The organism is Vibrio toranzoniae (assembly GCF_024347655.1).
GTDB lineage: Bacteria > Pseudomonadota > Gammaproteobacteria > Enterobacterales > Vibrionaceae > Vibrio > Vibrio toranzoniae.
Genome location: NZ_AP025515.1, coordinates 1326446 through 1384116, shown reverse-complemented (window position 1 = coordinate 1384116; position 57671 = coordinate 1326446). Strand labels below are relative to the sequence as shown.

50 protein-coding genes, 2 pseudogenes and 1 riboswitch (2 of these 53 running past the window's edge) are annotated in these 57671 nt (G+C 43.8%); of the genes and pseudogenes, 20 read left to right on the top strand and 32 right to left on the bottom strand.

Features of this window, described 5'->3' with window-relative positions:
* The 6 genes from OCU50_RS20500 to OCU50_RS20475 form a co-directional block, all read right to left on the bottom strand.
* On the bottom strand, positions 1–692 hold the 5' portion of the coding sequence (locus OCU50_RS20500) for a crotonase/enoyl-CoA hydratase family protein (RefSeq protein WP_060469591.1). 121 nt of this gene lie to the left of the window's left edge; only the first 692 of its 813 coding nucleotides appear in the window; it begins with the start codon at positions 690–692; its stop codon lies off the left edge, out of view.
* A 205-nt stretch (positions 693–897) separates the two neighbouring features.
* Complete coding sequence (fhuB, locus tag OCU50_RS20495; protein ID WP_060469590.1) at positions 898–2892, bottom strand: Fe(3+)-hydroxamate ABC transporter permease FhuB; 1995 nt, start codon at positions 2890–2892, stop codon at positions 898–900.
* On the bottom strand, positions 2892–3845 hold the full coding sequence (locus OCU50_RS20490; RefSeq protein ID WP_060469589.1) for an iron-siderophore ABC transporter substrate-binding protein: 954 nt from the start codon (positions 3843–3845) through the stop codon (positions 2892–2894). Before OCU50_RS20490 ends, fhuB begins: the two co-directional genes overlap by 1 nt.
* A gap of 91 nt (positions 3846–3936) precedes the next feature.
* On the bottom strand, positions 3937–6060 hold the full coding sequence (locus OCU50_RS20485; protein ID WP_060469588.1) for a TonB-dependent siderophore receptor: 2124 nt from the start codon (positions 6058–6060) through the stop codon (positions 3937–3939).
* A gap of 207 nt (positions 6061–6267) precedes the next feature.
* Positions 6268–7176 carry an AraC family transcriptional regulator gene (locus tag OCU50_RS20480; RefSeq protein ID WP_060469587.1) on the bottom strand — a complete coding sequence of 303 codons (909 nt, stop codon included), beginning with the start codon at positions 7174–7176 and terminating at the stop codon, positions 6268–6270.
* Between the two features lie 180 nt (positions 7177–7356).
* Positions 7357–8550 carry a multidrug effflux MFS transporter gene (locus OCU50_RS20475; protein ID WP_060469596.1) on the bottom strand — a complete coding sequence of 398 codons (1194 nt, stop codon included), beginning with the start codon at positions 8548–8550 and terminating at the stop codon, positions 7357–7359.
* Between the two features lie 267 nt (positions 8551–8817).
* On the opposite strand from OCU50_RS20475, the gene OCU50_RS20470 reads away from it, so the two are divergent.
* The 4 genes from OCU50_RS20470 (at position 8818) to OCU50_RS20455 (ending at position 11792) form a co-directional block, all read left to right on the top strand.
* Positions 8818–9909, top strand: a complete 1092-nt coding sequence (locus tag OCU50_RS20470) for a PQQ-dependent sugar dehydrogenase (RefSeq protein WP_060469586.1) — start codon at positions 8818–8820, stop codon at positions 9907–9909.
* Positions 9910–10357: 448 nt separating this feature from the next.
* Positions 10358–10567, top strand: coding sequence for a cold-shock protein (locus tag OCU50_RS20465; protein ID WP_017058122.1), 210 nt, complete (start codon positions 10358–10360; stop codon positions 10565–10567).
* A gap of 117 nt (positions 10568–10684) precedes the next feature.
* Positions 10685–11224, top strand: coding sequence for a YaeQ family protein (locus OCU50_RS20460; RefSeq protein WP_046224907.1), 540 nt, complete (start codon positions 10685–10687; stop codon positions 11222–11224).
* Positions 11217–11792 (top strand): hypothetical protein, encoded by a 576-nt coding sequence (locus OCU50_RS20455; RefSeq protein ID WP_060469585.1) that lies wholly within the window; start codon positions 11217–11219, stop codon positions 11790–11792. The genes OCU50_RS20460 and OCU50_RS20455 overlap by 8 nt, the downstream gene beginning before the upstream one ends.
* A 168-nt stretch (positions 11793–11960) precedes the next feature.
* Here the strand turns inward: OCU50_RS20455 and folE are convergent, their stop codons facing one another.
* Positions 11961–12614 (bottom strand): GTP cyclohydrolase I FolE, encoded by a 654-nt coding sequence (gene folE / locus OCU50_RS20450; protein WP_017058118.1) that lies wholly within the window; start codon positions 12612–12614, stop codon positions 11961–11963.
* A gap of 203 nt (positions 12615–12817) precedes the next feature.
* Between folE and moeA the strand changes: the two genes are divergently transcribed.
* The 5 genes from moeA to OCU50_RS20425 all read left to right on the top strand — a co-directional run bounded on the left by moeA (position 12818) and on the right by OCU50_RS20425 (position 19052).
* Positions 12818–14053 (top strand): molybdopterin molybdotransferase MoeA, encoded by a 1236-nt coding sequence (gene moeA / locus OCU50_RS20445; RefSeq protein WP_060469584.1) that lies wholly within the window; start codon positions 12818–12820, stop codon positions 14051–14053.
* Positions 14054–14065: 12 nt separating this feature from the next.
* Positions 14066–14842, top strand: coding sequence for a molybdopterin-synthase adenylyltransferase MoeB (gene moeB / locus OCU50_RS20440; protein WP_060469583.1), 777 nt, complete (start codon positions 14066–14068; stop codon positions 14840–14842).
* Positions 14843–15137: 295 nt separating this feature from the next.
* On the top strand, positions 15138–15452 hold the full coding sequence (locus tag OCU50_RS20435) for a hypothetical protein (RefSeq protein ID WP_082082796.1): 315 nt from the start codon (positions 15138–15140) through the stop codon (positions 15450–15452).
* A gap of 86 nt (positions 15453–15538) precedes the next feature.
* Positions 15539–16387 carry a sulfurtransferase gene (locus OCU50_RS20430; protein ID WP_060469582.1) on the top strand — a complete coding sequence of 283 codons (849 nt, stop codon included), beginning with the start codon at positions 15539–15541 and terminating at the stop codon, positions 16385–16387.
* A 385-nt stretch (positions 16388–16772) separates the two neighbouring features.
* Entirely contained in the window at positions 16773–19052 is a 2280-nt protein-coding gene (locus OCU50_RS20425; protein WP_060469581.1) for a putative bifunctional diguanylate cyclase/phosphodiesterase, read from the top strand.
* A gap of 132 nt (positions 19053–19184) precedes the next feature.
* Here OCU50_RS20425 and OCU50_RS20420 read toward each other — a convergent pair whose 3' ends face one another.
* Entirely contained in the window at positions 19185–20186 is a 1002-nt protein-coding gene (locus OCU50_RS20420) for a sugar-binding transcriptional regulator (protein WP_017058113.1), read from the bottom strand.
* Between the two features lie 459 nt (positions 20187–20645).
* Between OCU50_RS20420 and tal the strand changes: the two genes are divergently transcribed.
* Positions 20646–21596: a transaldolase gene (tal, locus tag OCU50_RS20415; protein ID WP_060469580.1), complete on the top strand. Its 951-nt coding sequence runs from the start codon at positions 20646–20648 to the stop codon at positions 21594–21596.
* 90 nt (positions 21597–21686) lie between these two features.
* Positions 21687–23684, top strand: a complete 1998-nt coding sequence (gene tkt, locus OCU50_RS20410) for a transketolase (protein WP_261809203.1) — start codon at positions 21687–21689, stop codon at positions 23682–23684.
* 180 nt (positions 23685–23864) lie between these two features.
* Here the strand turns inward: tkt and OCU50_RS20405 are convergent, their stop codons facing one another.
* Together OCU50_RS20405 and OCU50_RS20400 are read right to left on the bottom strand one after the other, a co-directional pair.
* Entirely contained in the window at positions 23865–25427 is a 1563-nt protein-coding gene (locus OCU50_RS20405; RefSeq protein ID WP_060469711.1) for a methyl-accepting chemotaxis protein, read from the bottom strand.
* 177 nt (positions 25428–25604) lie between these two features.
* Positions 25605–25694: pseudogene (locus tag OCU50_RS20400) on the bottom strand (ArsR family transcriptional regulator); the annotation flags it as partial.
* 449 nt (positions 25695–26143) lie between these two features.
* On the opposite strand from OCU50_RS20400, the gene OCU50_RS20395 reads away from it, so the two are divergent.
* Both OCU50_RS20395 and OCU50_RS20390 read left to right on the top strand, forming a co-directional pair.
* Entirely contained in the window at positions 26144–26488 is a 345-nt protein-coding gene (locus OCU50_RS20395) for a hypothetical protein (protein ID WP_060469712.1), read from the top strand.
* Positions 26489–26536: 48 nt separating this feature from the next.
* Complete coding sequence (locus OCU50_RS20390) at positions 26537–29293, top strand: immune inhibitor A domain-containing protein (RefSeq protein ID WP_060469713.1); 2757 nt, start codon at positions 26537–26539, stop codon at positions 29291–29293.
* 166 nt (positions 29294–29459) lie between these two features.
* Here OCU50_RS20390 and OCU50_RS20385 read toward each other — a convergent pair whose 3' ends face one another.
* Positions 29460–30635 carry an MFS transporter gene (locus tag OCU50_RS20385; protein WP_060469714.1) on the bottom strand — a complete coding sequence of 392 codons (1176 nt, stop codon included), beginning with the start codon at positions 30633–30635 and terminating at the stop codon, positions 29460–29462.
* A gap of 221 nt (positions 30636–30856) precedes the next feature.
* On the opposite strand from OCU50_RS20385, the gene OCU50_RS20380 reads away from it, so the two are divergent.
* Positions 30857–31759 carry a LysR family transcriptional regulator gene (locus OCU50_RS20380; protein WP_060469715.1) on the top strand — a complete coding sequence of 301 codons (903 nt, stop codon included), beginning with the start codon at positions 30857–30859 and terminating at the stop codon, positions 31757–31759.
* 103 nt (positions 31760–31862) lie between these two features.
* On the opposite strand, the gene OCU50_RS20375 is transcribed toward OCU50_RS20380, so the two are convergent.
* The 4 genes from OCU50_RS20375 to OCU50_RS20360 all read right to left on the bottom strand — a co-directional run bounded on the left by OCU50_RS20375 (position 31863) and on the right by OCU50_RS20360 (position 35562).
* Complete coding sequence (locus OCU50_RS20375) at positions 31863–32627, bottom strand: iron ABC transporter ATP-binding protein (RefSeq protein ID WP_017058103.1); 765 nt, start codon at positions 32625–32627, stop codon at positions 31863–31865.
* Between the two features lie 12 nt (positions 32628–32639).
* Positions 32640–33590 (bottom strand): iron chelate uptake ABC transporter family permease subunit, encoded by a 951-nt coding sequence (locus OCU50_RS20370; protein ID WP_060469716.1) that lies wholly within the window; start codon positions 33588–33590, stop codon positions 32640–32642.
* Complete coding sequence (locus OCU50_RS20365) at positions 33583–34536, bottom strand: ABC transporter permease (protein WP_060469717.1); 954 nt, start codon at positions 34534–34536, stop codon at positions 33583–33585. Before OCU50_RS20365 ends, OCU50_RS20370 begins: the two co-directional genes overlap by 8 nt.
* Before the next feature lie 99 nt (positions 34537–34635).
* A complete protein-coding gene (locus OCU50_RS20360; protein ID WP_060469718.1) occupies positions 34636–35562 on the bottom strand; it encodes a siderophore ABC transporter substrate-binding protein in 927 nt (308 codons plus the stop codon).
* A 771-nt stretch (positions 35563–36333) separates the two neighbouring features.
* On the opposite strand from OCU50_RS20360, the gene OCU50_RS20355 reads away from it, so the two are divergent.
* Positions 36334–36543: a hypothetical protein gene (locus OCU50_RS20355; protein WP_060469719.1), complete on the top strand. Its 210-nt coding sequence runs from the start codon at positions 36334–36336 to the stop codon at positions 36541–36543.
* A 178-nt stretch (positions 36544–36721) separates the two neighbouring features.
* Here OCU50_RS20355 and OCU50_RS20350 read toward each other — a convergent pair whose 3' ends face one another.
* Together OCU50_RS20350 and OCU50_RS20345 are read right to left on the bottom strand one after the other, a co-directional pair.
* A complete protein-coding gene (locus OCU50_RS20350; protein WP_060469720.1) occupies positions 36722–37315 on the bottom strand; it encodes a hypothetical protein in 594 nt (197 codons plus the stop codon).
* A 124-nt stretch (positions 37316–37439) separates the two neighbouring features.
* Positions 37440–37868: a PACE efflux transporter gene (locus OCU50_RS20345; protein ID WP_017058097.1), complete on the bottom strand. Its 429-nt coding sequence runs from the start codon at positions 37866–37868 to the stop codon at positions 37440–37442.
* A gap of 136 nt (positions 37869–38004) precedes the next feature.
* On the opposite strand from OCU50_RS20345, the gene OCU50_RS20340 reads away from it, so the two are divergent.
* Positions 38005–38907 (top strand): LysR family transcriptional regulator, encoded by a 903-nt coding sequence (locus tag OCU50_RS20340; protein WP_060469721.1) that lies wholly within the window; start codon positions 38005–38007, stop codon positions 38905–38907.
* Between the two features lie 46 nt (positions 38908–38953).
* Here OCU50_RS20340 and thiE read toward each other — a convergent pair whose 3' ends face one another.
* On the bottom strand, positions 38954–39568 hold the full coding sequence (thiE, locus tag OCU50_RS20335) for a thiamine phosphate synthase (RefSeq protein WP_060469722.1): 615 nt from the start codon (positions 39566–39568) through the stop codon (positions 38954–38956).
* Positions 39569–39830: 262 nt separating this feature from the next.
* On the opposite strand from thiE, the gene OCU50_RS20330 reads away from it, so the two are divergent.
* On the top strand, positions 39831–41774 hold the full coding sequence (locus OCU50_RS20330; protein WP_060469723.1) for a methyl-accepting chemotaxis protein: 1944 nt from the start codon (positions 39831–39833) through the stop codon (positions 41772–41774).
* A 145-nt stretch (positions 41775–41919) separates the two neighbouring features.
* Here the strand turns inward: OCU50_RS20330 and thiM are convergent, their stop codons facing one another.
* The 10 genes and pseudogenes from thiM to OCU50_RS20280 form a co-directional block, all read right to left on the bottom strand.
* On the bottom strand, positions 41920–42705 hold the full coding sequence (gene thiM, locus OCU50_RS20325) for a hydroxyethylthiazole kinase (RefSeq protein ID WP_060469724.1): 786 nt from the start codon (positions 42703–42705) through the stop codon (positions 41920–41922).
* A 27-nt stretch (positions 42706–42732) separates the two neighbouring features.
* Complete coding sequence (gene tenA / locus OCU50_RS20320) at positions 42733–43413, bottom strand: thiaminase II (protein ID WP_060469725.1); 681 nt, start codon at positions 43411–43413, stop codon at positions 42733–42735.
* Positions 43414–43421: 8 nt separating this feature from the next.
* Positions 43422–44378 carry an ABC transporter substrate-binding protein gene (locus OCU50_RS20315; RefSeq protein WP_060469726.1) on the bottom strand — a complete coding sequence of 319 codons (957 nt, stop codon included), beginning with the start codon at positions 44376–44378 and terminating at the stop codon, positions 43422–43424.
* A gap of 120 nt (positions 44379–44498) precedes the next feature.
* Positions 44499–45233: pseudogene (locus OCU50_RS20310) on the bottom strand (ABC transporter permease); the annotation flags it as partial.
* 118 nt (positions 45234–45351) lie between these two features.
* Positions 45352–46131: an ABC transporter ATP-binding protein gene (locus OCU50_RS20305; protein WP_060469727.1), complete on the bottom strand. Its 780-nt coding sequence runs from the start codon at positions 46129–46131 to the stop codon at positions 45352–45354.
* Positions 46121–47014: a bifunctional hydroxymethylpyrimidine kinase/phosphomethylpyrimidine kinase gene (thiD, locus tag OCU50_RS20300; RefSeq protein ID WP_060469728.1), complete on the bottom strand. Its 894-nt coding sequence runs from the start codon at positions 47012–47014 to the stop codon at positions 46121–46123. Before thiD ends, OCU50_RS20305 begins: the two co-directional genes overlap by 11 nt.
* A 96-nt stretch (positions 47015–47110) precedes the next feature.
* Positions 47111–47222, bottom strand: a riboswitch (TPP riboswitch).
* A 76-nt stretch (positions 47223–47298) separates the two neighbouring features.
* Entirely contained in the window at positions 47299–48237 is a 939-nt protein-coding gene (locus OCU50_RS20295) for a DMT family transporter (RefSeq protein ID WP_060469729.1), read from the bottom strand.
* A gap of 77 nt (positions 48238–48314) precedes the next feature.
* On the bottom strand, positions 48315–49055 hold the full coding sequence (locus OCU50_RS20290; RefSeq protein ID WP_060469730.1) for a helix-turn-helix domain-containing protein: 741 nt from the start codon (positions 49053–49055) through the stop codon (positions 48315–48317).
* 247 nt (positions 49056–49302) lie between these two features.
* Positions 49303–49554: a DUF2999 family protein gene (locus tag OCU50_RS20285; protein ID WP_004731647.1), complete on the bottom strand. Its 252-nt coding sequence runs from the start codon at positions 49552–49554 to the stop codon at positions 49303–49305.
* Between the two features lie 107 nt (positions 49555–49661).
* Complete coding sequence (locus OCU50_RS20280) at positions 49662–50759, bottom strand: YdcF family protein (protein ID WP_060469731.1); 1098 nt, start codon at positions 50757–50759, stop codon at positions 49662–49664.
* Positions 50760–51084: 325 nt separating this feature from the next.
* Here OCU50_RS20280 and OCU50_RS20275 point away from each other — a divergent pair, with 325 nt between their 5' ends.
* Complete coding sequence (locus OCU50_RS20275) at positions 51085–51759, top strand: glutathione S-transferase family protein (protein WP_060469732.1); 675 nt, start codon at positions 51085–51087, stop codon at positions 51757–51759.
* 328 nt (positions 51760–52087) lie between these two features.
* Here OCU50_RS20275 and OCU50_RS20270 read toward each other — a convergent pair whose 3' ends face one another.
* Positions 52088–52342 carry a hypothetical protein gene (locus tag OCU50_RS20270; protein WP_060469733.1) on the bottom strand — a complete coding sequence of 85 codons (255 nt, stop codon included), beginning with the start codon at positions 52340–52342 and terminating at the stop codon, positions 52088–52090.
* Positions 52343–52580: 238 nt separating this feature from the next.
* Positions 52581–53291 carry a hypothetical protein gene (locus OCU50_RS20265; protein WP_060469734.1) on the bottom strand — a complete coding sequence of 237 codons (711 nt, stop codon included), beginning with the start codon at positions 53289–53291 and terminating at the stop codon, positions 52581–52583.
* 126 nt (positions 53292–53417) lie between these two features.
* On the opposite strand from OCU50_RS20265, the gene OCU50_RS20260 reads away from it, so the two are divergent.
* A complete protein-coding gene (locus OCU50_RS20260; protein ID WP_060469735.1) occupies positions 53418–53915 on the top strand; it encodes a hypothetical protein in 498 nt (165 codons plus the stop codon).
* Between the two features lie 292 nt (positions 53916–54207).
* A complete protein-coding gene (locus tag OCU50_RS20255) occupies positions 54208–55728 on the top strand; it encodes an ISNCY family transposase (RefSeq protein WP_082040340.1) in 1521 nt (506 codons plus the stop codon).
* Between the two features lie 253 nt (positions 55729–55981).
* Here OCU50_RS20255 and OCU50_RS20250 read toward each other — a convergent pair whose 3' ends face one another.
* Entirely contained in the window at positions 55982–57025 is a 1044-nt protein-coding gene (locus tag OCU50_RS20250; protein WP_060469736.1) for a GMP reductase, read from the bottom strand.
* A gap of 612 nt (positions 57026–57637) precedes the next feature.
* Positions 57638–57671, bottom strand: partial view of a PAS domain-containing protein gene (locus OCU50_RS20245; protein ID WP_060469737.1) — the end only. 404 nt of this gene lie beyond the right edge of the window; only the last 34 of its 438 coding nucleotides appear in the window; the start codon falls outside the window, past its right edge; it ends in the stop codon at positions 57638–57640.

Genomic DNA, 57671 nt, shown 5'->3' with positions numbered 1-57671 from the left:
GCCATGCCAGGGCTTGACCACCAAGTCTTGTTGTAGAGTTTCTTGTTCGCTGCGACAACATCTGGCGATCGGTTCGCGCATTCCAGTGCCAAGGCATAAGCTTCAGCATAAGGATCTTCGGCTATTTTTGTGACAAGCCCATACTCCTTTGCGGTTTTACTGTCGATCACCTTGGCGGTCATCGCCATTTCTAGGGTGTGATCTTTTCGCATCAGTTCTCGGAAGGCAATCGCGCCTCCCATATCAGGAATCAAACCCCACTTAGCTTCCAATATCGAGAAGTTCGCATCAGGGCTAGCAATTCTAAAGTCGCCACCACTGGCTAATTGAAGTCCACCTCCCCAGCAACGACCATGAATCGCAAAAATAACGGGACACGGAATATCTCGCCAACCCAGAGAAAAGCGCTGCGCTGCATTGGGTAATGTGGGAAACCATTTGAACAAAAGCTTCATTGCGCCAGATTTACTGGTCAACAGAGATTTAATATCAAGCCCTGAACAAAAATCGGCCCCATTGCCTTTCACTATGACGGCGCGAATCTCGGTGTTCTTTTTCAGCTGATTCACCATGTTATTCACACCTTGGAACATTGCCATATCAATAGCATTGAGCTTATCGGGTCGATTCAGCACAACCGTGGCAATTTGATTTTCATCGATGGAGCAAGTAATACGATCGAGGTTTGGCATAATGGCTACCTTCCGAGTGGTCAGACCTTTAGGTTATACATTTTATTAACATATGCCAAACTTGCACATTAAGAAGCGAGACCTGTGTTGCTTAACATCTCTCCCTTGCACGGCAGCCTCAATAAAAAAGCAGGGATGGATTACCCCACTCACGGCTTTTCATTTGTCCCTTTGATTGCCAAAGGCTTTCAATTAATCGATGAAGCTATCTTCTCCGAGATTTGAGTAACAAGAAGATGAAGTAACTGCCACCAATAATGGAAACTAACGTACCCGCCGCGAGTTGGGCCGGAAATACCACCACTTGACCTGCCCAATCGGCAAATAACATAAGAGCAGAGCCAATTAAAAACGACAAAATAATTTGTTCTCGAACCAAACGAGCACCCACCATGGCCGCGATATGCGGAGCCAGCAACCCGACAAATGCAACAGGCCCCATGGTGGTGGTTACTACCGAACATAAGATGGCGACGAGACACAACAGAGAAGCATACGCTATTGAGATATTTAGCCCTCGAGCGCTCGCAAACTGACGGCCTGTGGCTATTAACGTCACCCAACGACTCAACAGTACAGCAGCACCAATACAAACGGTAACCACGATAGCCATAATCGTTGCCGACTCGGGTTCAACACGATATGTGGATCCTGCCAACCAAGCCAATAAGGTATACTTCCCTTCCCCCACTCGCGTTAAAGAGAATTGTACCAAAGCCTCTAACACTGCGGTCAGCGAAATACCCGTCAGTATTAGGATAGACGGCGCAAACTGATGTTTCTTACCAAGAAATAGTAATAGACACAGCGCCATCGCACTGCCTAAAAACGCAATCCAAGGGCTCAACGAGTGAATCGAATAACCCATGAATAAACTGCTGAAAATCAAAGCTAAAACAGCGCCCGCGGATACCCCAAGGATGTCTGGACTCGCCAGTGGGTTGTAGACTAACCTTTGCAAGATCACTCCTGCTACAGCCAAACCGCCACCAGCGAATATCGCGGTTAACATTCTAGGCCAGCGAATAGACCACTCAAACGCGTCTGGAATAACAAAGTAGCCCATATCAGAAGAAGGCTGTGAGAGCGAGCTTAATGCCAGTAACCCAAAGATCATCGTGCCCAATAGAGAGTAAGCCAAAGGTGAAATAGACTTTGGCCCTTCAGGCATCGAGAAAAATAACTGATCTTGAGCAGACATTTGCTTGCGAGCAATAATGATCAAAGCTGGAGCACCAATCACCGCGGTTGCGGTACCAGTTGGAATCATATCCACAGACCATTGAGCCAAAAAGATAGCTAAACTGTCTGTAGTACAAAGTAGTAAAGCACCTAATAGACAACTTGCGATCAGTTCGGATTTCGCCTTTAAGAAGCTCAAGTGCCTCGCGATATTAGGGGCGATCAAACCGATAAAACTGATCACGCCTACCGAGGTAATCGATACCGACACCAACCAAACGCCGACGGCCATTAATACAAAAAATGTTGCACCAATATTGAGGCCGCGCGCAGCAGCCCCTTCCGTACCGATTGAAAGCAGGGTCAAAACTCGTGGTGCCAACAAGAATATGGCCAAAATCGGCACTAACTTAGGCATTAACCACAACACTGGTTCCCAGCCATTTTGTCCTAAATCACCCGCCCCCCACACAAACAGGTTCTGTGCGTACTGGTCGTTAAGCAGAATAATCGCCGTTGCAAATGCCCCTAGCAACAAGTTAACCGCCATACCCGCCAATACAATTGGCAATCCGCTCATGTTTTTGATGCCAACAATCGAAACAATAAGCCCCATTGCTAACAGTGCCCCAATCAACGCAAACCAGACTGAGTATTGCGCCACCAGCATAGGAGCGACGACATTCAATATGACCAGGCCAAGCCAGGCCCCTGACGATGTACCTAACGTTAACGGAGACATCATGCGATTCTGAGTCAACTGTTGAAAAAGGCTTCCTATTGTACCGAGTGTGCCGCCTACCAAGATAGCCATAACTAATCGAGGCAAGTTGACATAGAACAAGGCCATCAGCTCAAATGAGTCATCAACCATTGCGTTTAGCGTAGCTCGATCACTCACCAGTGAGAGTAACTGAATAAGATCACCAATCGGACCAAATTCCGACTGTCCTAACCATAAATGAGCAAGGGCAGCGAAAAACAAGGCTGCCCCAACCATTAAACCACGGGTTTTCATTACTGCTCCGCTAACTTCAATAGCGATTTCGCCATGGCTTCTGCGTTATATAGGATCGACATCGCGCCACCATAGCTCCAACTGGCTTCTACCGCGCTCACTTGATGATTTCGCACAAAAGACATGCTCTTCCATATTGGCGAACGGTTTAACTTGTCTTGATATGGAAAGGGTTCAAAGTAAAGTGCAACACCACTTTTCACGTTCTTAAGATCGGTCATCCGCTTTTGGTTGATACCCCACTGACTGGCAGGAAGCTCCATCGCGTTTTCAAAACCGAGCTGCTCCAATGCGTATTGTGGAATCGAGTTATCGCCATAAATGAACACCGAAGTGGTGCTCGCAAAACGGAAAGAAGTGACTTTAGGTTTGTCGCCCGGATACGCTTTATCTAATTCAGCCTTCAGAATAGCAATACGTTCTTCCATCGCTGCGAGTTTACTATTCGCTTGTTCTTGTTTGCCAAGCAAGTGACCAATCTTCTTGAAGTTTTCAATGGCAGCCACGGCATTGCTGTGGTGTTCACTGTATGTTTGGTAATAAAGTACTGGCGCGATTTCAGAAAGACGCGCCTGAAGATCTTTTTGAGGAGAAGCGATAAGAATCACATCTGGATTGAGCTTCTTGAGCGCAGAAAAGTTGGGTTCAGTTCGAGTCCCTACATCGGTCACACCTTCAGGAATCGCAGGTTGAACAACCCAATCGCTGTAGCCTGCAATATCAGGCACCGCGACTGGCGTAACTCCCAGCTCGATAACTTGCTCTGCGATATCCCAGTTAAGCGCAGCCACTCTAACAGGTTGAGCTTCAAGGGTTTTGACCCCTTCACTGTCTTCGACTTGGAAATCCGCCATCGCGTTAAACGATAAAGCACTCGCTAACATCGTTAGAACGAGTTTTGTATTCAAATTTTTTACTTTAGAAAAATGAGAAGCTATTGGTTTTAAGCTCATATATTTGCCTACTTAATCTAAATTCGATATTTCTACAAACGACAAAAGCAGCCTAGTGAAGGCTGCTTTAAAATTAGGAACGCTAACTTAGTTAGAATTCATAGTTCACGCTTAGCTCTACAGACTGCTCAGCACCAAACCAACAATTGGACTGGTCGTAACACGCATAATATTCTTCATTGAAAATATTGTTCACTGCTAGGTTGGCAGTCGCTCCCAATAAAGTCTCACTTGCTGCACCCAAGTCATAACCAATAGACAAGTCAACCACAGTATACGACGGTACTTTACCTTGAGTATTTGTTGCATCCATTTGCATTTCCGCAACGTAGCGTGCACCAGCACTCAACCGAGAACCGGCTAATATTCCACTGAATACGTTGTAGTTAGCCCACACGTTTGCAGTATGTTCAGGTACGTAGATTGGTGTCGTTCCTTCTAAGCCATTGCTAGAATCTTCTGTAATTTCCATGTCAGCGTAGGTATAAGCTGCCGCAATATCGAAATTTTCAGTTGCGAACCAACGTCCTGATAATTCAGCACCTTGCGACACAACTTCACCCACTTGAATTTTTGGCCCATAAACATTGGTTGGATCTGTCATCAACATGTCTTGCTTCACTATATGGAATAAAGAAACGGTGGCTTCTTTCGACATATCGTCAGACAGGTATTTGACGCCAATTTCAGCTTGCTGAGCATTTTCAGGGTCAAACTCATTACCAGATTTATCAACACCCGGAGCTGGTTCAAAGCTAGTCGCGTAGCTTGCAAATGGCGCGAGTCCATTATCAAACTGATACAAACCACCCAAACGATAAGTAAACTGTTTATGGTCAGACTCATGAGCGTAGTAGTCACTTTCCGATTTGTAGTGGTCAAATCGTGCACCAGCAATAAGTACTAACGCGTCTAAACGAACTTGATCTTGAACGTAGAAACCAAGTTGGCTCGACGTTGTGTCATCCAGGTACTCGTTCCCCTTGGTAACGTCATTACGATCTAGTAGGTCGTTGTTCGGATTCAATGGGTCAAAACTATTAAAACCGCTTCCACTAGCGCTGTAAGAGGAGTAGTTAACATTACCATCCATATCTTGGTAATCTAAACCAAGTAATAAGTTGTGTTCTACCGAACCAACATCAACGATACCGCTCAACTGGTTATCAATGACAAAACCTTTAAAGCTTTCATCTGTTGAATAAAGAGCTCGAGCTAATTGATTTGGTGTGCTTGGATCGTAACTAAGGTGATATGTGTTCTCTTGATATAGAGATGCATCGGTATAGCGAGCGTTCTGTAAGAATGTCCAATTGTTATTGAAGTCATGGTTAATTTTATAGCCAACCATCAACACTTCACGTTCAAACGTACTCCAATTCTTATCCCCCACAGAAACTGATGGATCACTCGCCTTAAGCACCTCTATAGGCATTGAAGAGTTGATACCCATTGAAGGATCGTCTTGATAATAAAGATTAAAGTTGATTAGTGTTTTGTCATTTACTTGCCAATCAACAGACGGTGCAATTAAGTAGCGCTCCTCTTCAGCGTTATCGACTTGGCTATCTTGCTTACGAGCCAAAGCAATCAGACGATATGAAAAATCACTGTCACCAAACTGACCCGTGGTATCAATAGAAGCTTCTTGCAGATTTCGAGAGCCTGTCGCAACACCAACCTTGGTTGATTGTTCAGTTTGTGGCGCTTTGGCTATCATGTTCACCATCCCACCCGGCGGCATCGCTCCATAGAGCACAGAAGTAGGCCCTTTGAATATTTCGACTTGTTGCATTGCAATCGGATCAATTTGTGGCTGCAAGTTCCAACCATTCAAATGTTGAAGTGAGAGGCCATCGTAATAGTTGACATTATTAGTCTTAAAACCGCGGATTGAGTACGAGTCAAACATAGCGACTGAACCACCACGACTTTCAGTCACAACACCAGGCGCATAACGAAGGGCTTGGTTCAAAGATTGAACACCTCGTTGCTCTAACTGTTCCTCATCAATAACCGTAATGCCCTGCGGCGTTTCTTCTGGCTCAAGTGCCGATTTCGTAGCTGTATTTCGGTAGGCTTTGCCCAGAACAGTGACAGTTTCTATATTAGACTTTGCCGTCGTAACGGTTTCTTCCGCCAACGCTTGTGCAGAGAGCGCCGTCAGCAACGCAACAGCAAGTGATGAATACTTAAAACGGGTGTGAGTGGTCATAATTCCCTCGGATACCAATGCTTAATACAAATAATAATAAATCTCATTTGCATTGTATGTATCTATGAATGGGATAATTAACAATTTGGTGCAAATTTAAAAAGAACTTGATTTAATTTGATTAAAAATCAGCCAATTGACAGCAAAAACCACAATTGGCCTCATTGGAAGGAAGGCTTTACAGGAAGATAATGAGTAAATATATGATTATGGTTTAATAATAGGAACCCAGTATTCCATTTCAGCATCAGCGGCATTTGCTTGGTAGCCAAGTGGGTACACTTCGAGTTCATAGCCGTCCACACCACGATATCCTGAACTTGGAAGCCAATTCAGTACAAGCCAGCTTAAAGTATGCCGCAAATTCTCAATAGGCCCACAATGTTTAACAACTGCGTAGGTTTGCTTCGGGATAGTCAATATCTCTAATTTATCAGAGATAATACTCGGTAATTGAGGGATTGAAATTCCATCAAGTAACTCAACCCCAGCCCAATAATGAATATTCGTGCCATCAAAACAAGATTGAGTAAGATCTACGACCCCAACAAATTGAAGTGCGCTATCGTGAGGAAGGGTAACTTCATATTCCAAGCGCGACCAAAGCCGAGGGACTTTTTGGGCAAAATCTTGCGTCAATGAAAACAAACCGCTGATTTCAGAGGTTATCCCTTTAACGAGGAAAGGCTCTCTTTCATCAATTCGCACTTCCACAAAGCTTAACGCCCTTTTTTCTGAAGTACTTTCTATTTTAGACACTTGTATCGGTTTTCTTAGTCCTACTCTTTTGCCCGCTTTTCTATACTGGCTTGGGCTAGACCCAAACATTTGCTTAAACGAGCGGCTAAAGCTTATTTCTGAATTGAATCCGAGCCCCAGTGCAATATCGATAACGCGCTCTTTTCCATCAAGCAGGAGTTCTGCAGCTTGGCTTAGCTTTAGCTCTCTCACATAGTTAGCCACTGTCAGCCCAGTTTCAGCTTGAAACACTCTTTGCAGTTGCCAGCGAGACCAGCAGCTTTGTTTCGCAATATCTTCAAGCGATAACGCTGAGCTAAGGTTTGAATGGATATAAGCCAAAACGCGACTAATACGATCAAATGCTGGAGTGTTCATATTCAAGGTTTCATATTCTCTATAGTTGGCAACGACATATTACCATCTATTTTTAGAGACCAGTACATGGTACCTGCTTTTATTAAACGGCTTTATTGGTCTAGAGACAGGGCTGACATGTTTCAGCTTTCAAGCATTGAAATCGTAATAATTTAATGGCTTTTTTTGATCCTTCAATCACTAGCTTATCTGAGCCTCTTTTGCTTCTTGGCAACTGAAACCACGCAAAATATTCAACAGAGAAATCAGTGTGAACACTATGATCACAAGCGATAGGTGCCACGCTTCACCCAACCCTAACTGAACCAACCCCATACTCACCATTGAAGATACCACCATCTGCCCACCACCTGACATCGCAGCAGCCGCGCCGGCATTCTTGTGGTACGGCGACATCACCAATGCCTGAGCACAAGGTAACGCGATACCATTACCTAAGATCATCAGAAACTGACCTAGCATTAAATATAAAGGCTCTAATGGACAAAAGAATAGCCACAACGCAGCACAAACATGCAGCACAGGTGTACAAAGTAACGTTTTCTTATTGCCGAGTATTGGACGAATACGATTACAAAGGGTCGTTCCCCCGAGCATTCCCAACGCAGGAATCACCGCCCACATGGCGTATTGATCTGACGTCATACCAATCTGGTTTTGCATAATAAATGGCATCACCGACACTGTGGTAATCATCAAACTAAAGTTAAGCCAACCGATACTCGCAAAACTCATGAAATAACGAGAAGTTAATAACGTCTTGTATTGATAAAGCATTTTCTTTGGAGAAGGAATAGCCGAAACCTGAGTGATGGTTTCCTTAAACTTAAATGCCAATACCACCCAAGCCAATGAAACATACCCAAGTAACGAGATAAACACCATACTCCAGCCGAAGTGAAAGTTAATAAACCCGCCGATAACAGGGGCAATCAAAGGTGTAATGGAGGCTACCATCGCGATATAAGACATCGCCAATGGCAAATCAGCTCCGCTGAATCGGTCTCGAGTCGATGCCCGAGCAAGCACCGCACAACAGCCAGTACCTAGACCTTGTAGAAAGCGCCCCATCACCATACCGGAAAATGAATGACTGAAGAACATGATCATCAGTAAGCCGAGCAAGGCAATCAGCAAACCGCTCAACAGCACTTTTTTACGTCCCAAAGCGTCTGAAATAGGACCATAAATAAACTGAGAAGGGCCAAAGCCTAACAAGTACACACTCACCAGAAGCTGCGCTTGTTCTAAAGAGACATCGAAGTCCTTGGCAATCCATGGTAACGAAGGAAAAACCAACCCCATGCTAAGTTGGCCGATACTGATGACCAAGCACGCGAGTAAGATAGATTTAGAATCGAATCGACGACTCATGATGTAAAGAGCTTGAACGAAGGGATTGCTTGGATATTGACCTGACAACATAAAACCCGAGAAAATAGCGCAGATGTTGCGGGGGTAGTATTCATTGTGCTCCGAGGTGATCGAATAGAGAATGGCAGACTAAACATACGCCAGCTTGTTTACTCATACAATACTCATTGAACTAAATTCCTGAATAGTCACTTTTCACCTAACCGAGCTTTCCTCCGGTCAACCACAAGCTAAACTATTATCATGTTAAACAATCAAGAGGCTCCCATGAATAATCCTCACCGTATCCTTTCTTTTGCTTTGGCACTCACCATATCGGGTCCAATGGCATCAACTTCAGCGTTTGCATGGCAGGCAGAGAAGATCACAGACGGGCTCGATATTCCATGGGGTCTGACTTATGTGAACGATGGCTCGATGCTGGTCACAGAAAAAACAGGTGTCATTAAGCACGTTGATTTGAAAACAGGCGAGCAAAACACACTTTTCAGACTTCCAAATGTGTGGAGTAAAGGCCAAGGTGGCGCGTTGGATATCGCTTTCTCCCCCTTTGAAAAAAATAAGATCTATGTCACTTACAGTAAAGACATCGAGGGCCAAGGCACGACAACGCTCGCCTCCGCTCATTACAAAAACGGCGAGATTTCCAATTGGACCGACGTGTTTGTGTCCAAATCCAGAACCGACACAGGGCGCCACTTTGGCAGTCGCATAACCTTTGATGATAGCCACCTGTACTTTTCGATAGGCGATCGCGGTGACCGAGATAACGGCCAAAACACCTTAACTCATGCGGGAGCAATATTACGGTTGAATGCTGATGGAAGCACACCAAGTGATAACCCTTTCAAGGATAACAACAAGGTTTTAAATGAGATTTGGAGTTATGGTCATCGTAACCCTCAAGGCCTGTTTTACGACTTCCCGACTCAAAGACTCTGGTCGATCGAACACGGCCCTCGCGGTGGTGATGAGATAAACCTAATAAAAGCAGGTGCTAATTACGGGTGGCCTGTCACATCACACGGCAAAGAATATTGGGGGCCTATCAGTGTGGGGGATTCAAAAACCAAAGATGGTATTGAGTCTCCAACAAAAGTTTACATTCCTTCAATAGCTCCAAGTAGTTTGGTCGTATACCAAGGTGAAAAGTATCCTGAATTAAAAGACAAACTATTGGCGGGAGCACTTAAACTCACCCACATCAATATTGTGACGGTTAACGAACAAGGTGAAGCAATAAAAGAACAACGTATTCTAGAAGACTTAGGTGAGAGGATAAGAGATATCGAAACCTCACCAAACGGCGATATATTCTTCAGTACTGACAATGGCAACCTTTATCGCCTAACAAAGTAGCCTGATTCTCTTTAAAATTGAGATGCAACACTTACAACGAAATTTATAAATAAAAGCCGTTAAAACTGAGCTCAAAGTCCAATTAGCGGCTGACTAACTGAAAAATAAAATGTGCCAAAACAGTGCAATCACTCCAAATTGGTCATCAATTTCGACCGTATTTTTCACAAAAACTACAACAAATCACCATATAACTGTAACTCTATGATATCCAAGGAATGCAAAGTTTGACTACCTCCAAGTTTCTGCAACCTTTCACTATGGATTCGATTGACTATCCCCGGATTTGATTTAGACTCCACTTCAGCTAGAAAGAAAGTTCTTTGTATATAAACATTTCGTTGGATTACTAGTAACCCCGTTGTGTTGTACACAATAGCAATAAACTTTTCCATGCTATCAGTGCCGCAATTGGCTCACTATAAAAATTTAATTTTAGGATATCATCATGTCTAACACAGTTACTGGTACAGTAAAATGGTTCAACGAAACTAAAGGCTTCGGTTTCATTCAACAAGAAAACGGTCCAGACGTATTCGCACATTTTTCTGCAATTACTGGCGACGGTTTCAAAACTCTTGCTGAAGGCCAAAAAGTTGAGTTCACAGTATCTCAAGGTCAAAAAGGCCCACAAGCTGACAGCATCAAAGTACTTTAATTTAGTATTTTAAAGCTTTCTAAGAATAGCCAGCCTCTGCTGGCTATTTTTTTGCCCACTATTCGGAAATTTAAGGTAATATTCTCCTCCATTACTTCTACCTAAGACACCTTCTCAATGGCTCTTAAACCGACAATCTATAAGTTTCGACTCTCTCTAACTGATATGAATCGCGACTATTATGACTCTTTTAATTTAACGATTGCACAGCACCCTTCAGAAACAGAACAGCGAATGATGGCTCGTATCATCGCTTTCTGTATCAATGCTTCACCGGAGCTTCAGTTCACCAAAGGTTTGTCGACTATTGAAGAACCGGATTTATGGCAGAAATCGTTAGATGACCAGATCCTAGAATGGATTGATGTGGGTGAACCTGACCCAGAACGCGTTAAGAAAGCGACTCGCTTATCTAAGTCAGTACGTGTATTTAGCTTCAACACTAAGTCGAATGTTTGGTGGGAGCAGAACAAAGGCAAATTCGGTTACCTGAAAGCTCAAATTGTTCGTCTAGACAACGATGGTATAGAGCAATTAACAGCTATGACACAGCGTACAATGGATCTTTCCGTAATGCTGTCGGGTAATTCGGCGTTCGTAAATAGCGACACGCAATCTGCAGAAGTGACGTGGGAAGAGCTACAAAGTCATGACTGATCTTCGAACTAATACGGAGCCGCAAACCAAACTTCACCTATGTTTAAAAGAAGCAGGTTTAGACTCAATAAAAGCGATCACGACAGGCTATGAGAAAGAGCTGCAGTCATTCATCGAAGAAAACCACTCTCTTTTCAAACACGCATGTAAGAACAAGTCCGATAACTCTGCACGTCAGACTTTGCTCGGCTTACTAACGAAAGTACATATCGATGTAAGCTATCGCTTTGAAAGTCATAAAGAAGCCAGTGAAGCGATGCAAAAGGTATTCGATAATACCGTAGGCAGTGAACATAGCGGCAAATTTCAAAACGCTAACGCTCAACAGTTAAAATTAGTTACTCATTTGTGGTTGTTCATTCAAGGACGACTAGGAATGGACTACAGCCTAGCCAATGATCATGCGGCGGCTACGTCAACATTGCTATCTCGCGTATCCAGAAACACGGACGATGAGGTTCGAGTAGAGTTTATGAGTAGTTTCTATGATGGCCTCAATATTTACCAAACCGAGAATAAACCATCAGGTTTTATTCATCGCTTAAAGCGTTTGTTTAACCTCTCTTAAACGCTTACCTATTTTCTCTATACGCTCTATATTTCCTTTAGAGCGTATCTACACCAAAGATCACCATTCATTAGACTTACCTTAGTTAAAACTAACCAATACACCTTTGTACAAATACAAAAAAGCCCCACCAATAGGTGAGGCCTTAAAATCTTTTTAAACGACGTATTAACGCAGGCCGTGTAAGAATTCGTGGCGCGTTGCTGGGTTTGATCTAAAAATACCACCCAGTGCAGTTGTTGTCGTTTCGCTGGTTGCATCCATCACACCACGAGACTTCACACAGTAGTGAACTGCATCCATAGTGACAGCAACATCATCAGTTTCTAATAGCGTTTGCAGTGCAACAAGGACTTGCTGCGTCATGCGCTCTTGAACTTGGGGGCGTTGTGCAAAAAACCGGACGATTCGATTGATTTTTGAAAGGCCAATTATTTTACCTTGAGGGATATAAGCCACCGCCGTCTTGCCATCAATAGTAACCAAGTGGTGCTCACAAGTACTGGTCACAGTAATGTCCTTCACCCGTACCATTTCACGAACACCCATCTTATTTTCAATGACGGTAATCTTAGGAAAATTGGCGTAATCCAAACCAGAGAAAATTTCATCCACATACATCTTAGCAATACGCTGTGGCGTTTCTTCTAGACTATCGTCCGTAAGATCAAGTTCAAGGAGAGTTAGAATCTCACGCATATGGTGTTCGATTCGTTCCTTTTTCTCTTCTCGGCTAATCTGGTTAGGACTCATTGGTGTCTCTAACCCACGGCTTGCTAGCGCATCTTTAACTAACTTCGCTGATTCGCTAAGACCTGACATTGAACTTCCTCTTTCTATTACCCCGTCTGGATGGCAAACAAGGATACTCGTAATTTTGAATAAATACACCCATATTTTAAGGGAGGTCATTATTTACGGGGCTTAAACTATGCTAAGGTGGCTGCAATTTCGTTGGCGAGTTTTCATAAACTCAATAGACCCAACCACCAAGTCAAAATAATAACGATTAAAGGATTTCAATTATGGGCTGTTGCGACGCTCCGGGCTTAATGCCAATTGAAGAAGCACTAGATAAGCTGCTTTCACCAATCAAACCAATCCAAATGACTCTGTCTCTTCCTCTTGCTGAAGCACTAGGTTATGTCCTTGCTGAAGATATACTATCCCCTATTTTCGTACCTCCTTTTGATAATTCAGCAATGGATGGTTACGCGCTGCGTATTGCCGATTTAGAACACAACAAAACTCTACCTTTAGCGGGAAAATCGTTTGCCGGCCAACCGTTTGAAGGCGAATGGCCAAGCAACACCTGTATTCGCATTATGACAGGCGCAAAAATCCCTGAAGGTTGTGATGCCGTCATCATGCAAGAAAATACCGTCGAGACAGACGCTGGAGTCGAGATCCTTCAAGACGACATCAAACTAAATAACAATATTCGCCCGACGGGTGACGACATCAAACGAGACGACATCGTTCTTAGCCGCGGTGAACGCTTAACGCCTCGTGACATTCCAATGATTGCTTCATTGGGTGTAAGCCACGTGACTGTGTTACATAAACCTAAAGTCGCTTTCTTCTCTACTGGCGATGAGCTAAAGCCATTAGGGCAACCGCTTGAAGATGGTCAGATCTACGACAGCAACCGCTACGGTATTAAACCGCTCATCGAAGCGTTTGGCTGTGAAGCCATCGATCTCGGCATCATCCCTGATTGCCCTAAGACACTGAAAGAAACGTTTGAGAAAGCTCAAGAGTTGGCAGACGTTGTCGTGACTTCTGGTGGCGTAAGTGTGGGGGAAGCGGATTACACCAAAGATATCCTAGAAGAGCTTGGTCAAATCGGCTTTTGGAAATTGGCAATCAAGCCGGGGAAACCATTCGCATTCGGTGAACTCGATAACGCATGGTTCTGCGGCCTACCGGGTAATCCTGTCTCGGCAATGATGACTATGTACGTGTTAGTACAACCTATGCTCGCGAAACTTGCAGGTCATACTGCGTGGGCAGGTCCGCAATCTATTCCTGCTATCACGAAATCGGCATTTAAAAAAGGCCCTGGCCGCACGGATTACCAGCGTGGTATTTACTCAATCGAAAACGGTCAATTTGTCGTAGAAACAACAGGCAACCAAAGCTCTGGCGCTTTCCGCTCTATGAGCTTAGCAAACTGCTTTGTGGTACTTGAACGAGAACGTGGCCGTGTAGAAGTAGGCGAAACGGTTCAGATTCAACTGTTTAACTCGACGCTTTACTAACGAGGCTTATTGATGGAAATACTGTCTGATGCAGAGATGCTTCGCTACAACCGCCAAATCATTCTCAAACAGTTTGATTTTGAAGGCCAAGAAGCGCTGAAACAGAGCTCAATCCTAGTATTAGGCGCAGGAGGCTTAGGTTGTGCGTCCTCTCAATACCTTGCGACTGCAGGCATTGGTAAGCTAACGCTTATCGACGATGATGTTGTTGAACTTTCTAACTTACAACGACAAGTACTTCATACCGATGCCGACATTGGTAGGAAAAAGGTCGATTCAGCCGCAGAATCACTGCAGGTATTGAACCCTCACCTAACAGTTGAGACCGTTGATCATCGACTGAATGACGAAGCGCTTGCGAAGTTAATTGAAGCGCACTCCTTAGTTCTTGATGCCTGTGACAACGTTGAAACACGCAACCAACTTAACCGCTTGTGCTACGCCTCAAAGACGCCATTAGTATCCGGCGCTGCGATTCGCATGGAAGGTCAGATTAGCGTGTTCACTTATCAAGATGAAAACGCACCGTGCTACCAGTGTTTAAGCGCCCTATTTGGCAATGCAGCGCTAAGCTGTGTCGAAGCCGGTGTAATGGCTCCCATTCTCGGAATGGTTGGTGCTGCACAAGCTTTAGAGGCCATCAAAGTTATTGCCCAATTTGGACAACCTAAACAAGGCAAGCTATTGATTCTCGATGCTATGTCACACAGTTGGAGAGAAATGAATTTAATGAAGATGCCTAATTGCTCAGTGTGTGGAAAAGCCGACAAACCTTCATCCATCATCTAAATGCGTAGGTTTTAATCGCTAGGTTTGCATTGCTAAGGATTGTTCACAAGGCCTTGACCCATAGTCAGGGCTTTTTTACACGCCAAAAGCTTCTTTCTATACAGCACGAGACGACGGGACACTAAAACCGGACTACTAATTCATAACGGGTTCTGTATAAATTTAGAGTAAGCCGAAATATTCACTTTGTGTTTTATTCAAATAAGAGGCCGGATGTTTTTTTCTGCTTAGCTTCATTCACTTTACCAGCAATCTCACTTACTCTTTTAAAGATAACCTTCAAAGACTTACTCTCATGAAACAGTTAAAAACAGGGATATTTATCTTAATGTGTGGTGTGGGCTTATTATTGACTCTCGCCTATTTCCCTCTGACCTCAGAGACAGGACAGCGCATTCACGCAAAAGTGATTTCGAACACCCTTACTCAATCGCTAGATGGGCACAGACGTTACCTCACCGTTCAGACAGAAGATAATCAAGTATTCCGTGTTTCCATTGCACCGACTACAGACTGCCCTATTGATTCTGTGGTCGCACTTGATACATTAAACAATCAAATAACCGGACAAAGCAGTTATCAATTCATCCACTGTCGAACTGCACATTAATCGATATAGCGACACTTATCGATATCACTACAGTAATCGATATAACTTCACAAATAGCTATAACAACAAAAATGGACACAAGAAGAATGAATCAGCCACTCATTTCACCGGAACAACTGCAACAACGCTTGCTAGCAGAAGACAACATCGTCACCCTAGATGCCAGTATCGAATTTCAGATCCCAAGCGAGTCAGAAAAGATCAAAGGACAAATGATTCCTGGCGCGATTCGTTTTGATTACGACAAAGACTTTTGTAATAAGCACACCCTACTTCCTCACATGTTCCCGTCCGAAAAACACTTCAACGCACGCGCACAAGAAATTGGCATCAACCAAGACAGTACGATTGTGGTTTACGATAACTCAGGAACCTTTGCTTCCCCTCGCGCATGGTGGATGTTTATGGCTATGGGACACAAAAGCGTTTACATCTTAGATGGTGGTTTACCTGCATGGATAGAAGCCGGCTACCCAACGGACACCGACTACAAAACAGAAGTACAACCGGGCAACTTTGAAGGCAACATTCAAGACAACTACTTTGTAAATGCTCAACAAATCCAACGTTTTTCCGATGACAAGAGCGCCAACATTCTCGATGCCCGTTCACAAGCTCGTTTCGATTCAGAAGTACCGGAACCACGTAAAGGCTTACGCAGCGGCCATATTCCCAACTCGATTTGCCTGCCATTTGCACAAGTATTAAGTGCAGGTAAATTGAAACCTCAAGAAGATCTAGTCGACCTCTTTTCAACGTTAAATTTAACTCCCTCTCAGCCTATGTTCTTTAGCTGCGGGTCGGGGGTAACGGCTTGTATCATTCTATTAGCCGCTAAACTCGCTGGGTATTCAGGTGAAATGAGCGTTTATGATGGATCGTGGACGGAATGGGGCGCCAACGAACAACTCCCTATTGCAATTACAAATCAGTAATTCAACTTCGTTTACTGCTACCATTAGAATACAGTACGCGACTGCAAAGAGTTTACTCAAAATGACGATTTGAAGTCCCATGGAGTAAGTTCTTTGCGACGTAATTAGCGATTACCGTAATGTAAAACCAAAATATTATGAACCCTGTTGCATTGGGCGCGACATTGTTGACTAACATAAACTGTGATCGATCATAGGTTAATAGTGATCACTATTCTGAACGCTAATATTTTTCTCAAGAATATCAGATCGTAGTCGTTATACTATTCAGTTATCGATACTTTAATTGTTGGTGTTTGTATCCTTGACTACATGCATCACCCTAACAAACCAATATATTGTCCCTTTCACTCTGTTAAAAACAGTAACTAACAAAAGGCATGCCATGGCTCTATTTAAGAAAAATATCTGGTCGCTGTACGCTCTGATCGTACTGTGTACTCTGATACTTTTCTCCGGGCTGGGCGTAACGAAGTGGCAATCAAACAAAGATGACTTCATCGAGCAGCAGCACATTCAAGTTGAACTTTTTTCTGGTTCAGTTAGCTCTCTCTTAACAAGCCAAGAAGCTTTATTGGAAGTGGTTGGACATCAGCTCGCCCAGCAGTCAGACTTTACTCGAACAGCTGCAATTCAAATCCGTCCACTTTTGGATAAGTTACTTGATACCCACCCTGCTATCGCTGCATTTGGGCTGCTCAACGCTCAGGGTGACTACATTTCTATCAGTTCTAACCTTCAGCTATCAGATCAAAAAAACTTACTCCAAGACCCGCACACGAGGCATTCATTTTTAGAGACGATGGCAAGTGACAAGATGGTTTTGGGACGGACTTATTTTCAAGAATCTTTAAACAGCCTAGTTATCCCGTTGAGAAAATCAATTTCAATCGATGGCAAGAATGTTGATGCAGTCATGAGTGCTGGTTTACGCTTAGACAGCACGATAGTGTTCGAAGACAATGCACACGCAGGCAGTTACAACACGCTAACTTTGCTGAGGTCCGACAACTATCGTCAGTTTTTTTCTAGCGATATAGAATCTCTCGACGCTTATTCGAAGCCCGTTGATGATGATGTTATGAAACGCATCATTGAAAGTTTTTTAGAACAAATCCCTTTCAGTATCGAAGAAGCCAAAGCCAATAAACAGACATACTCTTTCAGCATAAACGATGACACATACCACTCATTAATCAGCGCTAAATACATCCCTGATTACAAACTCTGGGTAGTCGGTCGCACAGACCTTTCTCATATCAATAACATCTTTGTAGAAGAGTTTGGTATTATCTTCGGCGCCTTTATTTTTCTTCAGATCGGTTTCTACGTTTTAGTTAAATCAATCGCAAAGAACGAGCAACGCACCCGGAGCCAACTGATTTACCAAGCCAATCACGACCCATTAACTTCCCTACCCAACCGCCTATACATGCGAAGAAATATTGGCAAATGGATTGAGCAAGAGTCAGAGCAATTCTCATTATTGTTTATCGATATAGATAACTTTAAATGTGTCAATGATACACACGGACATGACTATGGCGATAAAGTACTCAAACAGATCGCTTTGCGTTTAATGAGGTTCCGCTCTCAGCTAAGCCTATTGGTACGAGAATCCAGCGATGAGTTTTTATTCCTAACACCACTAACAAACGATACCGAAATTAAACGACTAGCAGAACGCATCATAGAAGTACTGTCCCAACCTTACGATGTTGATGATTCTCAATTTTTATTGGGGTGCAGTATTGGTATCGCGATATTCCCTGAACACGGAAAAGACTTAGATAGTTTGCTTCGCTCAGCTGATATATCAATGTATAAGGCGAAGCAACATCAAAACTCATACAGTATTTTCACGCAGGAGATGCAAGAAGCGCACCTTTACAAAATGAAGGTAGAGCAAAGACTACGCATTGCTATCGAGAAACAAACTCTATTCATGGTTTTTCAACCTCTGGTCCGTGCCGATGATAGCATTCATGGTGTAGAAGCACTCGTACGCTGGGTTGATGACGAACTGGGTTTTGTTCCACCCGATGTATTTATTCCGATCGCTGAAAGCACTGGTTTAATGCAAAAACTAGGCACTTTCATTATCGAGTCTAGCGTTATGCAAATCGCTCATTTACGTCAGACAACTGATCAAAAAATAGGGTTATCGATCAACATATCTGTCCGTCAATTTTCACATAAATCTTTCTCTGATCATTTGCTTACCGTACTCGAAAAATATCAGTTGCCAGCAAGCTGCCTAACACTAGAGATCACCGAAAGCCTATTCATTGAAGATGTAACCTTGGTGAAGCCAATTTTCGAGGCCCTCAAAGAAAATGATATTAAGATCTCTTTGGATGACTTCGGTACTGGCTATTCTTCATTGAGTATGTTGAAGGTACTCCCTATCGATGAACTAAAGATAGATAAGAGCTTCATTGAAAACATTACTGTAGACCTGCAGTCGCTCACAATGGTGCAAAACATCATTGCAATAGGTAAGAACTTTGGGATGGTGGTATTGGCAGAGGGGGTAGAAACGAATGAACATTTCGCTACCCTCAAGTCATGTGGCTGTGACTTGATGCAGGGCTATTACTTCTCTCGTCCTGTTCCATATGATGAGTTATGCAAGTATCTATCTTCGACTCAAACATTGAAATAGAAAGCAATAAAATCAAGACGTCAGACATCAATCTCATAACTCATTGCACAAAAGGGAGCCTAAACTGGCTGTCTCTGAGATTTAGAAACTAAGAAGATAACGTGGATCTATTGCTCTACAATTGTAAAACAATCATGAGTCTTGGAGTTCAGCATGCTTCATCTGCTCATCCAAGTTAAGTACCGTTAACGCATTACTTACACTCGTCGCAATCACGTCTACCACACCAGTTCTTAGTGCACCTAGCAGAGCTAATGGCTTACTGTTCTCGGCAGCGATGGCGATCACCTCTGCGATAGGGCGAAACTCTTCTAAGCCTAAGCCGATGACTCGGTCACTCATTACCGTGTTTGCCGCTTTACCATATACATCAAAAAAATCATAGCCAGCAAAGTCCCCTACCACACCTTGTAGTAAACGAGATTGAACCACCTCTCCCGCCGTAAACCAACCTAGGTCGACCATGTAGCTGTTTTCACTCATATCACCGATACCCACTAATGCGACATCGGCCTTGCGGGCAAGATCGAGTGTCTGCTTAACAGTACTGTTTTCCATGAATGCGGTTTTTTGCGCTTTATTCTCTGCATAAGCAGGCGCGTATAGTGTTTCTGATGAACCGCCGTACTTCTTGGCTAGTTGTCTACATATATGGTCGGCATTAAACATACCGCCTCTTGGGTGAATACCTCCAATACCACATACAAACTTACAGTCACGTGGCGTGATTACGCCAGTATGGTGAGCGACTGAAGACACATTACGACCTTGTCCAACCGTTACCACCATGCCGTTTTTCAAGGTACTGGTCAGATAGTTGGATACTAAGCCTGCTACTTGCAGTCTTTGTTTATCTTCATTCGGTTGGTCTAAGGCTACAAGCGCACGCTTTACACCAAAACGCTCTATCAAACGTTGTTCGATTTTCGCGCTAAATACGGGATGGTATTTCACGGTGATTTCAACAATACCTTCATCTCGGGCTTGCCTGAGCATTCGACCAACCTTTGCACGAGAGATAGAAAATTTTTTAGAGATCTCTTCTTGGGTCGCCCCATCTTGGTAATAGGCAACCGCTACTTCAGTTAGGAGATCAGTGTTTTCTTCGGAAACATCTTGGATATTGTTACTCATATACCACTCAACCAATATTTAACAATTATTTTACCTGCTGTACTTCCTAATATAGGAGGTTTCAGTAAGCGATAAACAAGCTTACACCCCGAACATATGTAACAGCAAGAAACATTTGCTCAGCATAGTAACCTTGATTTTGCGATTGATTAGTTAGGCTCAATTTGACCGTTAAACGTTTGCTTACATACCCCATAATTACTAGAGCGAAATATATTTGACTGAAGTCACCATACAGTACTATTTACCGTTGACTTTGACGCTAGATCGGATAAATATGGCTACATCATTTACTCATCGAGCGATCATATGTTCCGTGCAAATGTTCGTTCGGAGAAAAATTTAAATTAATGTAAGTTTAATTCACTGGTACAACCTTGAGAAACTTCATTAGTTAGCTTGCAAATGCCCGCACCTCTCCCATTAAAGAGGTCTTCTGCGATACATAGGATGATCAAAATGAGCAATAAATTAGAGCAACTTCGTAAACTAACCACTGTTGTAGCTGACACTGGCGATATTGAAGCTATCAGCAAGTACACTCCTGAAGATGCAACAACTAACCCATCTCTAATTCTTAAAGCCGCTCAAATTGCTGAGTACGCACCTCTAATCGATGCTTCTATCGAATACGCTAAAGCACAAAGCGAAGACAAAGCACAACAAGTTCAAGACACTTGCGACATGCTTAACGTGAACATTGGTAAAGAAATCCTGAAAGTTGTACCTGGCCGCATCTCTACTGAAGTAGATGCTCGTCTTTCTTACGACATGGAAGGCAGCGTTGCTAAAGCGCGTCAGCTTATCAAAATGTACAACGACGCTGGCATCACTAACGACCGTATCCTTATCAAACTGGCTTCTACTTGGGAAGGCATCCGTGCAGCTGAAATCCTAGAGAAAGAAGGCATCAACTGTAACCTGACGCTTCTATTCTCTTTCGCTCAAGCACGTGCTTGTGCTGAAGCTGGCGTATTCCTTATCTCTCCTTTCGTTGGTCGCATCATGGACTGGTACAAAGCGAAAGAAGGTCGTGATTTCGAAGCTCAAGAAGATCCAGGCGTTATCTCTGTTTCAGACATCTACAACTACTACAAAGAGCACGGTTACAAGACAGTTGTTATGGGCGCAAGCTTCCGTAACATCGGCGAGATCCTTGAACTTGCTGGCTGTGACCGTCTAACTATCGCTCCTCAACTTCTAGCAGACCTAGAAGCAGCGGAAGGCGAAGTCGTAGAGAAGCTAATCGACTCTAACGGTACTAAAGAGCGTCCTGCAGCCATGACTCACGCTGAGTTCCTATGGGATCACAACCAAGACCCAATGGCTGTAGAGAAACTGGCTGAAGGCATCCGCAATTTCGCCGTTGACCAAGGCAAACTAGAAGACATGATCGCAGCTAAGCTGTAATCACTAAGAATTAAAAAAGGGGGAACGTTTGCGTTCCCCTCTTCATATCAAATTTACTATTTCAAACTTTAACTCTATTTGGAAGCAATTATGACTCAATCTAGAAAGCATCTTGCTAACGCTATTCGTGCGCTTAGCATGGACGGTGTTCAACAAGCAAACTCTGGTCACCCAGGCGCACCTATGGGTATGGCTGACATCGCTGAAGTTCTTTGGCGCTCTCACCTAAACCACAACCCATCTAACCCAGAGTGGGCTGACCGCGACCGTTTTATCCTGTCTAACGGCCACGGCTCAATGCTGATTTACTCTCTGCTTCACCTAGCAGGTTACGAGCTTTCAATTGAAGATCTTAAGAACTTCCGTCAACTGCACTCTAAGACTCCTGGTCACCCAGAGTACGGCTACGCACCAGGTATCGAAACAACGACTGGTCCTCTAGGTCAAGGCATCACCAACGCTGTTGGTATGGCGATGGCAGAGAAAGCACTGGCAGCACAGTTCAACAAAGAAGGCCACGACATCGTAGACCACTACACTTATGCATTCATGGGTGATGGTTGTCTGATGGAAGGTATTTCTCACGAAGCTTGTTCTCTAGCTGGTACGCTAGGTCTTGGTAAGCTGGTTGCTTTCTGGGATGACAACGGCATCTCTATCGATGGCGAAGTTGAAGGTTGGTTCTCTGACGATACCCCTAAGCGTTTTGAAGCATACGGCTGGCACGTAATCCCAGCGGTAGATGGTCACGACTCTGACGCGATCAACGCAGCTATCGAAGCGGCTAAAGCGGACCCTCGTCCTACTCTTATCTGTACTAAAACAGTGATTGGCTTTGGTTCTCCAAACAAAGCAGGTACGCACGACTGTCACGGTGCACCTTTAGGCGCTGACGAAATCGCAGCAACTCGTAAACAACTAGGTTGGGAGCACGGTCCTTTTGAAATTCCGTCGGAAGTTTACGCAGAGTGGGATGCGAAAGAAGCAGGCGCAGCTAAGGAAGCAGCGTGGAACGAGAAACTTGCAGCTTATGAAGCAGCATACCCTGAGCTGGCAGCTGAATTCAAACGCCGCGTAAACGGTGATCTTCCTGCACAGTGGGAAGAGAAAGCATCGGCAATCATCGCTGATCTTCAAGCTAACCCAGCAAACATCGCATCACGTAAAGCATCTCAAAATGCTCTAGAAGCGTTCGGTGCTATGCTACCTGAATTCATGGGCGGCTCTGCTGACCTTGCGCCTTCTAACCTGACTATGTGGTCTGGTTCTAAGTCGCTTGAAGCAAACGACTTCTCTGGTAACTACATCCACTACGGTGTACGTGAATTCGGTATGACGGCTATCATGAACGGTATCGCTCTGCACGGTGGTTTCGTACCCTATGGCGCAACGTTCCTAATGTTCATGGAATACGCACGTAACGCTATGCGTATGGCGGCTCTGATGAAAACTCAGAACATCCAAGTTTACACGCACGATTCTATCGGCCTAGGCGAAGATGGTCCTACTCACCAACCGGTTGAGCAAATCGCATCTCTACGTCTGACTCCAAACATGAGTACATGGCGTCCATGTGACCAAGTTGAGTCAGCTGTTGCTTGGAAACTGGCAATCGAGCGTAAAGATGGTCCTTCTGCACTTATCTTCTCTCGTCAAAATCTTGCACAACAAGATCGTGACGCTGAGCAAGTGGCTAACATCGCTAAGGGTGGTTACATCCTGAAAGATTGTGCTGGCAAGCCAGAGCTTATCCTTATCGCAACAGGTTCTGAAGTTGAGCTAGCGGTTAGCGCTGCGGCTGAACTAACCGCTGAAGGTAAGAAAGTACGTCTAGTATCTATGCCTGCAACTGACGCGTTCGACAAGCAAGACGCTGAATACCGTGAGTCTGTACTGCCATCTGACGTTACTGCTCGTATCGCAGTAGAAGCGGGCATCGCTGACTTCTGGTACAAGTACGTTGGTTTCGGTGGCAAGATCATCGGCATGACAACGTTCGGCGAATCTGCACCAGCAGGCGAGCTATTCAAGATGTTCGGTTTCACTACTGAAAACGTAGTAAATACAGCAAAAGAGCTTCTAGCTTAGTCTTGATTAAATTGTCTCGCCCTTAAATGGGTTGATACATACTGAAAGCCCCGCATGAAAATGCGGGGCTTTTTTGTATCTGTTGCCTGTTAATCTGTTAACTGTTCTTTTGACCCACAAAAAAGCCCTGCTCATTTCGCAAGGCTTTCTCTTATCCCTCATTCAGCTTGTCTTTAACGACTATTTCTCTTCGAAGCGCTTCGCCAATTGATAGAATTCATTCACTTGTTCTTTGAGCTCTTTCGAATGATCTTTAACTGAATGTGTCGCCACTAGGTTTTGCTCGGCAGTTGATGCGATAGACTGCATATGAAGGTTTACGTCACTCGATAGCTGACGCTGTTTATGCGCGGAGCTTTCAACCGACTGCATTAACTCGTTCATCGATTGCATTAAAGTTTCGACTTCAGACAAGCGCTCTGCACTCACCTTCGCCACATCACCACACGCGTCCGTTTGTTCTCTGTTAGCCAAAATATCTTTCTGCCAACCTTCAATCGTCGTTAGCATAGTATCAATACTCTCTTTAATTTGAACCGTCGCCTTAGATGTGCGGCCTGATAACGCACGGACTTCATCAGCAACCACCGCGAAGCCTCGACCTTGTTCCCCCGCTCTCGCCGCTTCTATCGCTGCATTCAATGCCAACAAGTTGGTTTGCTCGGCAATGCCACCTATCTCTTCCATTATCTTGCTGACACTTTGCGCTTGGTCGCTCAATTGGTAAGTCGTTTGAGTCGCCTTTTCAGCCTGAGAAGCCAAGCTTTCTAGGTTTTGGTGGGTTTGATTAATACTCTCTTTCGCACCCGCACAGGTTTGCAGAGTAACGTCGACAATTTGATGGGCTTCTTCAGTGAGAGAAGAGACCTCATTCGCGGTTACTTCAACCTCTTCCGTTGCTTCACGTACTTGAAGTATGTCTTTTGTTTGCTGATCTAACGCTGCTGATACTTCAAATGACGTGGCATTCAGATTGTCGGCTAAATCTTGTAACGGCTTGGCTGAATCCGTCATACGGCCTAACACTGTTCTGATTCGCGCAGACAACAGCTTCAAATGGAAATCGGCGATAGAGAACTTACTGTTACCTGAATAAACAAGGCGGCTCACGCTATCGAATTTCGATTGCAGGTTTTTCAGCTGTAAAGGAGTATCAATCAGCTCTTGTCGGAAAAGCAGAGCTAATGCAGAAACAGGCAGCAAGCTAAGGGCCCATTGCGACACTTGTCCTACTTCGATTAGGTTTGAAACCAGAGGCGCGGCCAAAGAACCCAACAACACGGCATAGCGAACACTGTCACTGATCTGCAGTGACCATTGGCGGCCCGACTTTTCTGCCTTCAATAAGCTTTGATAAGCCTTGTCTGCAACTTGTACCCACTCATTTTTAGGCTTAACACGAACAGACTGATACCCACTCACCTTGCCATTGTCGTAAATTGGTGTGACATAAGCGTCGACCCAGTAGTAGCCACCGGATTGGGTTTTATTTTTTACGATACCGCGCCACGCTTTGCCTTGCTTTAGGTTAACCCACATATCCGCAAAAGCGGCTTTGGGCATGTCGTTATGCCTCACGATATTGTGGTGTTGCCCTAGCATTTCTTGTTGGCTGTATTCTGCGATGCGACAAAAAGCATCATTGCTGTAAGTAATCACACCTTTTAGGTCGGTTGTCGAGACAAGTTGTTCGTTTTCATTTAAAAGTGTTTCGCGAGATTGAGAAGCTGAGCTGACGTTCATTTTTATTAACTTTTATATTTATACGTTATAACAGGCGAATATATACAATAAATTAAATTATGACAAAATATGAATGTCACAATCTTTGTAAATGATTGCTTTTTATACAAATATAAACGGGTGCGTCACAGAGATTACAAAACACCGGGCTCATTACAAGTTAACAGCTGTACTGAATTATACTGTTCGTATCGACATTGAAGCATGAAATTTGCGAATGTTTAAGTCATTACGCAGCACTCGCTCAACAAAGTGTTCATAGGCTTGGGCTTTCATTTGGTGACGGGTTATTGACCAATTGAGAAATCCCTTCCATTGAAGCACTTTAAGTAGGACTTAATTGCCTAATTATTGATATTTGAGTAGAAATAATTTTCAACCTAGATATTTATTAAACACTCAATTATTACATGCATTTTTTTAAACATCGGCAATAAAAGATTTAATCGATTAATTATAATACTAAACCTTGTGCAAAGCGCCCTCCAGAATAATAGTTATCTCTTCGGCACTATTATTAAACATTAAAACTATCAACTATTAATGCATCCAACCCCACTAAATAACTGACAATAAAATAAATAACAGTCACTGTTTGATATTAACTATTAATGTTGAAATCGGAACGAATAATAACTTGTAATAATTATCTGTTTGATCGGCCAATTATATAAATATATTTTGTTACATAATCAAAACTGATGGCTTGATATAAAATGTCACACAAAACAATGACTTTAATGGTTCTACTTATTTCCTCACTGTCACAGGCTTCCACCATTGAGAATGATGAACTGTTGCTTAAGGCATTGATTGAACGAGGCGTTATTTGTCCTGGCTTAACCTACGAGGACAATCATGAAGCTTTACGTATCTACCTCAACGCGAAGCAAATGAAAGGCCGTCAGTTTGATTCAAAAAAAAGACAAGAAACAGGTAATACAAATGAGATAGCGGATACCAACAAGTTAGTTAATACAAGCAAATCAACTAATAAACGTCAGATACCTAAAACACCAAAAGAGTGTATTAAGCCGAACTCGGACAACCGTTCCGAATAAGGCAAGTTGATTCTGATATCGACATGGAAATACAAAAAAGGAAATGTAATGAAGATAATGAGAAAAACATTGTTGGCCTCAGCAATGCTTACTCTATTTAGCGTCAGCAGTTATGCTAAAACACCGATTGATTTAGGTGTTGTTAATGAAGACAAACTGATTGAAATGCTAGTAAGACAAGGCTTAGTCGATCAAGATGCAACCGCTGTGGCAAAACACAATGCTCTTGACCGTTACTTGAAAAATAAGATCAATTCCGGTTTTAAGGGCGATGCACAATTCGGCAAAAAAGCGCTTGAGCAACGAGCGAAAATACTCAAAGCCATAGAAAAAGGATCTGGCGTTAACAAAGCAAGCGTCTTTGCTTTAGAAGTCGACACCAAGCGTACCGATAAAGTGCTCGCTCTACTGGTCGACTTCCCTGATTTGAACTGGGATGACAACAAGCTGACCGAAGAACACACTCAGATGTTGTACGAGAGCTACAACCCTGAGCATTATCAAGAGTTGCTGTTTTCAAATTCTGGCTACACAGGGCCAAGTGGCGAAAACCTAATCTCTATGCGTCAGTATTACCAAAGCGAATCAGGTGATAGTTACAGCGTTGCAGGTCAAGCCGCGGGTTGGTATCGCGCCTCGAAACCTGCATCTTTCTATGGTGGTAATTCCCCGACGACCGACAACGATCTCAACGCACAAGAATTGGTTCGCGAAGCGCTGAATCAACTGGCTCAGGATCCTAGTATCAACCTAGCCGATTACGATATCGAAGATCGCTACGATTACGACGGTGACGGAAACTTCCGTGAACCCGATGGCGTGATTGATCACCTGATGGTATTTCACGCATCTGTTGGCGAAGAAGCCGGTGGTGGTGTGCTAGGCCCTGATGCAATCTGGTCTCACCGATTCAACCTAGGTCGTACACATGTGCTTGAAGGTACCTCTAGCTCGCTTCCTGACCGCTTTGGTGGCCAATACGCGGCATTTGATTACACCATTCAACCGATTGATGCGGCAGCTGGTGTTTGTGCCCATGAATATGGCCACGATTTGGGTCTACCAGACGAATACGACACTCAATACACAGGCAAGGGTGAACCTGTCTCTTATTGGTCAATCATGTCTTCGGGTAGCTGGGCTGGCAAAATTGGTGGCACACAACCAACGGCATTCAGCTCTTGGGCAAAACACTTCTTACAAAAATCGATTGGCGGTCGTTGGATTAACGATGATCAAATCTCGATTGATGACCTTGAAGACAACCCACAAGTTTATACGCTGTTCCAAACGACGGATAACAGCCGTCCGAACATGATTAAAGTGGATCTTCCTGAAAAACAAATCGAAGGTTTAAAACCGTTTGCTGGTGAGTATTCATTTCACTCTCAAAAAGGTGATGACCTGAAAAACAGCATGACTCGCAAATTGGTGATTCCAGCCGGTGATTCTGCTCTGCTTTCGTTCAAAACTTGGTATGAGATTGAAAAAGATTACGACTTTGCGCGCGTACTCATTAATGGACAAGCCATCGCAGGTAACATTACCTCAATGGACGACCCATACAACACAGGTCTCGTACCTGCTATTGGTGGCGAGTCTGGCGGTTGGATTGATGCTGAATTCGATGTTTCACAATGGGCAGGCCAAGAAGTAGAGCTTTCGTTTGAGTACCTCACCGATGGTGGCTTGGCGATGGAAGGCTTCTATCTGGATAACCTCAGTGTGATCGTTGATGGTGAAGTCACCTCAATAGACGATGGTGAAAGCAACTCCACCTTCGCCCTTAATGGCTACAAGCTGAGTAATGGATTTCATCAAGCTCAACACTACTACCTTCTGCAATGGCGTAGCCACATGGACGTTGATGAAGGTCTAGCTAACATTAAACGTATGGGTCAACTGATCTCATTCGATCCGGGTTTGATCATTTGGTACGTAGACGAGTCACTGACTGATAACTGGGTAGGTAAGCACCCAGGCGAAGGTTGGTTAGGTGTTGTAGACGCAGACCAAAATGCCATGGTATGGGAAAACTCAGGCGAAGTTGCCCAAACTCGCTACCAAGTTCGTGATGCTGCGTTCTCACTCAAAGATCATACTCCAATGCGTCTTGTAAACAGCGACAATGATGTACTTGAAGATACCAGTTTGCTTGGCAATGCTAGCTTCTCTGACGACCAAGATTATTCGTCTCCACAAGCACCTGATTCAGGACGTATCTTGACTGAATTTGGCTTAGTCGTTGATATTGTGAATCAGAGTGACAACAACGAATACGGTGTGGTGCGCTTATCTAAAGTAAGCCAACACAACGTCACCCCTACTGCGAGCTTCGAGCTCAATGTTACTGGCCTGAACGTTTCTGCAAGCAACTTCAGCTCTGATCAAGACGGTGAGATCTCCAGTTACCTATGGGACTTTGGCAACGGCACAACAAGTAACGACGTGGCACCAACTTGGTCTTACGAGCAAGCCGGAGAATACACGGTGAATTTGACCGTTGTCGACGACAAAGGCGCCACTGATTCGTTCAGTTCTGTAGTGAGTGTTGAATCTCCGAACGCCCTACCGGAAGCAAGTGCGAAGTACATCCACTTGGGACGCTGGGTAACCATGTGGTCTACAAGTTCAGACAGCGATGGTCGTATTGTTGATACCGAATGGACGCTTCCAAATGGAAAAGTAAAACGAGGTCGCACCTTCACTTCTATCTTCCCTTCATACGGAAAGCATGAAGTAACGCTAAAGATAATTGATGACCAAGGCGCCACAGTAACAAAAACAATCGTAGTCGATTTATAAACCGTTATTACCTAAGACTTATCCATTATTATCTAAGGTTTATTTATGATTACTTAAGGTTCATCACGGCTTTCCGCAGAAAGCCGCGATGAACCTTTTGTTTACATGCGAGGCAGAAAAGCGGCGTCAAGGTGAAAGACTTTCTAGCCAACAACCTGACCCCCTCTTACACAGATTGTTTATGAATGTGAGACTTTCGAGCACTAAACGCAAACATCATAATCACCGCTAACACGAACGGGAGTACGTAAATATTTAGGTTTTGCCAGCCCGCGGTCGATTCTAACCAGCCGGATAATAGCGCGGTGACAGTGACACAACCAAATACAACAAACTCGTTAAATGCTTGAGCCTTGGCTTTGTTCTGCGACTCATAAGATTGGCTAAACAAACCCGTTGCGGCGATGAACATAAAGTTCCAACCCACGCCAAGCACAACCAAAGCCGCCCTAAAGTGCCAAATCGATACACCATGGATATTGATGGCAATACTCACCACAAATAGAACACCACCAACAAGGATCATCATACGTGATCCAAACTTCTCGATAAGCGAACCCGTAAAGAATGCCGGCACAAACATACCCAACACGTGCCACTCAATCACACCAGCGGCCTTAGTAAAGTCAAAGCCACAGCCGATCATCGCCAATGGTGTTGCGGTCATCAAAATATTCATTACGGCATAAGCAACCATCGCAGCAAACACGGCACCAATAAAGTTCGGCGCTTTAATGATCACACTGAGGGGATCGGCTTTTGGTGCTTGGCTATTAAAAGATACTTTGGGAAACTGAATTGTTTGTAACAACGCTAAAGCTAATATGTTTAGGCCAATCAGCGACGCAAAAGCACCGATGTACAAACCATCTGCTGACCATTGTTGAGACATGATCGCTAAGTTAGGCCCAAGTACCGCCGCCAATACTCCACCAGCCATTGAGATTGAAATCGCACGGTGCCGCGCATTTTCGTCACACACTTCAATTGCAGCGAAGCGATAAAGCGTACCAAAACCAATCCCAACTCCAAGCAAAAATGTGGCGAAGCAAAACAAATAGAAATGTTGCTGTGATAACGCATAAGTTGCGAGGCTTGCTCCGGTAATACCGACGACATTCCCAATACTAAAGCCTCGTTTTCGTCCTAACTTTCCTGAAATTAAAGACGCTGGAATGGTGGCAGCCATTAAACCCAAAAACTGCAGCGCAACCGGCAAAGTAATCATGCTGACACTAGGCGCAATCTTTTTGCCTATCAAGCCAATCACCGAAATCAGTAATATGTTACCTGTCATCAATAAGGCCTGACACAGTGAGAGCAGCCAAACATTTCTATTCATCTTCGTTCCTAAATATGAGCACAGTTGATCAATAGACCAAAAATTCAACAAAGTCGCAACACTTTGTTACTCATAAGATACTCCACGAAGTCACCTAACCGCTGATTCTCAGAAATTCCCTATCACTTTAGTTTTGATTGACGCTAGTTTAAGCGCTAGATTTGAAATTATCATAATTAAAGATAATAATAATTTTTTGTTATTATGGAATAAAGGTGAGTATGATTAATCCACTTTGGCTCAATACATTTAAAACTCTGGTTGAAGTTGGTCATTTCACCCAAACCGCAGAAAAGCTGTATATGACGCAGCCTGGCGTTAGTCAACACATCAAAAAGCTTGAGCAAGCTTGTCACTGTGACTTGTTATCGAGAGAAAATAAGAGCTTCGAACTGACCGAACAAGGCCGGATTATGTATCGTTATGCGCTTAAACTAGAGAAAGACCAAGAAGACCTTTTTGAGTCTCTGAGTTTTGACAACCCGTATTCAGGACAATGTAACCTTTCGTGCTCTGGCTCTTTATCTCTGCGCCTTTATCCAAAGCTTCTTGAATTGCAGCAACAACATCGAGAATTAAGCATTCACCTAGAAGCAGCGCCAAACCAAAAGATATTAAATGATTTGCTCCAAGGCACAACCGACATCGGCATCGTTAGACACTCGCCCAACGACAGTTATTACCAAAGCCAAGTCATTGGCAAAGAAGCCTTGTGTCTTATCGTCCATCACAGTCTTGCTGATTTAGAGATAACGCCACAAGTTCTGCACGACATAGGCCTGATTGCCCATCCAGATTCAGCCCACTATCTGTCTTTGTATTTTGACCTGTGCGGAGATAAAAATCTGGCTAACATCAACGTGAATGAAATACCAAAATCTGGCTACATCAATCAGCTTCACCAGATATTGCTGCCAGTATCGAAAGGGCTTGGGTTTACGGTTTTACCTGCAGGCGCTGTGGAGCATTTTCCAGAACGCGATAAGTTGTATGTTGTCCCGCCAAAAGTAGAAGTTGAAGAAACCTTATATTTAATTCAGAAGCGAAATCGAAAGCTACCACACAGATACAACACTGTGATTGAGTTGATCAAACACAGTGTCTGTCATTCGTTCGTTTCGTAGATTGACCGAAAGCCTTTAATGCTAAGAGTTACGAGGGGTGATCATAAAAGTAAAGGCTAGGTTCTTTAAGTAATATCAATTTTCATGGTTGGATACAGCAAGGTTATCGACCTGAATAATACATACAGATTCTAACGCCATCGAACTCACGAATTTCAAACGGGATCTCGTAGATCGATTCCATTACTGACTTTTCAACGACTTCAGAGACCTTACCCGACTTAACTACTTGGCCTTTTTTCATCGCGACAATGTTATCTGAGTAACAAGAAGCAAAGTTGATGTCGTGAATCACGATCACTACCGCTTTATTAAACTCATGCGCTAAACGACGAAGTGTCTGCATGATTTCTACCGAGTGCTTAATATCTAGATTGTTGAGTGGCTCATCTAAGAACACATAGTCGGTATCTTGCGCCACAACCATTGCAATAAACGCCATTTGACGCTGACCGCCACTCAACTCATCAAGGTATTTGTTTTGAATATCAGTAATACCGAGGTGCTCTAACGCAGTATCAACAATTTTATTATCTTCTGCTTTTAAGCGACCTTGGGAATGAGGGAAACGACCAAAACAAACCAACTCACGAATCGTAAATCGCATGTTGATGTTGTTTGACTGTCTTAGGACAGCAAGGTGCTTTGCCAGTTCTTTGGTATCCCATTCAGCCAGTAACTTATCGCCAATAATCACCTCACCAGCGTCACTTTCTGTCAAGCGACTCGCCATTGAAAGCAGCGTACTTTTACCCGCACCATTGGGGCCAATAATAGAAGTCACTTCCCCTTTCGGGAACATAGCACTGGCATCATCCACCACGAGTGATTTGCCATACTTCTTACTCAAACCTGTTAATTTAATCACTACTTACTACCTTCACTGAATTCTGGTGCGTAACAACAAAAACATAAAATACAAACCGCCAACCAAGTTAATAATCACACTCACCGTGGTTTCAAACGCCATCACTTTTTCAATAAACCATTGCCCAGACACCAGCAGCACCACCGCTAACAAACTACTGGCAATGATAAGCACGCGGTGTTGATAAGAGCTGAACATCTGACGAGCTAAACTCACGGTGATCAAGCCAAAGAAAAGCACAGGCCCGACTAAGGCTGTGGATATCGCTACCATGATGGAAACAATGATTAGCGTAATTTGGGTAAGTCGCTTAGTGTTCACACCTAAACTTGTCGCATTATCGACGCCAAGCCAAAGCACATCGAGCTTAGGAGCCAGCAGCCACAGGCCAAGTACGCTCAAACCCAATGGAATAAGACTAAGGTAAACCAACTCACCTTTTACGTTGTTGAAGCTTGCAAACATCACATTCTGCAGCACTGCAAATTCGTTTGGGTCAATCAACATAGTTAAGAAATTGGAAAGGCTCGAGAATACGCTGCCACACACAATACCAATCAGCAACAGTGTAAATACGTTGTTTCGTTTACTCTTGAAGTAGAAATGAAACAACACAAATGAAAACAAGATCATCACAGTTACAGACAGTGAAAAGTTTGCGATAACGTCAATTACCCAAAAACTGGTACCACCAAACACAAACAGAAGAGACGTTTGAACCAGCATGTATAAACTGTCAAAGCCCAAGATGGATGGGGTGAGAATTCGATTATTAGTAATGGTTTGGAAAACCAGTGACGACGCAGAGATCGCCACAGCAGCCAACACAATCGACAGCAGTTTTGGTAGTCGTAAAGACAGGAAGAACTCGTAGTTATCCCACGTTAGCCCTTGCCCGATAAATAACGCCATCATGCCCAAAGACGCGATCGCCAGAATCGCAATTTTTACTGAATCACGCATTCGACTTGTCTCTCATGATTAGGTAGATAAAAATCAATCCACCAAAGATGCTGATTACCATTGAGATTGGGATCTCATAAGGGAAGATGACGATTCGAGCTAACAAATCACAAGCTAACACCAAGATCACGCCCCAATAGGCTGTCCAAGGCAGAATCTTCTTCATGTTATCGCCCATCATCAGCGACACGATATTCGGCACGATAAGGCCAAGGAATGGGATAACACCGACAATCATCACCACAGAAGAAGCACAGATCGCGACTAGAGCAACCCCGATAAAGACAATCTTCTGATAATTCAGACCGATGTTTTTCGCGAAGCTTTCACCGATGCTCGCTGCGCTGAACTGGCTGGCGAAGTAATAAGCCAACACACAAGCAGGTACCGCGAGATAAAGAATTTCATAGCTACCCTGCAAGACACTCGCAAAGTTCGCCATCGTCCATGCCGACATGGTTTGCACCAAGTCATACTTGTAGGCGATAAATGTCGTTAGAGACGAGACAACGTTACCATACATAATACCAATTAATGGCACCAAAACCGCATTCTTAAACTTAAGATGTTGTAAGAAACGAACCAACAACAAGGTACCGAAAACTGCAAACGCGAAAATGAAGCCTAAGTAGCTCCATTGCGCGGCATTACCCAACACCAGTATACCGACGATATACCCCAACATGGCACAGTCAATCGTGCCCATCGTGGACGGCGCGGCGAACTTATTTTGCACGATCTGCTGCATAATAAGACCAGAGACACTCAAACCCGCTCCGGCAAGCACAATCGCGAACAGTCTAGGGATCCGACTAACAATATAAATAGAATTGGCGTGTTGGTTGCCATTTAAGAAATCACTAAAATTGATTTCAGCAACCCCAACCATCAATGACGCCACACATAACACAACAAGAAATACAGCAGCTGCAATGGGTTTCAACATAGAAATAACACTAAAGGTAGGTCTCGGGTAGCCCGTATGGAAAGTGAAAAAGGGCTTATAAGAACGCTCTTATAAGCCCAAGAATCGAACTATTGGTTACTATTGAATGGTACGTTCAATGTCACCAAGCATTCTGTGGATCGCAGTTACACCGCCACCCGCCAGATACCAAGCACTTGAATCGAGGTAAACAATATTGCCCTTTTGCGCTGCTGGTGTTGCGGCTACTAATGGATTATTGAATAGCTGTTGTGCACGCCCCTCTGACTTACCAATCGCTTTTTCACGATCGAGAACGTAAAGCACTTCGGGTTTTGCATCAGCAATGTATTCGAATGAGATTAAGTTACCGTGACTTCCTTTAATTGGGGCCACTGCCGCACTCTTTGATTCAACGAAACCAAAGTCATCAAAAATGATAGAGAACCGACTGCCTTTGTTGAACATCGCAATATTATTACCGTTATTCATCAACATCATTGCTGAAGTTTGTTCAGAGGCAACTTTGTCATTTACCGCAGTAATCGACGTTTGAGTCTCTTCGATAATCGCTTCAACTTCAGCCTGCTTATCAAATAGCTGACCTAGTGCACGCCAATTTTCTTGAGCGTCAGCCCAGTACTTGTCACCCTCAATAGAGAACATGATTGTCGGAGCAATTTGTGCCAATTTGTCGTAAACCTTAAGCATGCGGTTTTCAGCAATGATAACGTCAGGCTTCAACATGTAGATAGCTTCAAAATCAGGTTCACTCAACGAGCCAGTATTTGCTGTTGTTTCTTTGTAAGACTCTAGGTAATCAGGCATTAGGCTATGAGGGGCACCTACTGGCTTCACACCAATTTTGTCTAACACATCCAAGCTACCAAAACCCAGAACGACAACTCGTTGTGGTATTTCAGCAAACTGAGCCGTACCCTTTACGTGTTCGACGGTGACGGTTTCAGCTTGAACGGCCATCGTGAATGATAACGCAACAGCAAGCCCGCTCAATAATTGGCGAACTGAATTGATTATTTTTTTCATGTCTCTTCCTGTGCTGTTGATACAAACCACGACTCACTTATGAAAGTCACATGATTCATAAGTAATCTGATGCGTAAACAACAGCTAAATAACGATAACGTAAAGTTTGTTATTGAATGAGTAACAAACCAGCAACGCAAGTGATAATAATTATCAATTATATTCGCATCAAATATGCAGCACAACAACTTTTGTATTCAAATGCGTAAAAGTGGATATTCATATCTGGTTATCTCGATTAGCAACTTGCGCCATTAGCGACAGTCATTCTCGTTGCAAAAACAACCATATCGTATAAAAAAAATAAATCAGTGAAGCATCAAACCTTTCATATTTTGAAACCAATCATCAGCCATCATTATGTTCATCAATCTCCCTATAAATAGAATTCTGTATGCTGACTATTTTAGGTATAATTGAAAATAAAGTTGTAATTAAAAAAACTAGGCGTATAGTGTGTCCTCTGGCTCTCATTTAAAGAGCTGTTAATGCTAAATTCAGTCCAAGTTCCTCATAGACAGTTCTCGATTCCCTCGTTACACCATCTCTGCGTCAGCTTTCACCTAGATAGTCATTCAATAGCTTTCAAATTCGATCCCACTACCGTTCTATTCGTTATTTGCTTTTTTTCTAGCAAATTAAAAATAGTTCAACGACTTAAATATAAATGTAATAAACACAAGGCACAGTTATGTCACGCAGAACAACACGACAAACACATTGGTATCAATTATCACGCGATAAAACAGTCAATAAACTAAAAGGTAATAAATGCTCACAATTAAAATAGACTTACTGAAAGAAGAACTGTCATGGATCACAGAGATTCGACAACTTAATAGCGATATACTCCACCGCCACATATTGCCAAAGCTACAACACAACAGTTATCTCATCGACTTTGAGTTTAATGAACAGGACAACATCGGAACAATTGTTTCGGGCAACGGAAACACACTAGGACATTTCACACTCCTATAGCATTTCCCCAAAGATTACATATTTAGTCCCAAAATGTGACCCTCAATTCGCTCTAGCAGAACAAAGAAAATTAGAAACCTAGCCCTTTTGCATTTCACACGCGGCTCACGCTAGCTAGGTTATCGTGCTTTCATTGAAAGTCGCTTATATTGAACCTTGAATCATCAATGCGTCATTATCATTGCGTTAACGGCATCGACCTTAACTTTTGATCAAGTTTATATAAGTGTTCTGCAGCTTGCATGTGTTGAGGGTAATCACTGAACTTATCACGATTCTCCTCATTCATCTTACATGTCTCATCCACCAGCATCAGTTTCCAATACAGCTTTGTTGTATGCAGCATCGCCAGTAAAGGTTTGAACACCTCTTTTTCATAAGCTTGAATCAACTCTTCAATCAATTCATCACGCTCGTCTTCACTTGCAATTGAACCATTGGTTGCCGACAACACTTTTTGATATTTCAGATTGAGTTGCAGCTTATCCATCACCGTTTGGTTATCTTCCGCCAGTTCGATAAGCTTTGACTTAATGATGCTCAACCAATTCGCTTGGCTAAGCACCGTATCATCAATACTCGAAAAATCTTCACGGATTTGACGTTCAACGTCTTTTTGAGCCTTCTTTAAAACGGCACGCACCTTTTGAAAAGGCAGCTGATATTCCTTACTTAGCTCAATAATCAGTTTATGAAAACCACCATTTGGAAGGTGTAGGTTTTCCTTAAACGTAGCCATTGCATCTTCTTGATGATGTGTAAGGTTAGTCATTCTCTTTCCTATTCTTTATAACTCATAGTGCTGGACCTTCGATCATACCATTATTAACCATGGTATTTCGGAAACTTAATGAGTTACATATAGAAAACATACCCTTAGGCGTCACACCTAGATTTCACCGAAGGGCCAATTCAGTTCGTTGCACCCAAAATGCTCGAACATGGTCATAAGTCAGGTTAAATACAAACGCATAAATGGTAATAAAGACAGTAACGCCGATGTCCATCAAAAATGCCTGCCATATCCCCACGTTAAGCAAGTAAGCCATCACTGGAATAGTCGCGACCAGCAGACCTGCTTCGAACAACATGACATGAAAAACACGTAATTTAAGCGAACGCTTGGATTTTTCACCCGTAAAGTAGCGATCAAAAATGCGGTTAAAACAGTAGTTCCAAATCATCGCGATGGTGGCAACAACTATCATGGTTCCTGATAAGGCATTCACATCATGATCGGTAAATATCGCTAAGCCTATAATTGAAAGCGTTACAGCCAAAACTTCAAATAATACTGAGTGAAACACTCTTTCTAACGTACTCATACATTCCTCTAAATAATCTACTAGGTGTTGGATTGGCTAGGATTATGTCATCGTAAATAATAATAGAAAGTTAACAACCATCACTAATAGTGATAGCCTGAATATTATCCCCCTATTTAGAATTGAGAGAGACACCATGTACAGTTTTGAGCAACTAAAAGTCTTCGTCACTGTGTGTGAAAGTGGATCTTTTTCAGCGGCCGCACGCAAGCTGAAACGCGCTCAGTCCGGCGTTAGCCAATCAATCGCTAACCTAGAGATCGCTATCGACCAAGAGCTGTTTAACCGAGAGAAAAACATCCCTGTTTTGACCAACACAGGTAAAGCGTTATTGCCTGTCGCTAAGTCTATTCTCGACCAACAAAAGTACTTCGATCAAAAAGTAGAATCGCTGACACAGGAAGACGAGCACGAACTGATCATTGCTGTTGATGAGAGCGTCATTGATAAAAACTTCATCAAGATAATTAGCTCACTAGCCGATCAGTTCCCAATTACACACTTCGATATTATTACGACCTCAACCTTCGATGTAGAAGATCTAGTGAGACGCGGAAAAGCGCAAATAGGCATCATCTATGCGGATGGTGAACTTAAGGTGGATATGGACTTCTTCTTACTTGGCCAAGCACGATTTTTGACTGTCAGCTCCGCCACGCACGAACTCAGCCAAATGCCCGTAGTGCAAGATTCCGACTTAAAACGTTACCGCCAGTGCGTGCATCGCAGTTCGAAACAACGGGAGCTGTGGTTCACCTACGGCATTAGCTCGATGCTTTGGTATGCCAACAACCACAGAACCATCATTGATCTCGTTGAACAGGATATTGGCTGGGCAAATGTACCTGAAATGATGGTGATGGAAGGAATTAAGAAAGGAAAGCTAGTGGCTCTGCCTGTGGCGCATGAACATGGTGGCTGGCTCACGCCAGTGGGTTGTTTAGTTTCACGAAGTCACATCAATGGACCCGTGCTCACTAGCTTAATTGAAAAACTCGGGGGCTATTCACTGCAGTACAACCAGTGGCAAGCAAGCTAAAACCTTGATTGTTCGACGCGTTAATATTGTCGTTAGTTTCACTACATCACTCCATAAGAGACAACAGATACTCTGTCGCGGCTTTCGGGTCTTCGGCGTGACATATCGCTGATACTAATGCTAGCCCATGAATGCCCGTTTCAGTAAGCTGAGGGATGTTCGATTCGTTGATTCCGCCAATGCCGACGATTGGTAACTTAGTGCTATCCAACGCCATTTGAATGCCTTCGTAACCCCAGTGTTTCTTTAGGTTTGTCTTAGTCGGTGTAGCAAACAGCGCGCTGAGGCCAATGTAATCAATCGGCAAGCTATCGGCTTCTTGTAGTTGCTTATCGGTCTCAATCGATAACCCAAGAATCTTGTTTGGGCCAATCAACTGACGAGCCAACACTGCAGGCATATCCGATTGCCCTAAATGTAAACCATCAGCATCCACAGCCAATGCAACGTCCACCCTGTCATTAATAATCAGCGGTACACTCGTTCCGGCTAAAACCGACTTAACGGCTTTTGCACGCTCAATGAAAGCTCTTACATCCCCATGCTTTTCTCTTACTTGAACCATAGTGACGCCACCTGCGACCGCTCGTTCAACCACGAACTTAAGTGTCGCTAAATCTTGTTGGTCGTCTGTTACCAAGTAGAGTTTATAAGGATTCATAGCGTGCCTTTGGCGTTGATTTCTAAAATTGATTTTCTACTATTTTACCGATAAATCGCATAATGTGCATGCTAGTTGATACTTAATAAACTCAATTACACACGCGCCATCAAATACGCAACTCGTTGAGAGCATGCCGAAAAACCTGAACTTTTTAACTAAAGCATTACTTATTACACAAAATATTCACTTCAAGCATGCCCAGAATGCTGTTTTATGGAATACTCAGCGATGAAGGAATCAGGTAAATATAGGGATAGTTATGCGCCACCTTTCTATAGCGCTCAAGATCAAGCTGGGTTATGCCATTTGCTTGCTCTTTTTCGTCATTTCAGGCTTTGTGAGTTACCAAGGTATTCAAACCTTGTCGAATGGCTTTAGCCAATACAGTGACCTTAGCCACAAGGCGACATTGTCAGGCAACATTCAAGTAGACTTTCTTGAGATGCGTTTGGCCTCTGAACGCTACTTAGAATCATTGGATGAGCAATATGAGGCGAATTATCAATCAAGCAAACTCGCGATTGATGAGCTGCTGAACAACTTAATCCAAACGACCACCAACACCGATAGCTTATCGAGCTTGCAATTAGTACAGGACAACGTTGCGGCATTTGATTCGGCTTATGGCTCAATGAAACAGAGTCAGCACCTCATTGACCAATTGGTAAATGTAGAGATGGTCAAAAGAGAAACCAACGCACTAAAAGCCGCTCAGAGCTTGTTGTATGAGTCATACAACAACAACGATCCAAACGCGAGCTTGTACGCGGGTATGTTGATGGAGAACTTCCTCGCAGCGAAGATCACTGTGCTCAGTTACTCAAACAACAATGACCTTAAAGCCTATGAAGCCGGTAAAGATATCTTTGAATACTCACTTCCAGGAATCGAAGGTGATATTGAATCTCTTAAATCATCGCCGTATCAAAGTGAGCTAATTGAAGACTTCACTAACCAGCGCGAAGCGTATGCAAAAGGCTTTGAACAAGTTCATCAACAGATGATTGAGAACACCCAAAGAACCGCGACCCTCGCCTCAATTGGCGACAGCTTGGCTATCGCAGTGGCCGATGCTCAAAGTATTCTAGAACAGCAGAAACAAGCGCTCACGCCTGTATTGCAAGCCAGTGAAAAACGCTCGATTCAAATCATCATCTTGCTTACGGGGGTTGCTCTGGTCATTGGCATGACAAGCGCCGTGCTGGTGACTCGCTCTATTACCAAAGGCATCGCGCAGGTTAAACAGATCACCAACGAGCTTTCTCAAGGTAACCTGAATGTTGAAGTAAACATAGAGAGCAAAGACGAGATTGGCGAACTGCTGACCAATATGGAGATCACCATTGAATCTCTGCGCGATATTGTCGGCCAAGTGAACCATTCTAGTGTGCGCATTGGCGAGATGTCCGAATCACTCAATCAAGTGACCAATAACAGCTCGACCAACGCGACACAGTTGAACAGTGAAATGATCAATATCTCATCAGCCGTTGATCAATTGGCTTCCAGTACATCAGAAATTGCAGCAAGCGCTAACCACGCGTCTCAAGTTGCAAACCAAGCGACCGAGAATGTCGCGATGGGTCTAAAAGAAGTCGACAAAACGCTGCACGAAATTGGCAGTGCCGATAAGAGCATGCAGGTCAGCAGCCAGAAAGTGACCGACCTACACAAAGAGTCGATGAACATTGGTGCCATTCTTGAAGTGATTAAAGGTGTATCTGAACAAACCAACCTATTGGCATTGAACGCAGCCATTGAAGCAGCTCGTGCGGGTGAGCAAGGTCGCGGGTTCGCAGTAGTAGCAGATGAAGTAAGAACCTTAGCTAAGCGTACCCAAGATTCAGCAAGCCAGATTGATGAACTCATCACCTCACTACAACGTGGCGCTAAAGATGCCTTAGAATCCATTAAGGTTAGCCACAGCACGGTTTCAGATGCTTCAACTCAAGCGCAGCAAGCTTCTCAAAACTTGCATGTGATTAACCAACACATCCAAGATTTGAATCAGGCCAACAGCCAAATTGCAGTCTCCGTTGATGAACAAGATTGTCTGACTAAGTCACTCGGTGAAAACGCGCAAGGTGCCAATACCATTGCGCAAAGCAACCAAGAGTCAGTCAGCAGTATTTCTGGCGCAGCAAGCGACTTAACCGACGTTGCTCACCACTTAGAAAGCCAAGTGAATCGATTTAGAACCTAGCAAAACTAGCTTTAACACAGCTGACCTAGTTCTGAACCAATAATTAAAAGCCCCTAGCACATAAGTGTCGGGGCTTTTCTTTCAGTTAATAGCTATTAGTTAGAAGCTAGAAGTTAAGAGCTATCAGTTTAGAACTAGATTGAGCCTACTGAATCTTCAAGCGTTGAATCAGAGTCTCTTCGTCTAATTGATACAACTCATCGAGCACGTTCATTTGTAAACTACCCGGACCGCGTGAGTTTTCAGCAGCGATTTCACCAACCACGCCTAATACCGCCGCTGCCGCCAAACCACTTTCATCTCCAACAGCAGCAAATGCGCCCGTCAATGCCGTTAAGGTACAACCCATGCCTGTCACATACGGCATCATTGGGTGTCCATTGTTTAACGTCACAACGCTATCTTTAGTGACAACGTAATCTGTCTCACCGGAAATCACCACATTCGCACCGTATTCAGCTGCTAAGCATTTTGCGGCGTCTAATGCGGCATCACTGCTATCAAGCGCATCCACACCTTTGCTCTGCGCTTGCTCGCCCGCTAATGCAATGATCTCAGACGCGTTACCACGAATGATCAACTTATCCGCTAAACGTGCGATTTCACGAGAAGTCTCGGTGCGCAGTGTACTTGCGCCACAACCCACAGGATCAAGAATCACCACCTTGTTGTTGGCATTCGCTTGCTCAACCGCGAAACACATTCGCGGCGTCCAAACACTGTCTAGCGTGCCAATGTTAATCACCAAAGCGCCAGAGAATGACATCATCTCAGCCAGTTCTTGTTGCGAGTGCGCCATGATAGGAGAAGCACCAATCGCCAACAAAGCATTCGCCGTATTGTTCATCACGACGTAGTTGGTGATGTTCACCACCAGTGGCTTTTGCTCTCGTACTGCGCGAAGCGATTGAATGATTTGTTCAGTTAGCATGGGAAATCCTTATTCGTTAAAAGCGCTTTAAACGGCTGGTGAGCTATCAAGAGCATTCAGCCCTTGTTGCCAAAAAGCCACCTCCATACGCGTTGCCGTTTTAAAGATATGAACGATGTTCTGACCACGCTCGCTGTTGAGATCAATTTCAGCAAGCAGCTGATTGAAATATTCCGCGCCCGTTTCAACGCCAGACTGGAACTCTTCTCCACCATACAGCTGTAGCCAGCTCGCGTATGGGTTGCCTTCTAATACGGTATCGCTGCTTTCCAATAGCGCTTTACCAATCACGGCATAACCAATTGAACACGGAGCCAGTGCCGCATAAAGATCGACAAGATCACCCGTCATACCCGCGTCTAGAACGTAACGCGTGTAAGCGACAGTGCCGAAATCTTCAGGCTCGTTTTCCAAATCAGATTCCGTTAAGCCCCACTGACCACAGTACGTCACATGGTGAGAGATTTCAGAATCGAGTAAAGCATGAACACTTGGCAGTGCACGGCGCATATCAGCCAAAGTTTTAGCTTTGTAAATGGCCAATGCATAAGCGCGAGCATACTGTTTCAAAAACAGAAAATCTTGCTTCAAGTAATGCAGAAAACATGGCTGAGCGAGAGTGCCGTTTGCCAGCGTTTTAACAAAATCATGCTCAGTGTAGTCTTGCCAATCTTGCTGGCAGGCTTGGATTAAGTCTTGATATTTCATGAGATTCCTTAGTCAAAAGTCGGTACATAATCAGCGGTTTTTGGTAGTGATTTAATAATGCCTTTGTCGAACATGAACTGCGCGTAATCATCGTAACGCTTCATGTCCACGGCTGAAGGGCGAAGTGCAAAGCGAGTCAGTGTGTCGTTCCATGCACGTTGGTTAAGTTCGTTGTTCAACGTATCTGGTGAATACGCCACAAACTCTCTCCATGAATCTTGTGGATGGTTCACAATGTAAGTGGTTGCCTGTTCAAGTGCTTTGTTGAACGCTTTGATCGCTTCATCATCGCGCTGCTTTGCGTTGGCCACAAAGATCAGCTCATCGTAAGCGGGCACACCGTGCTCTTCTGGGAAGAATGCTTTCGCTTTAAAGCCTTCAAGTGCTAACTGGTTCGTTTCGAAGTTACGCAAGCCACCCCAGATTGCGTCTACCTTCCCCGATGCCAGTGAAGACGACAGTGCCCAACCGACATTGATGGTTTGCACATCGGTAAACGCAATATTTTCTTGCGCTAGCATGGTGCCGATCGTCGCTTCTTCGTTACCCGCAATCGCGATACCGATCTTCTTACCTTTCAGATCCGCTAACGAATCGTTCTTACCATTATCCAGCACCATTAGTGTGTTTAGTGGTGTCGCGATAAGGGTTGATGCACGAACTAGAGGAAGGCCCGCTGCCACATCCATGGTTAAACTAGGTTGGTAAGTTACCGCTAAATCGACCTTACCTGCCGCGACCAATTTTGCAGGCGTGCTTGGGTCGGTTGGCTCTTGGATTTCAACCGCTAGGCCTTGGTCAGCAAAGTAGCCACGCTCTTGAGCAATCACAATTGGGCCATGATTCGGGTTCACAAACCAATCCAACATCAGTGTCAGTTTCTTTTGTTCAGAATCTGCCAATGCATGACCTGAAATCAACGAAGCAAGCAATGCCACTGCACCTACCAATTTAGTATTTTTCATAGTTAACCTTTCCTTTTGAATATTATTATTGTGTTTGTCGATCTAATTCTTAACGAGGTGTTGTTTAGATAAATAGCCTTGAGCGAAGCTTTATTAAACAAAGAGTTATTGAGCGAACCATCACTGGTTCTCCCAAGGTATAGCTTTTTTAAGTAATTTGTCTGTGATGAAGTAGAGCGAGATAGACAGTATCGCCAAGATAAACAAGGCAGCAAACATCTCATCGATAATCATGCGCGCGTTGGCCTGTAGCATTAGGTAACCTAACCCTTCACTAGAGCCCACCCACTCACCGACAACGGCGCCAATTGGGGCAATAACCACAGCCACACGAATACCAGACGCTAATGTTGGCAGCGCAGCAGGCAGTTGGATGTGACGAAGCAGTTGCCATTTCGATGCGCCCATCGTCTTGGCGAGATCAAGATAACCTGTCGGTGTATTACGCAGGCCGTCATAGCAACAGGTCGTCACGGGGAAGAAGATAATGATCGCCGCCATCACGACTTTTGAGGCGATGCCATAGCCCAGCCACAGCATCAACACTGGCGCAATCGCAAACACCGGGATCGCTTGGCTAGCAATTAAGATAGGCAACAGCCAACGTTTTAGCGGTTCGAACATCAACATCTGCAGGGCGAAAAACAGCCCCATGGATAAACCGAGCAATAGACCAAGTAAGATCTCCTGCGCAGTCACCCAAGTGTGCTTGAGTAACACATCATAGCGTTCGATTAGTTTAATAAAGACTTCTGCAGGCGCTGGCAGAATAAAGCTCGGCATCTCGAAGATAACCACCACCATTTGCCATAAACCAAGAATCACAGCACTGCTGATAAGCAACCGCATAACGGGACTCATCTGCCGAGGGTGAGCAAGTTTGGTTTGTGTCTCGGTTGAACTTTCTACCCCTGAGCTTTGCACTGCTACGTTTTCTATCTTTGAGCTAGCCACAGCTTCACTTCGCGTTAGATCATTCATAGTCACGCTCCAACTGCTCTAAAATCGCTTGTTGTAACTCAGCACATTTACCGTCTAACATTCTTGGTGTCGCTGTATTAGGCACAGATAATGACTGGGCGCTCGCAGGTATACCTTGCAACACATATAAGTTATCCGCCAAACGCACCGCTTCTTGTGGATCATGCGTTATCAACACAACGGTTTTATCTCTTAACAGCTCACACGCTAAGCTTTGTAGCTTATGCCTTGTTACCGCATCCAGCGCAGAGAAAGGTTCATCCATCAGCACGACGGGCTTGTCTTGCATTAAAGTTCGAGCCAAAGCAACACGTTGACGCATACCACCAGACAATTGATCTGGCATCGCATTCGCGTAATCGGCCAGACCAACCGAAGTCAACAAATCCAATGCTTGGTTGGTTTGAGCTTGTTTATTGGATGCTTGGCTTTGATGCTTGGCTGCGGAATTTTGAAAACGATGACTCAGGCACACATTGTCGATAACCGACAACCATGGCAGCAACAAATCTTGCTGCGCCATGTAAGCAATGCGATCCGTTAAAGGCAGTTCATCGGACGTTTCCAATGTGCCGTGCCAATCTACCTTGTCGTCTAGTAAACCTGCGAGATAACGCAACACGGTAGTTTTCCCGCAGCCACTTCGCCCAAGCAACACCGTCCACTTACCCGCGTTTAAACTAAGCGACAGCCCCGATAAGGTGGCGTGCTCACTATCGCGGTAGCGCAAGGTCGCGTTGCTGAGTTGAACACCAATCCTATTAGCGGACATTACCGTGCCCAACGAAAAAGTGATGTACTGGGCCGTGGCCTTCACCGACTTGAAGTTCATCAGCATGAGCAATAGCGTGAGAAATATATTGTTTTCCTAGTTCGACAGCTTTCTCAAGCGTGTTGTCTTGAGCCAAGAAAGAAGCAATAGCAGAGGAGAGCGTGCACCCCGTGCCATGAGTGTTCTGGGTAGGAAAACGCTTCGCACTAATCAGGGCCGATGTGGTTGGCAAAATCAATAGATCGTTACTGTTCTCATCCTTCTCTAAGTGGCCGCCTTTGAGAAGAAGGGCTTTGGCACCCAGTGCGCGTAGGTCTTCAATCATGCCCTGCATTTCAGCTTCGCTTTTAGGCACGGCTTTCCCTGTCAGTGCCGCGCCTTCCGGCAAGTTAGGCGTAATGATGTCAGCCAGCGGAATCAGCTCTTGCTTTAATGTACTAATGGCAGAGGTTTCTAGCAGCAAGTCACCGCTGGTTGCCACCATTACAGGGTCAATGACGAGGTACTTGGGTTGGTACTGTTTAATTTTATCCGCGACAATTTTGATGATTTGCGAATCAGCCAACATACCAACTTTTACCGCCACTATATTAAGATCAGTAAAGACAGCATCTAATTGACTTGTTACGTGGTCGAGCGGGATAGGAAAAATGGCAGAAACGCCTTGGGTGTTCTGAGAAGTGATAGCGGTAATCACAGAACAAGCAAAACTACCGGTTGCAGACATGGCTTTGATGTCTGCCTGAATACCTGCGCCGCCGCCGCTGTCAGAGCCCGCGATGGTTAAAACAATTGGAGTGTTTGATCGAATCGAACTGTCAATAGGGATCTGACAAGTTGAGGCTCTTGGAGTTAAAACTGGTGGAATAGAACTGTGTGTCATTGTCGCTCCTACTATCTTGCAAGACGTAGGAGAACCAACACTGACCGGAGAAAATGCCGCATTAAACTCATGAAAGCTTTCATGGATGCAGACGTAGATCGAGTGCTTATAGTTCCCTACGCCAGTGTTAACTGAATCAGGTTCAACGGGTCTCGAATAACGATCTCAGCAAACACCAATTAAGGTATATGCCCCCCGACTATTGATAGCGATAGTAACAGCACTCTTGCAACTGAGATACTCCTTTTATTCAATTATAAGAATCACGAATGAATAAAATTCAACTAAGTCATATTTAACAATGAGTTAGATTCATTTTTGCGTCGTTGTGACTGAAGAAATAAGCACAGCACGATCAAAACCATACCTAACCATCCCGTAAATGGGATAAGTTCACCCACAATACACACGGCGAGTACTGCGGCAACAACGGGTTCAAGCAAGGTAATCAAATTGGCACTACTCGCAGTCACATGTCGTAAGCCATAGGCAAAAGCGATGTAACCCAAGCACTGAGGAATTAACGTCAAGTAACCCATGACCAAACTATTGATGTTTGATGCGAATAAGTTATCTCCAGTAAACCAGAGTGTTGGTAGCAGCAACATTGCACCTAAGCCAAAAATGCTGCCCATTGCTGCTTGCGACTCAATATCCTTGTCTATCAGAGCTTTTGTCGCCCACGAATAAATGGCGTAACACAAACCTGCAACCAAGCCTAAAGCTATGCCTAATAACTTCAAATCATCATCGGACTTGCTCACCGATGCCGACTCTGAAAACACCAGCAACCCGATCCCAATCACACCTATAGCAAAGCTAGTAAGCCAACGTTTGGTGATGTTATTATTTTTGCTGATAAGACACTCTAAGAGAGCAGAAAAGAACGGCGCAGTAGCAATCGAAACGACGGTACCAATCGCTACGCCTGATAATTTCATTGAAGAATAGAAAGCTAAAGGATAAACCGCCAAAGCCAAAGCGCTCACTGCCAACAGCTTCTTGTTCTGCAAAAGTTTGTCGAAAGCGAATAGGATTTTTCGATACGCCAAGCCCGCTTGCATTAGGCCACCAAAGCCCATAGAGAAAGCACCAATCGCTAATGGACTGAGATCAGGTGCAAAGCTTGCGGCAGTGCCTGTTGTCCCCCACAAGACAGAAGCAAACAAGATGGCTAAAGTGCCCATTTGGAATTCGTTAACGCGATTGATGGCGAGATTCATTGCTATTACCCAGTTTATTTTCATTTCGGAAATAGATAATAGTGAATAAGCTAAGTAATTAGTTTGCTAAAAGGACGCTATTGTTGTTTCGAAAGACTCTCTTTCATCGAACCTAAAAACGCTCTTGGAGACATTCCAAAGTGCTGAGAGAAGCGGCGACTGAACGCAGAAATGTCACTATATCCGACGTTTTCTGCAACCAATTGAACCGGTAAATCGGTATGGCTTAACAAGGCTTGCGCTTTCTCCATACGATATCGAGTGATGTATTTAAGCGCGCTGATACCAAGGCACTCTTTGAAGCGTTTCTTAAACTGAGTGGGGCTCAAGCACGCCGTTTCTGCCAGCTGTGAAATAGATAGTTGTTGAGCGTAATTATCCGCAATGAGCCTTTGCACCGCACGGATTCTTGGGTCAATGCTCTTGCTCACTTGTTGTTGCTCTAACAGCAATGAAAATACATCCAAAATTGATGATTCAATACCACTGTCTACTTGATGCTCCAACTGCTTCTCAACAAACAGTAAGAAGCTCATCAAAGGCGGTGTAATCGCAAATACAGAGAGTTCTTGATCTAACAAGTGCTGAGGCAACACGGTCATATCAGCAACAATAAACCGCGCTGCTTCATTCGCTTTAAACGCGTGAGCTGTGGTTACCGGAATTACCACGCACTCGCCGACCGCCACTTTACCGACATAACCAACCATTTCAATGCTAATACTCCCCTGAATAGGCAGCACCAACTGATGGTAGCCATCATGAGCATGAGTATTGAATTGCTTGGTGTAAGATCGAATGCTTAAGCTAGATTTCATGAGCAACGCCGGAATTCAGTTTTTGAGAGCAAGAGTGTTAATGAAAAACTACATGATTTAAGAGAGGGAGTCACATCGAGCTGGAATTAGTTTGTCCTATCCCCAGCTCTAGCCTGCTGTTTGGATCAAAAAAGCCGTCTAAGTACTGATACTCAAACGGCTTTTTACACAAGTCTAATTAGCGTTGCCAAGAACAGTTAACCGAATCAACTAACGCTCATTAACTAAAGAACTCATTCACACTCGATTATTTTTGAAGTTGCTCTTTAGCGGCTTCAACCTTAGAAAAGTCTAGGCCAAGCTCTTCAACGGCTTCTTTGATTAGCGCAGGGTTTTGCATTACCTGACCCATCAGCATTTGAAGCTTATCTTGTGGTAAACCAAGTTGGCTGATTGTCGCCATTGCTGCAAGAGGGTTCTCGGTCAACGTTTTGAATAACTCGCTGATCTGCTCGTCGCTAATATTATTCTCTTTCAACATTGCTAAAATCGGGTTCATTTTTTTGCCTTTGAAACACTAAATTAAGTAGAAGCACAGCATACCATCTAGCTGTGCTCGATTGTACTAGCAACTTATGCTTTGCCTACTGTGAAGTAACGCTAAGCCTATCGAGATTCTAATGGGTAAGAACGGTAACTCCACATCCCGTAGGTTCTTAGAGCGTCACGATAAATACCTAACAGTTCACCACTGCTTGCTTTCTTAAGGCTTTCTAACGGCTTGTCTGGGTAAGCAACCGTATCAAAGGTGATTCCTTGAGGGCCAGTTTGCCAGCTCGCAATTTCAAACAAGGTTTGACCACGACGAACATGGCTCGCCGAGCTAATAATGGTCGCATGTTTAATATTATGGCGAGCAAGCGCATAGCTACTGAACAAGGCATTACCTACCGTGCTAGTCGCATAGTTCTCTTCAATGATACGGTCTTTATTCACCCCTTTCGAGATAAGCCAATTCGCCATCAACTTGCCTTCTGTCTTATGGTTCTTAGGCACGCCACCCGTTAACACGATCATCGCGTCTGGGTTGGCTTTAGACATTGCCAGTGTCGTTTCAAGACGCTCAATCAAGATCTCATGCATAGAGCCATCTGGGTTCAGCGCGTAACCCAAAGTAACAATCGCACCGTGATCGCTCAATAGGCCTTTAGCCGCCGATTTTTTCAACGGTGTTTCTAGTACGCGATCGACCGTAGCAAAGATACGTTTGATGTCTTCGGCTTTGCCTTTGTTCAGGCTCTCAAGCTTCTGCATATGCTTATTAGATTCACTGTCATTGCCATCAAATCTTTGCCAAACCGCAAGGTACGCATGCAAGTCAACATCGTCTGGCGCAACTGTCAGTGCTTGCTCAAACAGCTCAATGGCTCGCTCTGCATTCTTGTTGTAGATCTGAGCGTTCGCTGCCGAGATCAGCAAGTCAGTACGGTAAGGCTCAAGTTTGTAGGCTTCTAACAATCGGTTGGTCACAATTTCCATGTTGCTTGGCATTTTAGCCGTGAAGCCCGCGTGAGAAATTCTTGCCGGAGACTTAAACGCCTGCAACGCATCAAGAAGCAATTGGTCAACAACTTGTCGCTTAGTCACCAACTGCGCGTAATCGGCAGAAGCCTGTACTGCGCCATCGTTAGCAGCAAAAGAATAAGGTGTTGCGCCAAAGGCTAGCATGCCACCAAGAGCGAGGGCGATAATGTTCTTTTTCATGGAAAGATCCTGTGTCGTTTTAAGTGTTCACATCAGATTTGCTGACCAATTTAAGCCCCTAGCATTAAAAAACCGTGAAGCACCAATCAAAAACCCAAACTCCGCATAAAACAACGAATCGAAAGAAGCAGCTTTAAGGTCATTTTTTCAACAAGTTAACAACCAACACACTAGATAATTCTATGCTGATTCACGTTTAGATAACGAAGTTAGTGCGACATAGAGGCTGAATGCGAATCAACCGATTTTCAAATAAATCAAAATCAATTATTGAACGGTCGTTCAAGTGGTGTTTTAATGAATGACCAATACAAGGAGTTACCCCATGCTTAAGTTCTATTTTCACCAAACACCCAACCCAATGAAGATCGCTCTGTTTCTAGAAGAGACAGGCCTAGATTTTGAACTGGTTCCTGTCGATACCTTAAAAGGCGAGCAACACACGCCGGAATATCGTTTGATTAACCCGAACGGCAAAACACCTGCGATTGAAGATGATGGACAACGTGTATTCGACTCTAACGCTATCCTTCTTTACCTATCAGAGAAAACTGGCAAGCTAGCGGGACAACCAGAAGACAGAGCAGAACTTCTATCTTGGATGATGTTCATCGCGAGCGGCCTTGGTCCTTACTCTGGCCAATCGGTACACTTCCGTCATGCAGCCCCAACAGGCCTAGACTACGCCGTGAACCGTTACCTACGTGAAGCACAACGTCACTACGAAGTGTTAGAAAAGCATATGGAAGGTCGTGAGTTTTTCGTCGGAAATGAGTACACCATTGTCGATGTCGCGGCATGGGGTTGGATTGATAAAGCACCTTTCGTGCTTGGTGAAGAAGGCCTAGAACCTTACCCGAATTTGAAGCGTTGGTTTAACGCAATCAACACCCGTCCAGCCGCACTGCGCGCTCGCGAAACCGGCAAAGACGTTGAATTTAAAACCGAACGTGATGAAGAAGCGAAACGAGCACTGTTTCCTTCGAATTATGCGAAATAGAAGAATTGAAAGTTAACGCTCTACTGAGTGATAGCTAGAACTCAAACATAAAGAGCCGCTAAAAAGCGGCTCTTTCTATTCAAATCATATTGAAAAGTCACGACTTGATATTTTTGAGGATTGATACGCAGTTTCGATATTCGTAATTATCCACTTCTCTCAAACACATTTCTGGACAAAAGCGTTTTATAGATTTCACTAAATTAGTAGTTACCGGATTACCTGAGGTATAGCAAAGCTTTTAGTCGATAGGTCGACATCAGTCATCCACAACACAAGTCTTCCCTTTGCAGTTTGTTATGCCAAAGATCAACGGCATACTTCCTTTTTAGGAAACTTCTGAATTTAGATCTACCCCCATGTATTCCCCTAGCTCCCTTTTTATTCGGTGTAACTCATTAATTGGAACTGTAAAACGAGCATATGAAGCGTCTTGTGAACCTTGAAGGGCAACAACGTACCTTCCAATCTCCGGGTGAGCTGTCGTAGTAATACTCAGCCATTGACCTTCAATAGAGAATTCAGTCACCGTATCCATATTGATATAATAATTATTTTCCAATTTTAACGCTTTTTTTGTCATAGCAAACTCCTTACCCTTGAGGTAACCTATCATAACACACTGTTATAATTGAGATTTTTCAATGATTGCCTTTATGGGTGGTTGGTTTTCAAAGTACTGTCGAAATGCAATATGGACATCTTGAATCCAATGCTCACTATTATCTGTTTCTAAAAACTTCATTGCTTTTTCAAGTATGGGAAATTCGCTTGGTGCAGTGTTCAGTTTTGCAGTTGCAGATCAGTTGACGATGTCGTTATTATTTCCAAAGAGGGATATGACTATGGGTAAGCCCTTCTTCCTTACTGTTCATTTGATGATCGTAAACTTCTATACAAGCACGGTATTGTTCTGTTCTCAATAGTGAACAATCAACAAACGTCTTTGCCGTAAGAGACTTTGCTGTAGAAGCGGTACTGTCACCAATGCTCGCTGCAAACCACATTCCCAGCAAATTACCGTCCTGTACATACGGTAGTGCCACGTCTACCCCGTCATGGGGGTTGTGGTAGACTTGATCTAAGTTGATACAGGATTGTTGTTCATTTCGAAATCTGCACTCTATCTGCGCATTAATAGCATGGGCCAAGCATACATGGGGGTATTCTGGTTTCATCCTTTCAATTAATCGCTCTATCGAATGTTTACTAAAACGTAGATCTGAAGCGTAAAAAGAGTATTTTCCATTCAGCTTAGTTACATAACCCCCACCAAACTTTTGCGTCATCGGGTCAAAGAATGCCTGCATTGCTATGTGCGACTTCTCCCCTAAATAGATGCCTGACACTGCCTTGCCATCACCAATGAACTTCATACACTTTTTCTGTAAATTCTTTATGCCTTTAGCACTGGCAAGTATGTTTAATAGATGATCTTTGTTTTGTTCGCATTCTCTGGCGAGTCTACCAGCTAACCCTTTTGCCAATGACTCAGTAATGACTTTTGGGTCAACTCTTAAAGCTCTATTCATATTCACTAACTCCTTATCGTTTGGGCTCGCTCACACTATATTTATGCCAGTGCACATATAATAGTAAACAGTTGGAAAGGTTAGTAAAAACTAGGAAAACCTTAATTTTCAATTAGTTAGGATAATATGACAGACCGTAGAAAAATAGTAAATGCACCTCAATTCCTACCTAAACTTATTAAAATGTACGAAACTCAACAGTCTTTCGCCGATGAAGTTGGAGTAAGCTCTTCTCAAATAACTAAATGGAAAAACGATGATGACAGTCAATTGCCTCAGGTAGATAAGTATCCCCAACTGGTTTCAATTGCACTTAAGCACGGCTTTTCTGTGGAATTAGATGATGGCGACCTAATAACGTCATCCACAAAAGAGCCAGATTTTATTCAAAAGCTCCCCCCCGACACAAGACGAAAGATGGCTCAATTCTTAACAGTTGGAGTCTGCGTTTTGGTTACTGGCGGAAGTTATTGTGCCTACACCGCATACCGTGATATTAGAGATAAGTTCGGCAACAAAGACGTTGTAGAAGTGCTCAAGCAACGTTCCCAAAAAAGCATAGAACTGTGCGAGCAAGATTCTTCTTTATGTGCTGACATTGATAGGGGTAACAGTGAACCATAGTTCTTAAGAGAGCCAGAATAAATATAAATTTGGTATTCTAACAATAAGTACTTTCGCATAAGATTTAGTAGGGCAAGTAAGTACTAACAGTATATGAATGACCTTTTACTCTAAACGGTTTTGGGGCAATAATGTGTTGGGTGAACGTCTAACATTGTGTGATCACCAAGCGATTCTGTCGTACCTTAATTACCAAGCGACTTTGTCATTACACTAACTACCGAGGGAAAATGTCGGGACTGATTTAGCGTACTTTTTAAAGTAATCAAATGAGCTTTAAAGGGTGCTAAGGATGTTCTATATGGATTCAAAATCACAGTTTACTGTCGATATCATTAGCAAAGTCATTGATGGCAAAATTACTATCAATAGTGCCACGCAATTACTGCAAAAATCACGAAGAACCGTTGAACGTTACTTGAGTCGCTATCGCAAGGAAGGCATTCGGTTCGTGGTTCATGGTAACACTGGTCGTGCTCCCATCAATAAAATCCCTGAGTCACTCAAGAAAGAGGTTCAAGCCCTCATTCAAACCAAGTACTACGACTTTAATCTTCAACATCTCTCGGAGCTTTTGAGCAAAAATGAAGGGCTGTCGATTAAGCGTGAAACGTTGCGTTCTTGGGCTCATGACATTCACCATGTGAAGCGTTCTAAACGCCGTAGAAGTCGAGTAAGGAAGTATCGAGAGCGTATGCCGTTGCCTGGGCTTATGCTGCAAATGGATGGCAGCCCTCATCGCTGGTTTGGTGATGAGAAGTCTTGCTTGATTGCCATCATTGATGACGCTACTAGTGATATTCATGCGCAGTTCTTCCCTTCAGAGACCACCGAAGGCTGTATGAAGGTGATGCGAGCTTATATTGAAAAGCGAGGCATATTCAAAACTCTCTACGTGGATCGAGCAGGTATCTTTGGTGGGCCGAAACGCAGCAACTTCTCGCAAATGCAGCGAGCTTGTGATGAACTCGGTATCGAAATTATCTTCGCCAACTCACCTCAAGGGAAGGGACGAATCGAACGAGCCTTCGACACCTTCCAAGACCGCCTTGTCCCCGAACTGCGCCTCAATAACATCGCTGACATGGAGAGCGCAAACCGATACTTGCAAGAGGAGTTTATCCCAAAATACTGGGTGAATAATGTGATGGTTCAGGCGACTAAATCGAGCTCTGCGTTCAAGTCGTTGCCACCTGACCTAGACCTTAACAGCATCTGCGTACAGAAAGAATATCGAACGATACGACGTGACCACACGTTTAGCTTTGATAGCAAAATGTACGTTATCGACTCGCCAGTACGTTACTCCATAGAGAACCAAAAAGTAGAAATACGATGTCAGTTCGATGGTACCTTCTCTGCTTACTTCGGTCATCGACGGTTAGACATCACTGAGTTAGTAGAGCCACGTAAATGCAACGAATACGGCAAAGAGGTACAACGTAAAATAGAGGCTCTGGAGTTGGTTGCAGAGCTTGGTAGTGTCTCTAAAGCCGCTCGCATCTTAGGTTGCTCACGCCAAACCTTATATACCTATCAACAAATAATGGAAGAGGAAGGGCCACTTGGCCTCAAACGGATTAATAAGCCACTGAAGCGCAGTAAAAACGCAATCCCAGAGAGCACCGAAGATAGGATTATCGAGTTGACGTTGCTCAACCCGCATAATACGTCGATACAAGTGATGAAACTACTCAAACAAGAAAACATTACCGTGAGTATCAGTACCATCCAGACTATCTGGAAAAGAGAAAAGCTCAACACACGAGAGATGAGAATCAAGCAATCCCAATCAATGAGTATCGATGTGTGAGGCAGTTGAACGATATGAATACTAGAATATAAAGGCATGACAGAATCGGTTGGTACTTATCCCGTCATGTTCCCTCAGTAATGACATGAACATCTAACATTGAAACAACTCATACACCTTGTTTTACCCACCTTTAGCAAGGAATTTGATCGGTTATGTAGGCTGCATATCAAAAATTCCTTTATAAGCCCCAAACAAAAAAGAGCCGCTAAAAAGCGGCTCTTGATTTTCAAACTATTCGAAGTCGTTCAGATTACTCTTTACCGAATATGTTGTTCTCTTGCTCTTGTACACGGATGAAAGTCGTACGCTTAGTTAGCTCTTTAAGCTTTGCTGCGCCTACGTATGTACAAGTTGAACGTACACCACCAAGGATGTCAGAAATTGTGTGATGAACAGAACCACGGTATGGAAGTAAAACAGTCTTACCTTCTGCTGCACGGTACTTAGCAACACCACCAGAGTGCTTGTCCATAGCCGACTGAGATGACATGCCGTAAAATTTCATGTATTGCTTACCGTCTTGCTCTACGACTTCACCGCCTGATTCAGAGTGACCCGCTAGCATGCCGCCTAGCATTACGAAGTCAGCGCCGCCGCCGAACGCTTTAGATACGTCACCCGCACATGAACAGCCACCGTCACCGATGATCATGCCACCAAGGCCGTGTGCCGCGTCGCCACATTCGATGATTGCAGAAAGTTGAGGGTAACCTACACCTGTTTTAACACGAGTAGTACAAACCGAGCCAGGGCCGATACCAACCTTAACGATGTCTGCGCCCGCTAAGATTAGCTCTTCAACCATGTCACCTGTTACCACGTTACCGGCAGAGATAACTTTAGTTGGGAATTCAGCACGTACTTTTTGCACGTAATCAACCAGGTGCTCCGAGTAGCCGTTAGCGATATCAATACAGATAAATACGAAGTCTTCGCTAAGCGCCATGATCTTCTTAACTTTCTCAAACTCAGCTTCAGATGTACCCGTTGAAACAAATACATTGTTCAGTGTTTTCTTGTCTGCTGTTTTAGCGAACTCAGCCCACTGCTCTACTGTGTAGTGCTTGTGTACCGCAGTCATCACACCGTGCTCTGCTAGAGCAGCTGCCATTTCAAAGCTTGCTACCGAATCCATGTTCGCAGCAATTACTGGAGTACCAGACCATTGACGACCGCTATGCTTGAATGTAAAATCGCGGGTTAATTCAACTTGAGAACGGCTTTTAAGGGTAGAACGCTTCGGACGGAAGAGTACATCTTTGAAACCTAACTTAAGTTCTTGTTCGATACGCATGGTGTTTTCCTTGATTCATAAAATGATGTGTCTCTCGCGAAATGCGTAGTAAAACCGTTGGCAGACGAGTTTACTTTTCTTCGGACACAAAAAAACCGGAGCGTTGGCAGACGCTCCGGTTTTCAGCATTATAGGTCGTGATTTAGTAACAGCAAGTCTGATATTTCACTTTTTTTTATGCTATCCTCTCAAAGATTCCATATCTGGTAAAAACCCTCAGTTACACCTTGCCACTAAATCCTTACTAATTAATAACTTAGCGAACCTCTAACGCAAGCACTGTCGGTTTATTACGCAATCGTTTTCTCCCTTTTTAGCTCAATCCCTCTATCACTAAGTAAATATGTGAAGAAAATGCCTCTAAATCACATAAAATTTATACTTTTCTCCAACAAAAAAATGCCTTTTTTCTTAAATAAATTCGATTTTTTCCCAAGTTTTCTTCGTTTGCGAGCAAATTCGGCAATCTCATGACTTTACATTTAGCACCAGTTTGGAAACACACCCGAAGCATAGACATCAAAAAAATGGCTAAGGTGAGAACCTTAACCATTTTATTCGATGTTCGGAGCGCTCTTTTAAAGCTATTGAATAATCGAGCTAGAAAATGTGTTAGCCCTTTTGAGACATCAACGCTTCTGCTGTC

Bases quoted from the DNA above. Each gene is read 5' to 3' on its own strand.
- OCU50_RS20455 (WP_060469585.1), top strand. From the start codon at position 11,217: ATGACTGATCTTCGAACTAATACGGAGCCGCAAACCAAACTTCACCTA.
- OCU50_RS20265 (WP_060469734.1), bottom strand. From the start codon at position 53,291: ATGAATAGAGCTTTAAGAGTTGACCCAAAAGTCATTACTGAGTCATTG.
- OCU50_RS20290 (WP_060469730.1), bottom strand. From the start codon at position 49,055: ATGAAATCTAGCTTAAGCATTCGATCTTACACCAAGCAATTCAATACT.
- OCU50_RS20380 (WP_060469715.1), top strand. From the start codon at position 30,857: ATGATTAATCCACTTTGGCTCAATACATTTAAAACTCTGGTTGAAGTT.
- thiD (WP_060469728.1), bottom strand. From the start codon at position 47,014: ATGACACACAGTTCTATTCCACCAGTTTTAACTCCAAGAGCCTCAACT.
- thiM (WP_060469724.1), bottom strand. From the start codon at position 42,705: ATGCTAACTGAACAAATCATTCAATCGCTTCGCGCAGTACGAGAGCAA.
- OCU50_RS20480 (WP_060469587.1), bottom strand. From the start codon at position 7,176: ATGAACACTCCAGCATTTGATCGTATTAGTCGCGTTTTGGCTTATATC.
- OCU50_RS20485 (WP_060469588.1), bottom strand. From the start codon at position 6,060: ATGACCACTCACACCCGTTTTAAGTATTCATCACTTGCTGTTGCGTTG.
- OCU50_RS20420 (WP_017058113.1), bottom strand. From the start codon at position 20,186: ATGAGTAACAATATCCAAGATGTTTCCGAAGAAAACACTGATCTCCTA.
- OCU50_RS20280 (WP_060469731.1), bottom strand. From the start codon at position 50,759: ATGAAAAAGAACATTATCGCCCTCGCTCTTGGTGGCATGCTAGCCTTT.
- OCU50_RS20260 (WP_060469735.1), top strand. From the start codon at position 53,418: ATGACAGACCGTAGAAAAATAGTAAATGCACCTCAATTCCTACCTAAA.
- OCU50_RS20470 (WP_060469586.1), top strand. From the start codon at position 8,818: ATGAATAATCCTCACCGTATCCTTTCTTTTGCTTTGGCACTCACCATA.
- OCU50_RS20395 (WP_060469712.1), top strand. From the start codon at position 26,144: ATGTCACACAAAACAATGACTTTAATGGTTCTACTTATTTCCTCACTG.
- tenA (WP_060469725.1), bottom strand. From the start codon at position 43,413: ATGAAATATCAAGACTTAATCCAAGCCTGCCAGCAAGATTGGCAAGAC.
- moeB (WP_060469583.1), top strand. From the start codon at position 14,066: ATGGAAATACTGTCTGATGCAGAGATGCTTCGCTACAACCGCCAAATC.
- OCU50_RS20435 (WP_082082796.1), top strand. From the start codon at position 15,138: ATGAAACAGTTAAAAACAGGGATATTTATCTTAATGTGTGGTGTGGGC.
- OCU50_RS20490 (WP_060469589.1), bottom strand. From the start codon at position 3,845: ATGAGCTTAAAACCAATAGCTTCTCATTTTTCTAAAGTAAAAAATTTG.
- OCU50_RS20285 (WP_004731647.1), bottom strand. From the start codon at position 49,554: ATGAACCCGATTTTAGCAATGTTGAAAGAGAATAATATTAGCGACGAG.
- OCU50_RS20365 (WP_060469717.1), bottom strand. From the start codon at position 34,536: ATGTTGAAACCCATTGCAGCTGCTGTATTTCTTGTTGTGTTATGTGTG.
- OCU50_RS20250 (WP_060469736.1), bottom strand. From the start codon at position 57,025: ATGCGTATCGAACAAGAACTTAAGTTAGGTTTCAAAGATGTACTCTTC.
- OCU50_RS20425 (WP_060469581.1), top strand. From the start codon at position 16,773: ATGGCTCTATTTAAGAAAAATATCTGGTCGCTGTACGCTCTGATCGTA.
- OCU50_RS20295 (WP_060469729.1), bottom strand. From the start codon at position 48,237: ATGAATCTCGCCATCAATCGCGTTAACGAATTCCAAATGGGCACTTTA.
- thiE (WP_060469722.1), bottom strand. From the start codon at position 39,568: ATGAATCCTTATAAACTCTACTTGGTAACAGACGACCAACAAGATTTA.
- OCU50_RS20340 (WP_060469721.1), top strand. From the start codon at position 38,005: ATGTACAGTTTTGAGCAACTAAAAGTCTTCGTCACTGTGTGTGAAAGT.
- OCU50_RS20315 (WP_060469726.1), bottom strand. From the start codon at position 44,378: ATGAAAAATACTAAATTGGTAGGTGCAGTGGCATTGCTTGCTTCGTTG.
- OCU50_RS20355 (WP_060469719.1), top strand. From the start codon at position 36,334: ATGCTCACAATTAAAATAGACTTACTGAAAGAAGAACTGTCATGGATC.
- OCU50_RS20255 (WP_082040340.1), top strand. From the start codon at position 54,208: ATGTTCTATATGGATTCAAAATCACAGTTTACTGTCGATATCATTAGC.
- OCU50_RS20275 (WP_060469732.1), top strand. From the start codon at position 51,085: ATGCTTAAGTTCTATTTTCACCAAACACCCAACCCAATGAAGATCGCT.
- OCU50_RS20305 (WP_060469727.1), bottom strand. From the start codon at position 46,131: ATGTCCGCTAATAGGATTGGTGTTCAACTCAGCAACGCGACCTTGCGC.
- fhuB (WP_060469590.1), bottom strand. From the start codon at position 2,892: ATGAAAACCCGTGGTTTAATGGTTGGGGCAGCCTTGTTTTTCGCTGCC.
- OCU50_RS20345 (WP_017058097.1), bottom strand. From the start codon at position 37,868: ATGAGTACGTTAGAAAGAGTGTTTCACTCAGTATTATTTGAAGTTTTG.
- OCU50_RS20405 (WP_060469711.1), bottom strand. From the start codon at position 25,427: ATGAACGTCAGCTCAGCTTCTCAATCTCGCGAAACACTTTTAAATGAA.
- OCU50_RS20270 (WP_060469733.1), bottom strand. From the start codon at position 52,342: ATGACAAAAAAAGCGTTAAAATTGGAAAATAATTATTATATCAATATG.
- OCU50_RS20460 (WP_046224907.1), top strand. From the start codon at position 10,685: ATGGCTCTTAAACCGACAATCTATAAGTTTCGACTCTCTCTAACTGAT.
- tal (WP_060469580.1), top strand. From the start codon at position 20,646: ATGAGCAATAAATTAGAGCAACTTCGTAAACTAACCACTGTTGTAGCT.
- OCU50_RS20350 (WP_060469720.1), bottom strand. From the start codon at position 37,315: ATGACTAACCTTACACATCATCAAGAAGATGCAATGGCTACGTTTAAG.
- OCU50_RS20465 (WP_017058122.1), top strand. From the start codon at position 10,358: ATGTCTAACACAGTTACTGGTACAGTAAAATGGTTCAACGAAACTAAA.
- OCU50_RS20390 (WP_060469713.1), top strand. From the start codon at position 26,537: ATGAAGATAATGAGAAAAACATTGTTGGCCTCAGCAATGCTTACTCTA.
- OCU50_RS20385 (WP_060469714.1), bottom strand. From the start codon at position 30,635: ATGAATAGAAATGTTTGGCTGCTCTCACTGTGTCAGGCCTTATTGATG.
- OCU50_RS20330 (WP_060469723.1), top strand. From the start codon at position 39,831: ATGCGCCACCTTTCTATAGCGCTCAAGATCAAGCTGGGTTATGCCATT.
- folE (WP_017058118.1), bottom strand. From the start codon at position 12,614: ATGTCAGGTCTTAGCGAATCAGCGAAGTTAGTTAAAGATGCGCTAGCA.
- OCU50_RS20360 (WP_060469718.1), bottom strand. From the start codon at position 35,562: ATGAAAAAAATAATCAATTCAGTTCGCCAATTATTGAGCGGGCTTGCT.
- OCU50_RS20370 (WP_060469716.1), bottom strand. From the start codon at position 33,590: ATGCGTGATTCAGTAAAAATTGCGATTCTGGCGATCGCGTCTTTGGGC.
- OCU50_RS20430 (WP_060469582.1), top strand. From the start codon at position 15,539: ATGAATCAGCCACTCATTTCACCGGAACAACTGCAACAACGCTTGCTA.
- OCU50_RS20475 (WP_060469596.1), bottom strand. From the start codon at position 8,550: ATGAGTCGTCGATTCGATTCTAAATCTATCTTACTCGCGTGCTTGGTC.
- tkt (WP_261809203.1), top strand. From the start codon at position 21,687: ATGACTCAATCTAGAAAGCATCTTGCTAACGCTATTCGTGCGCTTAGC.
- moeA (WP_060469584.1), top strand. From the start codon at position 12,818: ATGGGCTGTTGCGACGCTCCGGGCTTAATGCCAATTGAAGAAGCACTA.